Annotated in this window: 56 protein-coding genes (1 of these 56 running past the window's edge); 19 read left to right on the forward strand and 37 right to left on the reverse strand. The window is 71.0% G+C overall.

What is annotated here, in order from left to right:
- Nucleotides 1–223: 223 nt before the first annotated feature.
- The 5 genes from ASG59_RS04420 to ASG59_RS04440 form a co-directional block, all read right to left on the reverse strand.
- Nucleotides 224–1,285 carry a substrate-binding domain-containing protein gene (locus ASG59_RS04420; protein ID WP_156399105.1) on the reverse strand — a complete coding sequence of 354 codons (1,062 nt, stop codon included), beginning with the start codon at nt 1,283–1,285 and terminating at the stop codon, nt 224–226.
- Nucleotides 1,286–2,125: 840 nt separating this feature from the next.
- Complete coding sequence (locus ASG59_RS04425; protein ID WP_056407194.1) at nt 2,126–4,495, reverse strand: EAL domain-containing protein; 2,370 nt, start codon at nt 4,493–4,495, stop codon at nt 2,126–2,128.
- A gap of 421 nt (nt 4,496–4,916) precedes the next feature.
- A complete protein-coding gene (locus ASG59_RS04430) occupies nt 4,917–5,351 on the reverse strand; it encodes a SufE family protein (protein WP_056283336.1) in 435 nt (144 codons plus the stop codon).
- A gap of 167 nt (nt 5,352–5,518) precedes the next feature.
- Entirely contained in the window at nt 5,519–6,559 is a 1,041-nt protein-coding gene (locus ASG59_RS04435; RefSeq protein ID WP_056407196.1) for a PAS domain S-box protein, read from the reverse strand.
- A 313-nt stretch (nt 6,560–6,872) separates the two neighbouring features.
- Complete coding sequence (locus ASG59_RS04440) at nt 6,873–7,448, reverse strand: glutathione peroxidase (RefSeq protein ID WP_056407262.1); 576 nt, start codon at nt 7,446–7,448, stop codon at nt 6,873–6,875.
- Nucleotides 7,449–7,616: 168 nt separating this feature from the next.
- Between ASG59_RS04440 and ASG59_RS04445 the strand changes: the two genes are divergently transcribed.
- Nucleotides 7,617–8,171, forward strand: coding sequence for a PRC-barrel domain-containing protein (locus ASG59_RS04445; RefSeq protein WP_056407198.1), 555 nt, complete (start codon nt 7,617–7,619; stop codon nt 8,169–8,171).
- A gap of 120 nt (nt 8,172–8,291) precedes the next feature.
- Here ASG59_RS04445 and ASG59_RS04450 read toward each other — a convergent pair whose 3' ends face one another.
- Nucleotides 8,292–8,729 carry a hypothetical protein gene (locus ASG59_RS04450; RefSeq protein WP_056407264.1) on the reverse strand — a complete coding sequence of 146 codons (438 nt, stop codon included), beginning with the start codon at nt 8,727–8,729 and terminating at the stop codon, nt 8,292–8,294.
- Nucleotides 8,730–8,978: 249 nt separating this feature from the next.
- On the opposite strand from ASG59_RS04450, the gene argJ reads away from it, so the two are divergent.
- The 3 genes from argJ to ASG59_RS19725 all read left to right on the forward strand — a co-directional run bounded on the left by argJ (nt 8,979) and on the right by ASG59_RS19725 (nt 10,941).
- The gene (gene argJ / locus ASG59_RS04455) at nt 8,979–10,229 is read left to right on the forward strand and encodes a bifunctional glutamate N-acetyltransferase/amino-acid acetyltransferase ArgJ (RefSeq protein WP_056407200.1); all 1,251 of its coding nucleotides are present in this window, start codon (nt 8,979–8,981) and stop codon (nt 10,227–10,229) included.
- Nucleotides 10,230–10,251: 22 nt separating this feature from the next.
- On the forward strand, nt 10,252–10,656 hold the full coding sequence (locus ASG59_RS04460) for a (deoxy)nucleoside triphosphate pyrophosphohydrolase (RefSeq protein WP_055886943.1): 405 nt from the start codon (nt 10,252–10,254) through the stop codon (nt 10,654–10,656).
- Nucleotides 10,657–10,770: 114 nt separating this feature from the next.
- Complete coding sequence (locus tag ASG59_RS19725) at nt 10,771–10,941, forward strand: DUF2283 domain-containing protein (RefSeq protein ID WP_082528614.1); 171 nt, start codon at nt 10,771–10,773, stop codon at nt 10,939–10,941.
- Nucleotides 10,942–11,108: 167 nt separating this feature from the next.
- On the opposite strand, the gene ASG59_RS04465 is transcribed toward ASG59_RS19725, so the two are convergent.
- Both ASG59_RS04465 and ASG59_RS04470 read right to left on the reverse strand, forming a co-directional pair.
- Nucleotides 11,109–11,459 (reverse strand): DUF427 domain-containing protein, encoded by a 351-nt coding sequence (locus ASG59_RS04465; protein ID WP_056407202.1) that lies wholly within the window; start codon nt 11,457–11,459, stop codon nt 11,109–11,111.
- On the reverse strand, nt 11,456–12,355 hold the full coding sequence (locus ASG59_RS04470) for a methyltransferase domain-containing protein (RefSeq protein WP_055886949.1): 900 nt from the start codon (nt 12,353–12,355) through the stop codon (nt 11,456–11,458). Before ASG59_RS04470 ends, ASG59_RS04465 begins: the two co-directional genes overlap by 4 nt.
- A gap of 124 nt (nt 12,356–12,479) precedes the next feature.
- Between ASG59_RS04470 and ASG59_RS04475 the strand changes: the two genes are divergently transcribed.
- From ASG59_RS04475 to ASG59_RS04525, 11 genes are all read left to right on the forward strand, one after another.
- On the forward strand, nt 12,480–12,701 hold the full coding sequence (locus ASG59_RS04475) for a hypothetical protein (RefSeq protein ID WP_056407204.1): 222 nt from the start codon (nt 12,480–12,482) through the stop codon (nt 12,699–12,701).
- Nucleotides 12,702–12,803: 102 nt separating this feature from the next.
- The gene (locus ASG59_RS04480; RefSeq protein ID WP_056407207.1) at nt 12,804–13,568 is read left to right on the forward strand and encodes a ComF family protein; all 765 of its coding nucleotides are present in this window, start codon (nt 12,804–12,806) and stop codon (nt 13,566–13,568) included.
- Nucleotides 13,569–13,728: 160 nt separating this feature from the next.
- The gene (locus tag ASG59_RS04485) at nt 13,729–15,183 is read left to right on the forward strand and encodes an ATP-binding protein (protein ID WP_082528615.1); all 1,455 of its coding nucleotides are present in this window, start codon (nt 13,729–13,731) and stop codon (nt 15,181–15,183) included.
- Between the two features lie 88 nt (nt 15,184–15,271).
- Nucleotides 15,272–16,144, forward strand: a complete 873-nt coding sequence (gene motA / locus ASG59_RS04490) for a flagellar motor stator protein MotA (RefSeq protein WP_056283366.1) — start codon at nt 15,272–15,274, stop codon at nt 16,142–16,144.
- Complete coding sequence (locus ASG59_RS04495; protein ID WP_056283369.1) at nt 16,141–17,082, forward strand: FliM/FliN family flagellar motor switch protein; 942 nt, start codon at nt 16,141–16,143, stop codon at nt 17,080–17,082. Before motA ends, ASG59_RS04495 begins: the two co-directional genes overlap by 4 nt.
- On the forward strand, nt 17,066–17,383 hold the full coding sequence (locus ASG59_RS04500; RefSeq protein WP_055886960.1) for a hypothetical protein: 318 nt from the start codon (nt 17,066–17,068) through the stop codon (nt 17,381–17,383). The genes ASG59_RS04495 and ASG59_RS04500 overlap by 17 nt, the downstream gene beginning before the upstream one ends.
- A gap of 76 nt (nt 17,384–17,459) precedes the next feature.
- Nucleotides 17,460–17,831 (forward strand): flagellar motor switch protein FliN, encoded by a 372-nt coding sequence (gene fliN / locus ASG59_RS04505; RefSeq protein ID WP_055886962.1) that lies wholly within the window; start codon nt 17,460–17,462, stop codon nt 17,829–17,831.
- A gap of 16 nt (nt 17,832–17,847) precedes the next feature.
- Nucleotides 17,848–18,894, forward strand: a complete 1,047-nt coding sequence (locus ASG59_RS04510) for a flagellar motor switch protein FliG (protein ID WP_055886965.1) — start codon at nt 17,848–17,850, stop codon at nt 18,892–18,894.
- Between the two features lie 62 nt (nt 18,895–18,956).
- Complete coding sequence (gene flhB, locus ASG59_RS04515; protein WP_056407209.1) at nt 18,957–20,024, forward strand: flagellar biosynthesis protein FlhB; 1,068 nt, start codon at nt 18,957–18,959, stop codon at nt 20,022–20,024.
- Entirely contained in the window at nt 20,021–20,521 is a 501-nt protein-coding gene (locus ASG59_RS04520) for a hypothetical protein (protein WP_244472344.1), read from the forward strand. The genes flhB and ASG59_RS04520 overlap by 4 nt, the downstream gene beginning before the upstream one ends.
- Before the next feature lie 448 nt (nt 20,522–20,969).
- Complete coding sequence (locus ASG59_RS04525; protein ID WP_056283374.1) at nt 20,970–21,653, forward strand: response regulator transcription factor; 684 nt, start codon at nt 20,970–20,972, stop codon at nt 21,651–21,653.
- Nucleotides 21,654–21,659: 6 nt separating this feature from the next.
- Here the strand turns inward: ASG59_RS04525 and ASG59_RS04530 are convergent, their stop codons facing one another.
- The 16 genes from ASG59_RS04530 to flgB form a co-directional block, all read right to left on the reverse strand.
- Nucleotides 21,660–22,217 carry a transglycosylase SLT domain-containing protein gene (locus tag ASG59_RS04530; protein WP_055886974.1) on the reverse strand — a complete coding sequence of 186 codons (558 nt, stop codon included), beginning with the start codon at nt 22,215–22,217 and terminating at the stop codon, nt 21,660–21,662.
- Entirely contained in the window at nt 22,171–25,044 is a 2,874-nt protein-coding gene (locus ASG59_RS20270; RefSeq protein ID WP_056407211.1) for a flagellar hook-length control protein FliK, read from the reverse strand. The genes ASG59_RS04530 and ASG59_RS20270 overlap by 47 nt, the downstream gene beginning before the upstream one ends.
- Nucleotides 25,041–26,285, reverse strand: a complete 1,245-nt coding sequence (locus ASG59_RS04540) for a chemotaxis protein MotC (protein ID WP_082528618.1) — start codon at nt 26,283–26,285, stop codon at nt 25,041–25,043. The genes ASG59_RS20270 and ASG59_RS04540 overlap by 4 nt, the downstream gene beginning before the upstream one ends.
- Entirely contained in the window at nt 26,282–27,634 is a 1,353-nt protein-coding gene (locus ASG59_RS04545; protein WP_056407213.1) for a MotB family protein, read from the reverse strand. The genes ASG59_RS04540 and ASG59_RS04545 overlap by 4 nt, the downstream gene beginning before the upstream one ends.
- Nucleotide 27,635: 1 nt before the next feature.
- Nucleotides 27,636–28,286: a hypothetical protein gene (locus ASG59_RS04550; protein ID WP_056407214.1), complete on the reverse strand. Its 651-nt coding sequence runs from the start codon at nt 28,284–28,286 to the stop codon at nt 27,636–27,638.
- Nucleotides 28,286–29,962 carry a flagellar basal-body MS-ring/collar protein FliF gene (gene fliF / locus ASG59_RS04555; RefSeq protein ID WP_056407217.1) on the reverse strand — a complete coding sequence of 559 codons (1,677 nt, stop codon included), beginning with the start codon at nt 29,960–29,962 and terminating at the stop codon, nt 28,286–28,288. Before fliF ends, ASG59_RS04550 begins: the two co-directional genes overlap by 1 nt.
- Before the next feature lie 164 nt (nt 29,963–30,126).
- Nucleotides 30,127–30,897 (reverse strand): flagellar type III secretion system pore protein FliP, encoded by a 771-nt coding sequence (gene fliP, locus ASG59_RS04560; protein WP_056283385.1) that lies wholly within the window; start codon nt 30,895–30,897, stop codon nt 30,127–30,129.
- A gap of 147 nt (nt 30,898–31,044) precedes the next feature.
- On the reverse strand, nt 31,045–31,536 hold the full coding sequence (locus ASG59_RS04565; protein ID WP_055886993.1) for a flagellar basal body-associated FliL family protein: 492 nt from the start codon (nt 31,534–31,536) through the stop codon (nt 31,045–31,047).
- A gap of 24 nt (nt 31,537–31,560) precedes the next feature.
- A complete protein-coding gene (gene flgH, locus ASG59_RS04570; RefSeq protein WP_055886997.1) occupies nt 31,561–32,295 on the reverse strand; it encodes a flagellar basal body L-ring protein FlgH in 735 nt (244 codons plus the stop codon).
- Entirely contained in the window at nt 32,295–32,813 is a 519-nt protein-coding gene (locus ASG59_RS04575) for a MotE family protein (protein WP_056283393.1), read from the reverse strand. The genes flgH and ASG59_RS04575 overlap by 1 nt, the downstream gene beginning before the upstream one ends.
- On the reverse strand, nt 32,810–33,910 hold the full coding sequence (gene flgI / locus ASG59_RS04580) for a flagellar basal body P-ring protein FlgI (protein WP_056407219.1): 1,101 nt from the start codon (nt 33,908–33,910) through the stop codon (nt 32,810–32,812). Before flgI ends, ASG59_RS04575 begins: the two co-directional genes overlap by 4 nt.
- Nucleotides 33,910–34,410, reverse strand: coding sequence for a flagellar basal body P-ring formation chaperone FlgA (flgA, locus tag ASG59_RS04585; RefSeq protein ID WP_244472345.1), 501 nt, complete (start codon nt 34,408–34,410; stop codon nt 33,910–33,912). The genes flgI and flgA overlap by 1 nt, the downstream gene beginning before the upstream one ends.
- A 150-nt stretch (nt 34,411–34,560) precedes the next feature.
- Nucleotides 34,561–35,349 carry a flagellar basal-body rod protein FlgG gene (gene flgG, locus ASG59_RS04590; RefSeq protein WP_055887005.1) on the reverse strand — a complete coding sequence of 263 codons (789 nt, stop codon included), beginning with the start codon at nt 35,347–35,349 and terminating at the stop codon, nt 34,561–34,563.
- Nucleotides 35,350–35,376: 27 nt separating this feature from the next.
- Nucleotides 35,377–35,712, reverse strand: coding sequence for a flagellar hook-basal body complex protein FliE (locus ASG59_RS04595; RefSeq protein WP_055887008.1), 336 nt, complete (start codon nt 35,710–35,712; stop codon nt 35,377–35,379).
- 16 nt (nt 35,713–35,728) lie between these two features.
- Entirely contained in the window at nt 35,729–36,145 is a 417-nt protein-coding gene (gene flgC, locus ASG59_RS04600; RefSeq protein ID WP_055887010.1) for a flagellar basal body rod protein FlgC, read from the reverse strand.
- Nucleotides 36,145–36,534, reverse strand: a complete 390-nt coding sequence (gene flgB, locus ASG59_RS04605; RefSeq protein WP_056407220.1) for a flagellar basal body rod protein FlgB — start codon at nt 36,532–36,534, stop codon at nt 36,145–36,147. Before flgB ends, flgC begins: the two co-directional genes overlap by 1 nt.
- A 212-nt stretch (nt 36,535–36,746) precedes the next feature.
- Between flgB and ASG59_RS04610 the strand changes: the two genes are divergently transcribed.
- On the forward strand, nt 36,747–39,407 hold the full coding sequence (locus ASG59_RS04610) for a heparinase II/III family protein (protein ID WP_056407222.1): 2,661 nt from the start codon (nt 36,747–36,749) through the stop codon (nt 39,405–39,407).
- A 121-nt stretch (nt 39,408–39,528) separates the two neighbouring features.
- Here ASG59_RS04610 and ASG59_RS20275 read toward each other — a convergent pair whose 3' ends face one another.
- From ASG59_RS20275 to ASG59_RS04620, 3 genes are all read right to left on the reverse strand, one after another.
- Entirely contained in the window at nt 39,529–39,744 is a 216-nt protein-coding gene (locus ASG59_RS20275; protein WP_156399106.1) for a hypothetical protein, read from the reverse strand.
- Nucleotides 39,741–40,058 (reverse strand): hypothetical protein, encoded by a 318-nt coding sequence (locus ASG59_RS04615; RefSeq protein WP_056407224.1) that lies wholly within the window; start codon nt 40,056–40,058, stop codon nt 39,741–39,743. The genes ASG59_RS20275 and ASG59_RS04615 overlap by 4 nt, the downstream gene beginning before the upstream one ends.
- A gap of 323 nt (nt 40,059–40,381) precedes the next feature.
- Nucleotides 40,382–41,260, reverse strand: a complete 879-nt coding sequence (locus ASG59_RS04620) for a peptidylprolyl isomerase (protein WP_055887022.1) — start codon at nt 41,258–41,260, stop codon at nt 40,382–40,384.
- Between the two features lie 267 nt (nt 41,261–41,527).
- On the opposite strand from ASG59_RS04620, the gene ASG59_RS04625 reads away from it, so the two are divergent.
- Both ASG59_RS04625 and secA read left to right on the forward strand, forming a co-directional pair.
- A complete protein-coding gene (locus ASG59_RS04625; protein WP_056407225.1) occupies nt 41,528–41,851 on the forward strand; it encodes a hypothetical protein in 324 nt (107 codons plus the stop codon).
- A gap of 200 nt (nt 41,852–42,051) precedes the next feature.
- Nucleotides 42,052–44,919 carry a preprotein translocase subunit SecA gene (gene secA, locus ASG59_RS04630; RefSeq protein ID WP_055887028.1) on the forward strand — a complete coding sequence of 956 codons (2,868 nt, stop codon included), beginning with the start codon at nt 42,052–42,054 and terminating at the stop codon, nt 44,917–44,919.
- A 238-nt stretch (nt 44,920–45,157) separates the two neighbouring features.
- Here secA and ASG59_RS04635 read toward each other — a convergent pair whose 3' ends face one another.
- From ASG59_RS04635 to argH, 6 genes are all read right to left on the reverse strand, one after another.
- A complete protein-coding gene (locus ASG59_RS04635; RefSeq protein ID WP_055887031.1) occupies nt 45,158–45,535 on the reverse strand; it encodes a response regulator in 378 nt (125 codons plus the stop codon).
- An 11-nt stretch (nt 45,536–45,546) separates the two neighbouring features.
- Nucleotides 45,547–46,830, reverse strand: a complete 1,284-nt coding sequence (locus ASG59_RS04640; protein ID WP_056407227.1) for an ATP-binding protein — start codon at nt 46,828–46,830, stop codon at nt 45,547–45,549.
- Between the two features lie 373 nt (nt 46,831–47,203).
- Nucleotides 47,204–47,908: a hypothetical protein gene (locus tag ASG59_RS04645; protein ID WP_055887037.1), complete on the reverse strand. Its 705-nt coding sequence runs from the start codon at nt 47,906–47,908 to the stop codon at nt 47,204–47,206.
- A gap of 156 nt (nt 47,909–48,064) precedes the next feature.
- The gene (locus ASG59_RS04650) at nt 48,065–48,391 is read right to left on the reverse strand and encodes a hypothetical protein (RefSeq protein ID WP_056407230.1); all 327 of its coding nucleotides are present in this window, start codon (nt 48,389–48,391) and stop codon (nt 48,065–48,067) included.
- Between the two features lie 181 nt (nt 48,392–48,572).
- Nucleotides 48,573–49,583: an NAD-dependent epimerase gene (locus ASG59_RS04655; RefSeq protein WP_055887043.1), complete on the reverse strand. Its 1,011-nt coding sequence runs from the start codon at nt 49,581–49,583 to the stop codon at nt 48,573–48,575.
- Nucleotides 49,584–49,682: 99 nt separating this feature from the next.
- Nucleotides 49,683–51,074: an argininosuccinate lyase gene (gene argH / locus ASG59_RS04660; protein ID WP_056407231.1), complete on the reverse strand. Its 1,392-nt coding sequence runs from the start codon at nt 51,072–51,074 to the stop codon at nt 49,683–49,685.
- A 42-nt stretch (nt 51,075–51,116) separates the two neighbouring features.
- On the opposite strand from argH, the gene ASG59_RS04665 reads away from it, so the two are divergent.
- Entirely contained in the window at nt 51,117–51,746 is a 630-nt protein-coding gene (locus ASG59_RS04665; RefSeq protein WP_056407270.1) for a TlpA disulfide reductase family protein, read from the forward strand.
- A gap of 14 nt (nt 51,747–51,760) precedes the next feature.
- On the opposite strand, the gene ASG59_RS04670 is transcribed toward ASG59_RS04665, so the two are convergent.
- The 4 genes from ASG59_RS04670 to ASG59_RS04685 all read right to left on the reverse strand — a co-directional run.
- Nucleotides 51,761–53,248, reverse strand: coding sequence for a murein L,D-transpeptidase family protein (locus ASG59_RS04670; RefSeq protein ID WP_056407233.1), 1,488 nt, complete (start codon nt 53,246–53,248; stop codon nt 51,761–51,763).
- Nucleotides 53,249–53,460: 212 nt separating this feature from the next.
- Nucleotides 53,461–54,150 (reverse strand): DUF1796 family putative cysteine peptidase, encoded by a 690-nt coding sequence (locus ASG59_RS04675; protein WP_056407235.1) that lies wholly within the window; start codon nt 54,148–54,150, stop codon nt 53,461–53,463.
- Nucleotides 54,151–54,155: 5 nt separating this feature from the next.
- Complete coding sequence (locus tag ASG59_RS04680; RefSeq protein WP_200938196.1) at nt 54,156–55,109, reverse strand: acetyl-CoA carboxylase carboxyltransferase subunit alpha; 954 nt, start codon at nt 55,107–55,109, stop codon at nt 54,156–54,158.
- Between the two features lie 238 nt (nt 55,110–55,347).
- Nucleotides 55,348–55,544, reverse strand: the 3' portion of a protein-coding gene (locus ASG59_RS04685; protein ID WP_056407238.1) for a sulfatase-like hydrolase/transferase. The gene runs 1,204 nt beyond the window's last position; 197 of the gene's 1,401 nt are visible here — the last part of the coding sequence; its start codon lies beyond the right edge, outside the window — the gene reads right to left on this strand; its stop codon occupies nt 55,348–55,350.

Here is a 55,544-nt window from a genome sequence, read left to right on the forward strand (position 1 = left end):
ACGTCTCATCCCGACAGACCTGGAAACCGTCAGATCGCCGGACGCCCAAGCCGCATCAAACCACGGCCAGCCCTCAGGTACAGGGAACCGTATCACCGAACCCGCGCGGCGCCTGAGCGAAGCCCATGTCCGCATCACGGAGTGATCGACCGGAAATGGGATGAGGCACGGTTGCGAGCGACTTTGTCGTAGGGCGTCGCGGTGCGTCGGCCCCTGTCCGGATTCACGGCTTCGATCGGAGCAGGCGATCCTCGTCCTCCATGAGAAACCTGCGGCGCTCCGCTTCCTGCCCGGCGTAGCGGGCGATGTTCTCGCGGGTGACGAGGATGTGGGGCGTTTCCACGACGCGCGGGACGGTGCCCCCGACCGAGAGGCGCTTGGCGACGTCGAGGCCGATCTCGCCGATCATCGTGGGGAAGATGTCGACCGTCCCGGTCAGCTCGCCGGCCGCGATGGAGGCATAGGCCATGGCGGTACCGTCCGTGCCGAAGACGCGGATGCGCTCGAGCGCGCCCGCGGCCTTCACGGCCTCCACGACGCCCAGCGCCATGGTGTCGTTGTTGCAATAGATCCCGATCAGGTCGGGCGTCCCCGCGATGATCGCGCCGGCCGCATCCAGCGCCAGGCGCCGGTCCCACTGCCCGGAGACGCTCGCCACCACCGAGAAGGTCTTCACCTGCCCCAGGGTATCGCGGAACCCGGCCGAGCGATGGATGGTGGAGAAGACTCCGGGCTGGCCCTCGATGACCGCGACCTTGCCCCCCCTGGGATAGTGCGCGATGAACCACCGGGCCACCGCGACGCCGAGGTCGCGGTTGATCGGCCCCACGAAGTGCCGGACGCTGTCGACCACCGCTCCGTCCACGTCGACCACCGGCACCCCGGCCGCGATCGCCTCGTCGATGGCCGGCTGCAGGTTGAAGGTCGAGATCGGCGAGATCATCAGCGCCCTGTAGCGGTTGCCGATCATCGACTGCATCAGCGCGAGCTGGCGCGTCTGGTCGGTCTCGTCGCGGGCGGCCTGGATATCGAGCTTCACCCCGTCGACCAGGGCACGCTGGCGATAGCCGGCGGCCATCAGGCGCCAGTACTCGTTGGCGGGCGTCTTCAGGATGACGCCGAACCGCTCGCCGCGCACGTCGGGCGCGGGCCCGAGTTCGTCGACGATACGGCTCCACCGGATCCGGCTCGGATCGGTGTCCGGATTGAAGCGAGGCTGCTGGGCGAAGGCGCCGGCCAGATGAAGCCAGAACAGAACAGCCGCCAGTCCGAGCCGTGCCATCATCGTCCTTCCCCGAGGGCGACGTCGCAGTCGCAGCGGCCCGGTGGATCCACCGACCCTCCGGTCTTGACGCCGTCCGCCACGCGACCGACGGGGCCGAGTCGCGACGATCGGCGGTGCCAAAACCGCGACAGGCTGCACCGAACCGCCCTGTGGCGATAGCCTAGCGTGATTGCGCTTCGTGGTGGAAGGTTAATCGACGAGGCGGGGGCGACCACGCGCCTGCCTTTAAATTCGGGCCGACAGATCATCGCCAGTATCTCATGGATCGATGTCGGCCTATTTCCGTCGATATTCTCCTTTTATCACCGCTTTATACAAAATATTTAACACCCATTAGCGGATTTCTATTCAAGAGCGAACAGAAACAGGAAAACAACCCATCGTATTTTCCACTTGTTCACTTCGGCTGCCACGGGTCCCCCCCTCCACGGCTCTCGAGCTTGCCCGAGAGCTGCACCCTCGAGTGCCCGAGGCGGTCGGGCCCGACTTGGGTGCGGGAAGGAGGCAGGGAGGTGGGGATGCCTGGTCGACCCGGCTGCCGAGGCCGGCGGAACCACGCCGACCCCTCCCCCTCCCCGCAAGGGCGACGGGACGCGTTTCACCGGCCCCATCGAGCGGGCGACGTCTCGTACGGAGGCCATTTGATGGCTTCGCCATGCGGATGGCGGTCATCCTCAGGCGCGGCGCGGGCGCCGTGATACGGCTGCCGCTGGCATCGGGCGGAAACCGGATCAGGTCTCGGCGACGATTCTCCCGACGTGTCGCTTGGCTCGCGCCGGTCGGATCGAGCCGGTCCGACGCTCCGGACGTCCTGCGGACAGGCGGGCGGGGCCGGCAGCCTCAGGCCGCCGCCACCATCGACATCGTCCGAATGATCTCCGCGACCTCGCTCACCGGCTGCGGCCGGCTGAAGAGGTAGCCTTGCAGCTCCTGGCATCCGGCCTGGCAGAGGAGGGTCTTCTGCTCCACCGTCTCGACGCCCTCGGCCACCACGTCCATCCGCAGGGACTGGCCCAGACGGATGACAGCCTTGACGATGGCGAGGCCGTCCTCGCTCTCGACCACGTCGCGGATGAAGCTGCGGTCGATTTTGATCTTGTCGAAGGGAAACCGGCGCAGGTAGCTCAGCGACGAGAATCCGGTTCCGAAATCGTCCATGGCGATGCGTACCCCGAGGGCACGCAGGGCGTGGAGGGTCGCCAGGGTGGCGTCGGAATCCTGCATCATCAACGATTCGGTGATCTCGAGATCGAGCCGCGTCGGCGGCAGTCCCGACCGGCGCAGGGCGCCTTCGACGTCGGCGACGAGATCGCGGTACTGGAACTGCAGGGGCGAGAGGTTGACGGCGACCTTGACGCCTACCGGCCAGGCGACGGCGTCGCGGCAGGCCTGTTCGAGGACCCAGCGGCCGATGTCCGGGATCAGTCCGGCCTCCTCCGCCAGGGGGATGAAGTCGCCGGGCGGCACCACGCCCCGCTCGGGATGGTGCCAGCGCAGCAGCGCCTCGAAGGCGACCACGGCGCCGGATCGCGCGTTCACCAGCGGCTGGTAGTGCAGCAGGAACTGACCGTCCGCGATGGCGACGCGCAGGTCGAGTTCCATCGTGCGCCGGCCCTGCACGCGGGCTTCCATCTCGGGTGCGAAGAACCGGTAGGTGCCGCGGCCCTCGCCCTTGGCGGCATAAAGGGCGAGGTCGGCGTTCTTGAGGAGTTCGTCGGGGGTCTCGCTCCCGTCCACGGTCTGGGCGATGCCGATGCTGACGCCGATGGCGATGTGGTGGCCCTCGATATGGACGGGCTGGCTCAGGGTCGCGATGATCCGTTCGGCCAGCGCGCCGGCGTCCGCCCCCGGCGCATCGCCCCCCAGGACCACGGCGAACTCGTCGCCGCCGAGCCGGATCACCATGCCGGCGTCGCCGGTGGTCCCGACGAGCCGTGTCGCGGTCTCGCGCAGGAGCGCGTCCCCGACGGGATGGCCGAGGGTGTCGTTCACCGACTTGAAGCGGTCGAGGTCGAGGCACAGGACCGAGACCCGGGCGGAATGCCGGACGGCGGCGACCTCAGATTGGAGGTGCTCGCGAAACAGGATGCGGTTGGGCAGCCCGGTCAGGGCATCGTGGCGGACCATCCGGTGCAGGCGGGCTTCGGTGCGCTGGCGCTCGGTGATGTCGTCGTAGGTGACGACGCGGCCGCCGCCGGCCATCGCCTCCTGCGAGACCTCGATGGTGCGTCCGTCCGCGAGCCGGCAATGATACGTGCCCGATCCCGCCTCGGGCCGGTGCGAGGTGGCCCGGCGCTCGGGCAACGCCGCCGCGAGGCTCGCCAGCACGTCCTCGCCATCGAACATCTCCGAGAAGCGGCGGTTCTGGACTAGGAGCCGGTCGTCGCCGTCGTACATGCGCAGGCCAAGGGTCATGTGGTCGAGGGCGGTCTCGAACCGGGCGTTCTGCGAGGCGATCTCGACGTCGTGGCTCGAGGCCTGCTGGGCCATCAGCATTTCGATGAAGCCGATCTTCTCGGCGATGCTGCGCTGCATGGTGGCGAGCGCGGTGAGCAGCAGCCCGGTTTCGTCCGATCTGGCGCCGTCGATGCGGTTGTCGAGCTTGCCCCCGGCGATGGCGGTGGCGATCCCCACCGCCTGGCGGATCGAGGGAACGATCGCCCGGCTCAGCAGCAGGGTGATGAGGAAGGCCGCCACGATCGACCCGGCCATGGCGACGAAGGTCTTCAGGCGGGTCTCCGCCACCAGGGCCTCGGCGGATTGCCGGAGCCGGAAGCCGTCGCTGGCGTAGACCCCGACCGCGCTGTCGAAGGTCCGCTCGATGGCCTCGAAGTCGCGGCGCCCGGGCGATGCCCCGGAGTCCCGCAAGGTCGCCTGAAGCTCGGACACCGCGGCCTGGAGTTGCCGGGCGAGGGCCGCCCCGCGTTCGGACATCGCCCGTTCGCGGGCGACGTCCAGCGCGTCGAGGGTCGATTGCAGTTGGTCGACGAACACCGCCGTGTTGGTCCCGCCCACCGCGATCTCGCGCGAGATGCCGAGGATGATCGCCTGCGCAGAGCGCAGGTAGCTCATCGACTGGAAGGCGTTGTCATAGATGCCGAGTGCGGCGGCGTTCAGCTTGGACTGGGAGTTCTGGGCGAGGAACCCGACGAAGATCGTCACCAGGGTGAGGCTGATGCAGCCGAAAAAGATCTTTGTCCGGATCGACATGATCCACGCTGTCGTCACACTCTCGACTCCATCCGTTCCGCGCTCTGACGCACCGTCCACTCGCGACGCCAGGCCTCATCGTGCCCACCGTCGGTTCGCGTCCGCGGACGCACAGGTCCACCCACCGACCCTCAGTTCGCCAAGGAAGCCGATCGCGGATCCGGCCGGCGCGCACGCGAAACCCGTATCGTACCCCTAAGGTTGCAATACAACTTCAAAGAGCGGAGGCCACGGCCGATGGCCATGGCCGGGCGAGGCCGGCCGTGATCGGGCCGGCGACGCGCTCGCCGCGCGGGACGAGGCAACGCGATCCGGCCCGACGAGACCTCGTGGGCCAAATACCTGCACGCCCTCCTCGAGGGCGGCAAGCCTCTCGCGGTTCATTTCAAGGGCGGGCAGGCGATTTTCGCGGCGCGGGCCGTCATCGGGCATCGGCGGCGGCGAGGCGGACCGCGTCGCGGTGGATGCGGTCGGCCATGGCGCGCACGCCGTTGGAGCGCTGCGGCGTCAGGTGCTCGGCCAGTCCCAGTTCCGTGTAGAGCGCGAAGGCGTCGGTGGCGGCGGCCTCCGACGGGGTCTTGCCGTCGAACAGCGCCACCATCAGCGCTACGAGCCCACGCACGATGTGGGCGTCGCTGTCGCCCCTCACCGACAGGCGGGGTGGCGAGGCCGAACGATCGACCCCGAGGTCGAGCCAGACCTGGCTGGCGCAACCGTGGACCTTGTTGCCTTCGGTCTGCAGATCCTCGCCGCCCGGCGGCAGCGCCCGGCCGAGCTCGATCACGTAGCGATAGCGTTCTTCCCAATCCTCGATGAAGGCAAAATTCTCGACGATGGTCGCGATGGGGGGAAGCATGACGGGCGACACCGATTGTCGACGGGAACGGGGCCGGTCGCGCCGGCGTCCCGGCGCATATAGGCGGCATCGTCGGCGAGGCGAACCCCGTTGCGATGAGGCCCGGCGCCTCAGGCCCTTCCGAAGCGTCTCGGCAGGTTCACGATGGCCGCTTTTGCGAAAGCTGCCTAGTCCGGCACGATCCGGGTAAGCACCTCCGGCAATTGCAGCTCCAGCGGCTCGTCCGGGCCGACCGGGCCGCGCACCGCGATCTCGGCCTGGGCGGCATAGGCGGCGATCAGCCGTGGCCCCAGGTTCGGCACGGCTCCGGCCGCACTCCCGCCCGCGCCGTTGCGCGAGGCGATGGAGAGGCGCACCGGCGCGCCGGCCGCCGCATCGATGCGGATCGTGATGGCGCAGGCCACCGAATCGGCGGTGGTGTCGAGGCATTCGGCCACGACTTCGGCCACGATCATGCCCAGGGCGTTGGCGGTGCGCGGCTCCACCAACGTGGTGCCCGTCCCGTCGATGGTGACGCCGATGCGCCCGGCCCGCCGCAACTGCCCGAGCCCGGAGGCGAGGCGGTGGAGATAGTCGCGCAGGTCGATGGAGGCGATGTGGGGGGCCTCGTGCAGGTGCTGCTGCACCAGGGCGATCGCCCTCACCCGCTGCCCGAGGGCCTCGAAGCTGCCGCGGCAGGCGGGCGGGGCGGCGCGGCCGTAGAGGCCGATCAGGCTCACCATCACCTGCAGGTTGTTGCGCACCCGGTGGTAGACCTCCGCCAGGAGCGTCTCCTTCTCGACCAGGGCCGCTTCCGCATGCGCCTCGGCGTTCTTGCGGTCGGTGATGTCGAAGCAGGTCCCGAGGTAGCCGGCGAAATGTCCGTCGTGCTCGATCGGCCGGGCGGTGTCGAGGAGCCAGCGATAGGCGCCGTCGTGGCGGCGCAGGCGGAACTCGGCGGTGAACGATTCCCGCAGGGTGAAGGCCTCTGCCACGAGGGCGAGGAAGGCCGGCGCGTCGTCGGGGTGGATATTGCGCCGCCAGCCGTGCCCGGCCTCGTCCTCGGCGGAGCGCCCGGTGAACCGTAGCCAGCTTTCGTTGTGATGGACGGCACGGCCCTCCGTGTCCGAGCGCCACATCATCAACGGCACGTCGTTCGCGAATTGCCGGAAGGCGTCACCCACAAGGCTCTCCGAGGCCATGCCGGTCGCCGATGTGTCCGCACTCATTCTCAATCCGATCCGCCCGTCGCATGCCGCCCGTGTTCAGAGACTCCCGACGGCGGTTCAACGTGTCCCGGATGGCGCCGTTCCAGGCCCGCGCCGGTGACGGACACGGCACAGGTTCCAGGGCGGCGGGCGGTCCGTCGCGGTGGGATGTCCCCACCGGGACGGGGCTGGTTCGCGGGGAGGGTCATGGGCGAGCGCCAGTGGTTCCGACTCCGGGTCGCCGGGCGCCGATCGAAGGCGTCGCCGACCCCGTTTCGGGCGCCTACCTCGCCCAGGTGCCCGCCGTGCGCAACCCCGGGGTCGTGGGCGACGCCTATCCGAGGGCGCCGGCGATGGCGGTGACGATGCGCGGATCGTTGGGCTCGACGAAGGAGGGATAGGCGCCGAGGATGTCGCCGTCGCGGCCGATCAGATATTTGTGGAAGTTCCAGTTGGGGACCGTGCCCGGCTTCTCGGCCGCCGCCCAGCGATAGAACGGATGCGCCTTGGGTCCCCGCACATGGGTCTTCGACACGACGGGGAAGGTGACGCCGTGGTTGGCGCGGGCGGCCTCCGCGATGGCCATCCCGTCCAGGGGCTCCTGGTTGCCGAAATCGGGCGAGGGCACCGCGATGACGGTGAGCCCCCTGTCGCCGAACCGGGTCCACAGGGTCTGGAGACCCGAGAACTGCCCGGCATAGCCGCAGGAGGTGGCGGTGTTGACGATCAGGATCGGCTTGCCGGCGTGAGCCGACAGGGGGAGCGTGCCGCCCTCCGGCCTGTCGAAGCCGAAGCTGGCGGCGGTCTCCCCGGCCGCGCGGACGGGGCCGGCGGCGAGGCAAAAGCCGAGGAGGAGGAGCGCCTGGCGGCGGGGAATCGACGGCGAGGAGAACGACGCTGAGGACGACATGGACGCTCCATAGCTGGCAAAGCCGGCGGCCGTTGCCGCCACGGCATCGACCAGCAAGATAGGCCATCGGGGCGGAGCCGCCATCGTAGCGTCGCCGCAGGGGGAACCTTTCCGACGGGGTCGGCTTGTGCGTGAGCCATTCACGAACAACGGGATCAGACACACGCCATGCGCAACCTGCTGCTGGGAACGACCCTCCTCGTCGCGAGCACGACGCTGGCCCTCGGCCAGGCGCCCACTGCGCAGGCCCCGGCGCCGGCCGCCCCCGCGACGCTCGCCAACGACCTGCGTCCCACCTTCGTCGCCCAGGCCGCGACGGACAGGGTGACCTCGAAGCTGATCGGCCTGACGATCCAGAACGGCGCCAACGAGACCATCGGAGAGATCGCCGACATCGTCCTCGACGAGTCGAGCACGATCAAGGCCTGGATCGTGGGCGTCGGCGGCTTCCTCGGCATCGGCACGAAGTACGTCGCCATCGACCCGAGCGCCCTCAAGCTCACGCGCGTCGACGACAAGACGATGAAGGCGTCCATCGAGACGACGAAGGACCAGATCCGCGCGGCACCGGAATACATCTATCTCGGCGCCGCCAAACCGAACGAGGCCAAGCCCGCGGCTAGCGACGTCAAGCCCACGGCCGGCGACGGCAAGCCCGTGACGACCGACGCCAAGCCGGCCGCCGCCGACATGCCCGCCACCACCGAGACCAAGCCCAACTGACAAGCCGATCGACATGGGATGCGGGGCGAATCGGGGTGACCCGCACCGCCCCGCGAGTCCGCATGTGTCTGCCGACCGTCCCTCGGGCGGCCCGAATCGGCCCGACACCGTCAGTAAGGTTCAGTCCCGACTGGCCAAGGCTTCGCGCACGGTGGACGCCACAGCGTCCGCCCGCGGATCGGGGGCCACGAACATCGCGCGCGGGGCGATTCCCGCGGCTTCGCACCACACCGTGTCGGTGAGGTCGCTGGCGAAGACGATGCGCAGGTCCGGCCGCAGGGCGCGTGCCTCGACGGCGAGCTTGGCCGAGCAGAGCTCGCCCTGAAGCGTCACGTCGGTGACGAGGACGTCGACGGGAAGGCCAAGCGCCAGGACGGTCATCGCGTCGACGCCGCAGTCGACCGTGGTCGCGGTGTAGCCCGCCCGCCTGATCTGGCAGGCGACCTCGTCGCGCCAGTGCTTCTGCCGTCCCGCGATCAGGACCTGGACCCCGTAGGCGCCGCCCTGGTTGCCAGAGGCCGGCCGGGAAATGGTTCGCGGCGAAACGGATCTCGGCATGGAAACGTCCCGGGCGTTCTGCGACATCCGCGTGCTCGTCACCTCGTTCGCGTTGCGTTGCAGCATGCTACGTCACGATGCATTCATGAGACAAGCCTGCGAGGCGCCGCGAAACGGAACCCGCATGGTGAATTCTTGAGCAGCCTCCCGCGTTCCACCGGTTGACGCGCGAACCCGAGGCGGGGCAACTCCGGCCGCGCCAGCCACCGCCAGAATCGCCGCGTGGCGAACAGCCGGAGTCGCTCCACGATGTCGTCAGGCAAAGCCGTTCCCGTCTCGCCCCTGGCCCCCGAGACGATCCCCGACCTGCCGGCCCTCGACGGCGTCGGGATCGCCACGGCGCAGGCCGGCATCCGTTATGCCGGGCGCACCGACGTGCTCTACCTCTCGCTGGCCGAGGGCACGCAGGCGGCGGGCGTCTTCACCCGCTCGAAATGCCCCTCGGCACCGGTGGACTGGTGCCGCGCCGCCCTCGAGAGCCCCGGCGCCCGCGCCCTGGTGGTCAACTCGGGCAACGCCAACGCCTTCACCGGCGCCCTCGGCCGCGATGCGGTGGTGCTCACCGCCGCCATCGCCGCGCGCGCCGCCGGCTGCCGGCCCGAGGACGTGTTCATCGCCTCCACCGGCGTCATCGGAGAGCCGTTGGACGCCACCAAGTTCGAGGGCGTGCTGGCCGATTGCGCCGGCCGCACCGAGGCCGGCTCTGCCGCCTGGGCGGCGGCGGCGCAGGCGATCATGACCACCGACACCTTCCCCAAGCTCGCCACCCGCCGCGCCGAGATCGACGGGGTCAGCGTTACCATCAACGGCATCGCCAAGGGGGCGGGCATGATCGCCCCCGACATGGCGACGATGCTCGCCTTCGCCTTCACCGACGCGGCGCTGCCGCAGGCGGTGCTGCAGGCGCTGCTCTCGGCCGGTACCGCCAGGAGCTTCAATTGCGTCACGGTGGACGGCGACACCTCCACCTCCGACACGCTGATGCTGTTCGCCACCGCCAAAGCCGGCAACCCGGCGGTCGCTGATGCCGCCGACCCGCGCCTGTCCGGCTTCAAGGCGGCCCTCGACGACCTCCTCATCGAGCTCGCCCAGCTCGTGGCCAAGGACGGCGAGGGCGCGCGCAAGTTCGTCACCGTCGAGGTCGGCGGTGCCGCGGACGACGCCTCCGCCCACCGGATCGCGATGTCGATCGCCAACTCGCCCCTGGTCAAGACCGCCATCGCCGGCGAGGACGCCAACTGGGGCCGGGTCGTCATGGCGGTGGGCAAGGCCGGCGAGCCGGCCGACCGCGACCGGCTCTCGATCTGGTTCGGCGACATCCGCGTCGCCCACCAGGGCGCGCGCGATCCGGCCTACAGCGAGGAGGCCGCCAGCGCGGTGATGCAGGAGCCCGACGTGACCGTGCGGGTCGACATCGGCCTGGGCGACGGCACGGCCCGCGTGTGGACCTGCGACCTCACCTCCGGCTACATCGCCATCAACGGGGACTACCGGTCGTGAGCGTCTTCGTGAGCGTCGTGGCATGAGGCTCCTCCTCGTCGTCGCGGTGGCCCTCGTCGACACGGACGGCCGGGTGCTGCTGGCGCAGCGCCCGCCGGGCAAGCAGCTCGCCGGGCTCTGGGAGTTCCCCGGCGGCAAGGTCGAGGCCAACGAGCGGCCGGAGGACACGCTGATCCGCGAACTGTCCGAAGAGCTCGGGATCACGGTCGCCGAGCCGTGCCTGGCGCCGCTGACCTTCGCGAGCCACGCCTATCCCGATTTCCACCTGCTGATGCCGCTCTACGTCTGCCGGCGCTGGGAGGGTACGCCCGCCCCCCTCGAAGGCCAGGCCCTGGCCTGGGTGCGCCCGCGCGACCTCCGGGACAAGCCGATGCCCCCGGCCGACGCGCCGCTGATCCCGTTCTTGGTGGATCTGCTGGGACCGTAAGGTGAGGACGACCGCCGAGTGCCACGGCAGGGTGCCGCGCATCAAACAGGTGCCGACGAACGGTGGCGCCCCCATCGTGACCGCCTTCCTCGACCGTCGTCGGAGACGCCTCCCGTGAAGTCGCGGTACGATGCGGAGACGGACGCGCTGTCCGTGCGCTTCGCCGACGCTCCCGTCGTGGAGAGCGAGGAAGTGCGGCCAGGCCTCGTGCTGGATTTCGACGCCACCGGGCGGATCGTGGCCGTCGAGATCCTCGACGCGTCGGAGCATTTCACGGCAGCTTGAAGGCCGTTCCGCTCTGCGATGAGGCAATCGATCCGGTCTCAGGGAAAGACGTAGAGCATCGCCTCATCGACATCCGATTGACTGCTTCGCAATGCGGATTTCGGCTTCGCTCAGGCGCCGCCCGGGCTTGGTGAGGCGGTTCCCGCTCGATTCAAGCGGGAACCGCCTCACCCCCTCGCGACCTCCTCGATGGCGTCGACCCGGCTGGGATAGAAGGCGAGGTGGTCCTTGATCGCGGCGACCTCCGCCTTGGGGTCCTCGTAGCTCCAGACCACGTCGGACCGGAGCGTGCCGTCGACGGTCACCGCGTAGTAGCTGGCGTCGCCCTTGTGGGGGCAGTGGGTGCGGGTGGCGGTCCTGGTGAACAGCTCCCAGCGCACGTCGGCCCGCGGGATGTAGAGCACCGGGCTCGACCGGCCCTCCGCCAGCCGCAGGGCGGCGTCCGATTCCGCCAGGACGATACCGCCGAGGGTGACGCGGACGCGGCTCGGGTTCGGGGCGATGCTGATGGCGCTCATGGCTCTCTCGACGGGTCGGTGACGGGGATGTGTTCGGTGGTGCCGAGCGCGTCGGCGAGGCGGGTGCGGGCGCTGCCGGGCCTGAGCGGCTTCTGCTGGCTGTCGTGCGGGGCCCATCCCGAGACCCAGACGATCTCGAAGCTCGCCCGCAGCCGCCCGTCCGCATCCGCGAACCGCTCGGCGTAGAGGGCGGCTGCGCGCAGGAGGGTGGCGCGGCGCAGCGGCGTGCGGCGGCGCTCGGTGAGGGCGTTGGTCATCCCCATCGCCCTCAGGTCGCGCATCAGGGCGAAGGGATCGGCGTAGCGAACGGTGACGAGGTCGGCATCGGTGACGGGAAGGGCAAAGCCCGCCCGCTGCAGCAACCCGCCGATTGCGCGCACGTCGGCGAAGGGCGCCACCCGCGGGCTGACCCCGCCTTCGAGCTCGGCCTCGGCCTCGCCGAAGACCTGGCGCAGCTCGGTGAGGCTGCGCCCGCCCAGGAGGCAGCCGACGAAGAGCCCGTCCGGCTTCAGGGCCCGGCGCAGCTGCACCAGCGCGCCGGGCAGGTCGTTGACCTGATGCAGGGCCAGAAGCGACACCGCGAGGTCGAAGCGGCCGGGCGCCAGCGGCAGCGCCTCGGGGTCGCCCACCGCCGCGAGGTCGCCCGAACCGTCCGCGACCGGGGCGATCCGCACCACCGTCCCGGCCCGGCCGGAGGCACGCAGCCGCACCGCGGCGGCGGGGGTCGGCGTGGCGAGGTCCACCGCGAGGTCGAAGCGGCGCAGCACCGCGCCGAGCCGGTCGTCGAGATCCTCCGCCGCGCGGTCCACGAGGAAGCCGGCATAGCCCCCGCGGTGCGCGCGGATCAGGCGAGCGCGGATCAACGCGGTGTCGAACAGGGGCGGCGGAACGGACATGATCCCCTCACATGGAGCGGCGGCGGCGGGCGGCCAGCCTCGCCGCGGTGGCGATACCACCAGGAACGTTCATACGAACGACGGCGTTCTTTCATCCGTCGATCCAGAAGTGGGACATCGTCACATGACATCCACGATCATCAGACACACGGTCCTGGGGTTTGCCATGGTCCTCGCCGTCCTCGGCGCCGCGCCGGAGGCACAGGCCAAGGGCTGCATCAAGGGCGCCATCGTCGGTGGCGTCGCCGGCCACATGGCTGGCCACGGCGTGATGGGTGCCGTCGCCGGCTGCGCCGTCGGCCGCCACCAGGCCAACAAGCAGGACAAGCAGACCACCACGCGCTGACCGAGCGCGACCCGCCCCGGCGGAACTCGCTCCCGCCGGGGCGCCGGCTTGCCAATGCATGCGTGCCGGGTAGGATCGCGGTCGTGCCGCGGACGAGCCTCGATGCCCACCGCCCTCCGTCATCTGCGTTCGGGCCTCGCGACCGCCTGGACCGCGACCCTCGGCATCGTCTATCCGCCGACCTGCGTCGGTTGCGGCGGCGCCACCGCCGATCCCCACGCCCTGTGCCCGTCGTGCTGGTCTCGGCTGCGGCTGATCGAGGAGCCGGTCTGCCCGCGCCTGGGCACGCCCTTCCCCGTGGATCTCGGCGTCGGCCCTCTCCTGTCGCCGCGGGCCATCGCCGACCCGCCGGTGTTCGACCGGGCGCGGGCGGTGGCGATCCACGACGACGTCGCCCGCCGGCTCGTCCACCGCCTGAAGTACGAGGACCGCCTCGACCTCGCCGCCGCCATGGCCGGCATGATGGCGCGGGCGGGCGCGCAGCTGCTGGCGGAGGCCGACGCGGTCGTGCCGGTGCCGCTCCATCGCCTGCGCCTGTGGCGGCGGCGCTTCAACCAGGCCGCCCTCCTCGCGCGTCCGTTGGCGCGTCGGCACGGGCTCGCCTACGATCCCGCCTGCCTCGCCCGCGTCCGTGCGACCCGCTCGCAGGTCGGCCTGAGCCGCACGGCGCGGGCGGCCAACCTCCAGGGGGCCTTCGCGGTCCCCAAGGACGCCAGGGCCCGGCTCCAGGGCCGGAGAATCCTCCTGATCGACGACGTCAGCACCACCGGCGCCACCGCCAATGCCGCCGCCCGCGCCCTGATCCGCGGCGGGGCGGAGGCGGTCGACCTCCTCACCTTCGCCCTGGTTCCGGGCGGGGCCGACTAGAGATCGTCGCAAGCTCGCAGAGACACCCGAGAAACATCGGCGTGGTCGATGGGGGGTGCCAGCGGACGACCGGGCTCGCGCGTTCCACGTGGAACACCCGTCCGGCCACCGGCAGGGCCGGAACCGCCGGGGACCGCACCGCGATGGAACGGAGGACGCCATGGCCCGTCTCGTGAGCCGCATCCTCGGGGCGGGTGCCGAGGGAACGCGAGCGATCGGCTCGCGGCCCCGCAGCGTCGGCGCCCAGCTCGCCCTGCTCGTGGTGCTGACGGTGGTCGTCACGCATGTGCTCATCGCGGCGGCCTTCTTCCTGATGGGGCCGGCGAGCTTTGCCGGGGGCGACACCCCGGGCGGCAACACCAACCGGTTCGCCGTCATCCTGCGCATGATCGAGGCGACGCCCGAGGACAGGCGGCGGGCGATCTTCACCCTCGCCAAAGAGGTCGAGCCGGCCCTCGCCCTGACCTGGGAAGAGAGGACGGGGGAGGACGATCCGGCGGCGCAAGCGTCGCCGGCCTCGACGAACCATCCGCAGGGGCCGCGGCTGCTGCAGATCCTGGGACCGGGCTATCGCCTCGTGCCGATGCCGTGGCGCGCCGGCGACGGCACCGAGGCCGGGCGCGTGGCGGTCGTCACCCCCGCCGGCCTGCACATCTCGGCCACCCTGCCCTTCCGCCTGGGGCCGCTGCCGACGCGATGGGGGCCGGTACTGGGCACGACCATCTTCCTCGCGATCATGCTGGTGGTGCTGTCGCTCTGGGCGGCCCGCGCCCTGGCGGCTCCCCTCAGGCGGCTGGCGGAGGCCGCCGAGGCCTTCGGCAACGTCGACGATTCCACCCCCCTGCCCGAGCGCGGGCCGGCGGAGGTGCTCACCGTCTCGCGGGCGCTCGGGCGGATGCGCGACCGCGTCAAGCGGCTCATCGACGACCGCACCCGGATGCTCGCCGCCATCAGCCACGACCTGCGGACCCCGATCACCCGGATGCGCCTGCGCGCGGAGTTCATCGAGGACGACCACGCCCGCGCCATGACCCTGCGCGACCTCGACCAGATGAACGCGCTGGTGGAGGCCGCCCTCTCCTACGTGCGCGACGGCCGCACCGACGAGCGCATGGGCACCCTCGACCTCGCCGCCCTGGTCCAGACCGTCTGCGACGGTTTCGCGGACGTGGGCGCCGACGTCGAGGCCGAGACCCTGCGCCACGTCCTCGTCAACGGCCGCTCGGACGACCTCTGCCGGGCGCTCACCAACCTCGTCGACAACGCCGTCAAGTACGGCGGGCGGGTGCGGGTGGGGATGTCGGCGACGGCGACGGGGGCGAGCGTATCGATCGCCGACGAGGGGCCGGGCATCCCGCCCGAGGAGCATGCGGCGATGCTGCGTCCCTTCGTGCGCGGCGACCGGGCGCGCAACCTCGACGGCACGCCCGGCTTCGGGCTCGGCCTGTCGATCGCGGTCGCGATCGCGGAGGCGCACGGTGGCAGCCTCGACCTGTCCGCCCGCGCGCCGCACGGCCTCGTGGCCACCCTCCACCTGCCGCGGGCCGGCGGGATGGCGCGGGTGGCCGAAGCGCCCTCCCCCCGGGTCGGCGAGGCGGCGGCGGCCGGGGCGTGAACCGGGCCCGGGCACGGTCCAGCCCCGCACAAGCGTCTCGCCCTATCCCGGCTGCGATCTTGAACGTCCCACCAGGGAGACAGCAGCCTTGAGCGTCCTCGTCGGCCTCGTCATCGCGATCGGTTCCATGCTCGGCGGCTTCGTCGCCATGGGCGGCCACCTGATCGTCATCTGGCAACCCTGGGAATACGTCATCATCTGCGGCATGGCCGCGGGCACCTTCGTCATCGCCAACCCGATGAAGACGGTGGTGGATTCCGGGCGCGCCTCCCTGGAGGCCCTCACCGGCAAGGTGCCCAAGCGCAAGGACTACCTCGCCCTGCTCGGGCTCCTGCACGCGCTGATGCGCGAGCTCAAGAACAAGCCCCGCAACGAAGTCGAGCCCCACCTCGACGACCCCGCCAATTCCGAGCTGTTCAAGGCCTATCCCGACGTCGCCAAGAACACCGACCTCGTGATGTTCATCTGCGACTACGCCCGCCTGATCCTGATCGGCAACGCCCGCTCCCACGAGATCGAGGCCCTGATGGACGAGGAGATCGGCAGCCAGCGCCGCGACGCGCTCAAGCCCTACGGCGCCATCACCACCGTGGCCGAGGCGCTGCCGGCGCTCGGCATCGTCGCGGCGGTGCTCGGCATCGTGAAGGCCATGGGGGCGCTGGACCAGTCGCCGCAGATCCTCGGCGGCCTCATCGGCGCGGCGCTGGTGGGCACCTTCGTCGGCATCTTCCTGTCCTACGGCATGCTCGCGCCCTTCGCGATCAAGGTGAAGACCACCCGCGAGAAGCAGGGCCGCGTCTACGTCATCGTCAAGCAGAGCCTGCTCGCCTACATGAACGGCGCCGTGCCGCAGATCGCGGTGGAGCACGGCCGCAAGGGCATCTCGTCGGGCGACCGGCCCACCATCGACGAGGTCGAGAACGCGACCGTCACCGGCGGAGCCCAGCGGGAGGCCGCATGACCGATCGACCGACCATCGAGCCGGGGCGCATCGACCTCAAGACCCGCCTCAAGGAGGCGGGCGACCTCTCCCTCGAACGGCTGCCGATGCTGGCGGTGGTGTTCGACCGCCTCACCAGCGCCTGCACCGACAACCTCAAGCACCTCGTCGCCTCCTCGGTGTTCTTCTCGTTCAGCGGCGTGCGCAGCGGCCCCTTCGGCGAGATGCTCGACGCCTACGAGGACAACGCGGTGGCGGGCATCTTCCACGCCGCCGAGTGGGACAGCCACATCCTGGTGGCCCTCGACCGCGACTTCATCTTCACGATGGTCGAGGCCCTGTTCGGCTCGGACGGCGGCGAACCGCCGGTGGAGGACGAGCGGCCGTTCTCGGCGATCGAACTGCGGCTGGCCAACCTCGTGTTCGAGCAGATCGGCAAGGCGCTGGAATCCTCGTTCTCCCTGGTCTCGGCCACGACCTTCCGCATGGAGCGCGCCGAGACCCGGATGGAGTTCGCGGTGATCGGCGGGCGCACCAACAAGGCCGTCGAGGCCAAGTTCATGATCCAGTCGCTCAACCGGGGCGGCGAGATGTGCGTGCTGTTTCCGCAATCGGTGCTCAACCCGATGCGGCCGAGCCTGTCCAAGGTCCTCACCGGCGAGTCCGCCGCCCGCGACCCGCACTGGACCCGGCAGATGGCGGCGGAGGTCCAGAAGGCGCAGGTCACCCTGCGGGCGGTGCTCGAGGAGCGCACCCTGACGCTGGGCGAGATCGCCGACCTCAAGGTCGGCCAGGTGATCGGCCTCGACGCCACCCCGAGCACGCGGGTGATGCTCGAGGGCAACGACAGGCCGCTGTTCTGGTGCCATATGGGGCAGGCGCAGGGGTCCTACGTCCTGCGCGTCGACGAGGCCATTGCGCAGGGAAAGGAAGCCACCGAAGATGACGCCGCTCGTTGACACCGTCCTGCTGCTGGCCCTGATCGCGACGAGCGCCTGCGTGGTGCCGATGTATCTCAAGCTCAAGCGCCTCGACCGGACGCAGGCCGAGTACGGCCGCATCTTCGCCCAGTCGGGCCAAGCGCTCCACAGCGCCGGCGAGGCGGTGCGCGGCTTCAGCACCGAGGGTCGCGAGATCCTCGAGGCGCTGACCGTGAAGATCGACGAGGCCCGCCGGACCCTGTCCGACCTCGAGGAGAGCCGCCGGCGCCTGACCTCGGAGGCCGCCACCTCCCGGGACGGCCACGCCCGCGGGGGCTAGACCCCTCCCGCGCCCCCTCCCGCGACCCCTCACCCGTCCCGCCTAGACCCCACACGACAACCCCCCAGAGCGGCCGATGACCGACAGCCCCTTCGACCGAGCCGGCACCGCCCCCCCGGGTGCAGCGCCGGCCTTCCCGAACATCCCGCCGGCCGCCACGGGCGAGCCGCGGGTCGGCGACGGCCGCAACCTCGATTCGATCCTGCGCATCCCGGTCCTGATCCAGGTGGTGCTCGGCTCGGCGACCATGCCGGTGGCCGACCTGATGAAGCTCGGCCGCGGCGCCATCGTCCCCCTCGACCACCGGGTCGGCGAGCCGGTGGACATCACCGTCAACGGCCGGGTCGTGGCCCGCGGCGAGATCGTGGTGGTGGAGGAGGACAATTCCCGCTTCGGCGTGTCGCTGACCGAGATCGTCGGCCCGGCCGACGCCGGCCAGAACGGCTGAGGCGGGACACGCGGCGATGGCCACTCTCCCCGCCAAGGTCGAAGCCGGCAGCAGCAAGGGCGGCCTGCGCCAGCTCAACGCGGTCGACGAGGTCGCGGCCCTGCTGCTGGCCATGGGCAAGCCGGCCGCGGGCCGCCTGCTCAAGTACTTCGAGCCCGACGAGATCCGCCTCATCACCCGCTCCGCGACCCAGCTCGGCGCGGTGAGCTCTGTGCAGATCGACAGCATCGTCGACACGTTCTCGGGCGAGTTCTCGGCCGGCGGCAGCCTGATCGGCACCCTGCAGGAGGTCGAGAAGCTCCTGACCGGGCTCCTGCCGGCCGACCAGCTCTCCGACATCCTGGCCGACCTGCGCGGCGACGTCACCCGCTCGGTCTGGGAGCGGATGTCGGGCGTGTCCGAGAGCGTGCTGGCGAGCTACCTCGTCAAGGAGCACCCGCAGACGGCGGCCCTCGTGCTGTCGCGGATCAAGCCGGCGGCGGCGGCCAAGGTGATGGCCCACCTGCCCGAGGCCCTGCGCAACACGATCATGCGCCGGATGCTCACCTTCAAGCCCGTGGTCGACGAGATCCGCCAGACCATCGAGAAGGCGCTGCTGGAGGATTTCCTCATCAACGGCTCGCGCAACTCCGGCGCCGACACCCACGCCAAGATGGCCGACATCATCAACAAGATGGAGCGCAACCAGATCGACGCCGTGCTCACGAGCCTCGGCGAGACGCAGCCCAAATCCGTGGAGATCCTCAAGGGCCTGCTCTTCACCTTCGACGACATCGCCCGCCTGGCGCCCCGCGCCCGCACGACGCTGTTCGACGTGGTGCCGAGCGACCGCCTGATCCTCGCCCTGAAGGGCACCGACGCGGAGTTCCGCACCGTGGTCCTCAGCGCGCTCTCCGCCCGCGTGCGCCGCATGGTCGAGCACGAGCTGAACGGCGGCGAGCCGGCCGCGCAGAAGGACGTGCTGGAGGCGCGCCGCAGCATCACCGACCTCGCCATGGAGATGGCCGGGCGCGGCGAGATCGAGATCAACGCGGGAGGCGAGGTTGAGGAGCTCGTCCGCTGAGGGATCGGCTCCGGCCCGCCGTGTCCCGACGGCAGCCCTGACCGCCAGGCCGGACCCCGTCCGTGTCGGATGACAGCGATCCGGAGAGCAAGACCGAGGCGGCGACCGAGCGCAAGATCCGCGACGCCGTCGAGAAGGGCAACGTGCCGTTCTCGCGCGAGGCCCCCATCTTCGCCTCGATCCTGGGCCTCCTCATCGCCCTGAGCTTCGTCGTGCGCGACGGCATCGGCCCGCTGGTGCGGGAGATGCTGCCGCTGTTCGACCATCCCCGCGGGTTCACCCTGGAGAACAGCCAGGACGCGGCGATGCTGTTCCAGGCCACCGCCTTCGCGGTGGCGAAGTTCCTGATCCCGATCCTGGCGATCCTGGCCGTGTGCGGCCTGTCCGCCTCCCTCCTCCAGAACGTTCCGAGCCTGGTGGGCGAGCGCATCCGCCCGCAATGGTCGCGGATCTCCCTGGCCAAGGGCTGGGGACGGATCTTCGGAAAGGAAGGGCAGATCGAGTTCCTGAAATCGGTCCTTAAATTCTTATCGGTTTCTCTGATCGCCCTGCTCCTCCTGCGCTCGGAGGGCAACAAAGCCATGAATGCCATGTTCTCCGATCCGAGCCAGATCCCCGACCTGATCCTGACGGTGGCGATCCGCCTGATCTCGGTGGTGAGCATCGCCACCATCGTGATCGTGGCCGCCGACCTGGTGTGGTCGCGCCTGCGCTGGCAGAAGTCCCTGCGGATGTCCCACCAGGACCTCAAGGACGAGCACAAGCAGAGCGAGGGCGACCCCCTCGTCAAGAGCCGCCTGCGCTCGCTGGCCCAGGACCGCTCGCGCAAGCGCATGCTCGCCGACGTGAAGACGGCCACCGTCGTCATCGCCAACCCGACCCATTACGCCATCGCGCTTCGCTACAACCGCGAGGAGCAGCCCGCCCCCCTCGTGCTGGCCAAGGGCAAGGACCTGCTGGCCCTGCGCATCCGCGAAATCGCCGAGGCGAACGGCGTTCCGGTGGTGGAAGACAAGCCTCTCGCAAGGTCCCTGTACGACAGTGTCGAGGTCGATCAGATGATCCCGGCGGAGTTCTACAGCGCAGTGGCCCAGATCCTGTTCTTCCTGTTCGCAAGGAACCGCTCATGACCGCAGCTTCCCGCTGGGCCGCCGGCGATTCGACCCGAGGCCGTTCCGCCCGTGACGGGGACGCCCACGACGTCGGCTGCGCCACCGAGGACGTGATGGGCGCGGCCGAGCGCGTGTTCGCCACCGCCATCCGGGACTTCATCGCCGAACTCTGCCTCCTCGACGGCGGGATCCTGATCGGCTGGGTCAAGGGCGAGCGCCACGGCAACATCGCCGACCTCGTCGCCTCCTCGGCCGAACCGTTCTTCAAGGAGGCGACCATCGCCTACGCCGACGGAGCCGACATCCGGTTCGACTGGGGCCGTTCCCTCACCGTCGTCCTCGACATGGAGTTCGTGACCAAACCCGTGACGGTGTTCTTCAAGCTCATCCTCGACGGCGTCTACGTCGGCGTCGCGATCCAGCGCATCCTGGCCGACCAGCCCCCGACGACGTTCAACCTCGATGGGTTCGCCACCGCGCTGGCCGATGCGAGGCTGCGTCCGAACGCCGCCTGACCACCCCGGGAGACCGCGGGTCCTCGCGCGCCGCGCTCCGCGCCGCAGGCGGGTCGCGACACGATCCTATGTTAATGACGCGGTGGAATGCAAAATCCATTGACCGTCCAACCGCCGACCGACAAAGGTAGGCGGCAGGATCGAATCGTGGACCGGACAGGTGAGCGGATGATCAGCCGCCGACCGATAAGATTTCCAGACGTGCAAGGATTAAATCGGGGCGGACCTGTTCTGTCTTCGAGCCGAAGAGACGCGCTCGTCTGACCGGATCGATTTTGACGGAACATCCGAGCCGCGAATCCGATCCACGCCGCGATCACCGATTGTGGACGCGATCCTCCGGCGCCGGGGGCGCCCGGCGATCCAGGGAGGTCGTGGGAAAGGGGGGTCGATCCGGCCACGCGACGCCCACCGACAGACGGTCGAGAAGAACCGGAGAGGTCCCGCGATGTACATACTGGTCGACGCGCGCGAGTCGGTGAACGCCGCGTACAAGGCCAGGTTCGACCAGGAAGGGATTTCCTCGCTCGGGCTGGCGCCCGACGAGTTCACCCACTGGTTCCAGGCCTCATCGCGCAGCGACCGCGAGGCGATCCAGGGCTTCCTGCTGGGCGACTTCGAGGACCGCGCCAAATGCGCGAGCGCGATCCGCCGGATGTCGCGGGCCCCGATCATCGCCCTGTCCGACGTGCGCAGCCTCGACGACACCCTGGTCCTGTTCGATGCCGGCATCGACGACGTGCTGCCCAAGCCCGTCCACGTCCGCGAGATCCTGGCCCGGTCCGAGGCGATCTGGCGGCGGGTGAACGGGGGCGCGCCGCAGCCGGGCGAGGCGCCCCCCGCCCCCGACCGCCTCAGGGTCTATTTCGACGGTCGCGACCCGGAGATCGACGGGGTCGTGCTGGCCCTGCCGCGGCGCGAACGCCACATCCTCGAATGCCTGGTGCGCAACAAGGGCCGCCGCATGACGAAGTCGCAGATCTACAACGTGGTCTACGGCGTCTATAGCAACGGGGTCGAGGAGAGCGTCATCGAGGGGCACGTGAGCAAGCTGCGCAAGAAGCTGAGCACGCGCCTAGGCTACGACCCGATCGAGGCCAAGCGCTTCATCGGCTACACCTTTAACGGCTGAACCGCCCTACTTGCAGAAACCGCGGGCGTTGGGCGTCCACTGGCCGAAGCCCGTGGCGACCATGTTGGCGATCACCCGGCAGACGTACTGCTTCTGGGCCGGGTTGTTGTTGGGGCCGGCGTGATAGCGGGCCACCGCCAGCGTCCAGCTCCCCTCCCGCGCCTTGAGCTCCTTGAGGAAGACCGAGGCGTATTCCACGTTCTGGCGCGGATCGATCATGCTCTCCAGCGAGGCGAACTTCGCCCGATGGTAGTGGTGGTTGATCTGCATGCAGCCCAGATCGACCAGCTTGATGCCGCCGGTGCGCGCCTGGGCGAGGCGCGACACCACATCGGCGGCGTTGGCGCCGAAATAGGCCTTACCGGCGATGTTCATCGCATAGGGCTGCAGCGAGCCGCGGTTGCCGCTCTCGGTGAGGCCGACCGCGTAGAGCACGCCCAGCGGCACCCCGTGCTTGGCCGAGGCGCTCGCCATCTCGCGCTCGCAGACGTTGGTGGCCGCGGCCGGAGCCGCGAAACTAGAGATAGCGGCCGCTACGGCCAGGACCGGCAGACGTGGCGTCATCGCTCTGGGACTCCCCTCGGTGGGCGGACCGTTCGGTCTCGCGCGGATCGGACTGGCGGCGGCCGGACTGGCCCGGCGCGGCATCGCCGCCCCTGCCGCCCTGCGCCGCGGCATCGGCCCCGCCGCCGTGCCGGGCGGCGTCGCCGGATGCGGTGTCGGGGCGGCCAGAGCCGATGGTGACGACGTCGGGCTGGTAGCCGGCGCTGCGCAGCACCTCGCGCAGCGCGCCGTCGTCGCTGCGCAGGAGCGCCGCCGTCTCCTCGCGGCTGGCGTGCAGGCTCACCTCGAGGGCGTCACCGCGCAGGCGCATCCGCACCACGACGGTGCCCATGTCGTCCGGCCGCAGCTGGATCGTCAGAATGCGCAAGGGACCGTCGAGGCCACTCGCCGGGCCGGCGGTCGCGGCGGGCGCATGCAGCCGTCCGGCCTCGGCGACCACCGCGTCCGCGACCTGACGCGCCGGATCGGCCGCCGCCGGCATCGCCACGGCCGGCATCGCCAGCGCCGCCACGGGCGTGACCGGCTGGGCCCCCTCGCGTCGGCCCTCGGCGGAGACGCCCGGCTGCGGCACGTCGCCGATGGGCGAGGACGCAAACGACACCGGCGACATCCGGCTCGCCGCGCCGGATGGGTCGGTGTCGGACGCAGCGGCCTCCGCCTCGGGCTCCGCCACAGCGCGAGTGATGATCGGCTGCGGGCGCGCCGGGACGACCACCGGGGCCGGAGCCTGCGCGGGCGGCGACGGGGAGAGGGAGCCGGCCGGGGCAGGCGCTTGGGCAGAAACTTGGGCAGGCGCTTGGGCAGAAACTTGGGCAGCCGCTTGGGCAGGCGGCGGGACGGGGCGTCCGCCATCGACGGCGACCGGCGGCGAGGAGGCGACCGGCGGAGCGATCGAGGCGGTGGCGGCCGGAGGAACCGGCGTCACGGAGGGGGCGGATCCGGGCAGGGCTGCGGACGGCGGGGTCGGGGCGATCGCGTCGGGCACGGCGGATGGCAAGGCGGCGGAGGGAGCCGCTTGCACCGCCGCGGTCACGGCCACGCGCGGGCGCTCGGCTCCGGGCGGGGCGAGGATGGGCTCGCCATCGGCCTTCGAGGCAGCGGGTTCGACATGGATCGCGGCGGCCTCAGGCGGGGCGTCGACGACCGCCCTGGAAACGGTGAGGGCAGCAGCGGGGGGCGACCCGGCAGCCGTAGCGGGCGGCGCCACGGCGGTCGGGGCCGCCTGCCGCGCGGCCTCCCCGACCGCATCTGACGCGGTAGGCCGTTCCGCCATGGCGGGATCACGCGGAACGGTCACGGCCACCGGCCGATGCTCGGTCACGGTCGGGTCAGCCACGGCAGGCGGCGCGGAAGCCACGGCAAGAGACGCGGCAAGAGACGCGGCAAGAGACGCGGCAGCCGTGGCAGGCGGCGCCACCGGAACCGGGGCGGCCTGCGGCCGACCGTCGAGCGAGACAGGCCGCTCGGCCTCGATCGCGCGAGCCGGAGAACCGGACGCGATCTCGGCCGCGAGGGAGCGGTCGGTCCCGGCCTGGGAGAGCATGGGAGTTGGATCGGACACCGGGGCGACCGGCGCCACACCGGCCGGAATGGCGCTCGCCAGCGGACCGGGACCGGCCGGGGGTGCGTTCGCGGGACGCGCTGTGGCGGTCGGGGCGACATCCACTGGCGGGCGGGCAGAGTCCGGGGTGGCCGTGACGGCAGCTGACCGCTCGTGGCTGTCGGGATCGACGCCGGGCGCAGGCGGCGTGCCCGTCGCGCCCGGACCGCGCCGTGCTTGGATGCCAGAGGGCTCGGCCGGCGCGGGAGCGCCGGTGGAGGGCGTTCCGGCCGGCGCCGGCGGCTCGCCGTCCGCAACGGCGCGCGCGACGACGGGCATCTCGGAGGCGGCCGGTCCCGGGACCGGCGTCGAGGATACCGGCCCGTCGAGCGGGGAGCGCACCGTGGCGACGGCTTCGGTCGCGACGGGCGGGAGCGAAGCCGCGGCGGTGTCGGACGTGGACGGCATCGAGAGCCGGGACGGCGCGGCGGCCTCATCGCCCGCGACCCGGTCCGCCCCAGCGCGCGCGACGACGGGAGCCTCGCCGGGGCCGGTCGAAGCGGACCGGCCGGCGGCGGTCCCGACGCCCGGAATGGCAACGGTCGCCAGGGCGGCGGCCGGCCGCGGTGTCGCCGGGGCCGCGCCCGGCACGATGGCGGTCTCGGGCCGCGCGGGGGCCGGAGCGGCCACGCCGGAGGTGGGCGCGGAAGTGGGCACGGTCGGGACGGGTCCGGCCGGCGGTGTCGCCGGCAGCGCGCCCAAGAGGCTGACGGGATGCGGCTTGACCGGGGCGAAATGGGTCTCCTGGGCGATCACCGTCACCTGCAGCCGCCCGGCCGGGACCGGGGCGCCGGGAAAGGCCGGCATCGCCCGGTCGGCGGGACGCCCGACGACACTGCGGTCGGCCGCGCCGGGGGTGACCCCGCCGGCGGCAGGCGCGGCGGCGGGCAGCGCCCTGGCGATCCAGGTCGCGATGGATTCGGGGTGGGCCCCGGCCGGCCCTGTCCGGGCCGCCGGCGCGGCGCCTGCCGACTCCAGCGCCGCCAGGATGGTCAGGGCCGAGGCGGCATCGCCCGTGGTCGAGGGGATGGACGGTGGCGCCTCGGACTCGGCCGGTGCGGGTGAGGCCTTGGCCTCCCGCTCTGGGTCGCCCGTCACCGCCTCCCCGGCCAGGGACCCGAGCAGGGTTCCGAACGCGGCCGCCGCATCGTCATCGCGGCCGGGCCGGCCGGACGCAGCCTCGACGGCCGGACGCAGGGAAGCGAGAGTCGCGCCGAGGGTGTTCACCGGTCACTCCTGGTCATCAACGCGTCGATCTGCCCGATCGCGCCCTGGGCACGGGCGATGGCGGGTGTGGTGGGAAGGGACCGCTTGGCCGCCGGGGCCGCCTCCGGCGGCTTGGCCCCGAGCGCGGGGACCGAGCGGATCTGCGCGGCCATGGCCAGCGCGGAATCGAGCAGCGCCGCGTCGGCCTCCGCCAGGACCGAGCGGTCGGTCGCGCGCAGGGTCTCGAGGCTGGCCTCGAACTGGCCGTCGGCGGCCACCAGCGCCGCCGCGCGGTAGAGCCGCGCGCGCGCAGACCAGGCCGAGGCCGCGTCCACCAGGGTGATCGCCCGCTCGGCGGCGAAGACCGCCGTCGCGGTCTTGCCCTGGTCGAGCCCGGCGCGGGCCACCAGGAGGTAGAGGTCGCGCCGGCCCTCCGGCTCGATCTCGTCGAGCATCGCCTGGAGCTTGGCGAAGCGGGCGCCGTCGCTGGCGAAGTCGAGGCGGGTCAGGGCGGCGGCGAAGCGCTGGCGGAAGTTGCCGGCGTAGACCGAGTGCCGGAACCGGCGCAGGTACTGGATCGACAGGGCCTCGAACCTGGCGAGGTCTCCCACATGGGCGAGCACGAAGATCTCGCGGCGCAGGGCGCCCTCCTCCACGAGGGTGCCGGGCGCGATGAGGCGCGCGAGATCGAGGAGCCGGATCGACTGGGCCGGGTCGTCGCGCGCCGCCAGCGCCGCCTGGGCGAGGGCGAGCTGGGCACCCAGGCCCACCGGCACGGCGTTCGGGTCGAACTTGGCGAGCAGCGTGCGCGCCTCCTTCTCGCGGCCTTCGAGATAAGCGAGCGCCCCGAGGACCAGGGGCGTCTCCCCCTCCCCGACCTTGCCCGAGCCCATCACCTGGCGCAGCAGGCCGGGGCCGCCGCCGCTCAGGGCGAAGGTCACCGCCGCGCGGATGTTGACCGCCTCGGCCCAGACCTCTGGGGGAAGGGCGACCATGCGCTCCTCGGCGTGCTGCATCAGGGCGCGCTGGCCGTGGAAGGCCTGGGTCTGCCCCTGCGCGATCCGGTCCTGCAGCAGCTGGAGGGTCCGCACGAGTTCGACCGGCACCGTGTAGGGCACGATCGGCAACGGTGCGATGGGCGCCGACCTTACCGAGCCGCCCCCGTGCGAATCGCCGCCGTGGGACTCCGCCGCCACGGCCGATGTCGCGCAGAGGGACAGGACGACGGTCGCGGCGAGGAGGCGACGCGGGCGCGCACTCACTCGGGCCGCCCCCGCAGCAGGATCTCGATGCGGCGGTTCTCGGCCGCCTTGGGGTCGGCCGGGTTGCGCGGCAGGCGGTCGGCGTAGCCCTCGATCCGCTCCAGCCGGGCATCGGCGACGCCGCCGCGCACGAGCATGTAGGACGCCATCTGGGCGCGGGCGGAGGACAGGCGCCAGTTGTCGTAGGTTTCCGACCGGAACGGACGCGCGTCGGTATGGCCGCGTACCACGATGCGGCCGGGCCGATCCTTGAGGATCCCGGCGATCCGCTCCAGGGCCTTGACGACCTTGGCCTGCGGCTCGGCCGAGCCGACCCCGAACATGCTGAAGTTCGCCTCGTCGGTGAGGCTGATCAGGATGCCCTCGCCGGTGCGCCGCACCTCGGTGCGCGGCGCCGGGCTGGCGGTGCCCAGGCTCGCCAGGGCCTTGGCGATCTCGTCCTTGATCTGCGCAGCGGCCAGGGTCTCGGCGGCCTCGGCCGCATCCCTGGCCCGGTCGGCGGCGAGGGGAGCGGCCTTGGAGAGAGCAGGCTTGACGGGCTCGGCCCTGACCGGTTCGGCCTTGGCGGGCTCGAGGGCCGTCTCGCGCTTGACCTCGGGGGCGGCCGCCGGCGGAGCGGCCGCCATCTCTGCGACCGCCGCCGGTTCGGCCGGCGCGACCGCGGTGGCGGCCTTGACGGGAGGCGTGACGGGGGCGGTCCGAAGCGGGTTGACCGAACGGGCGTCGAGGCGGCCGTCCTGGGGCAGCGGCGCCACGGTGTTGGGCGTGCCGGGCGCTTCGGCGCGCATCTTGGCCACCGGCGCCACCTGCCAGTAGAGCGGATCGAACGGGTCGCGCGCGGCCTCGCCGCCGTTGATGCCGGGCTGACCGGCCTCGGTGATGACGCCGTCGGCGGAATCGTTCCGGTCGGGGTCGGCCTCGGCGGCGAGCTTGGCCAGCACCGCGTAGGGGTCCTGGAACAGGGCGGCCTCGCGGGCGCGGCTTCCCGGCCCGCCCTTGGCGTCGCCCTTCGCGTCGCCCTTGGCGCCTTCCCCCTTACCCGTATCGCCCTTGCCGCCCTCCATCTTGCCGAGTTCGCCCTCGCTCGGGGCCTCGCCGGGGGTGTTGGTCGGGTCGCGCAGGCCGCGACGGTCGAAGGTGACGTCGGCGAGCTTGACCGGGTTGAAGTACTCGGCGATCGCGGTCTTCGTCTCCTTGGTGGTGGAGCCGATCAGCCACAGTACCAGGAACAGCGCCATCATCGCGGTCATGAAGTCGGCGAGCGCGATCTTCCAGGCGCCGCCGTGGTGCCCCTCCTCCTCGTCGCCGCGACGCTTGACGATGATGATCTCGTGGACGCCCTCGGCCATGTCAGCGCGCTCCGACGGCGGCGGCGAGGCGATCGGCCCAGGCCCCGAGTTGGGTCTCGATCAGGGTCTGGTCGGCCCGGACGGTGACGTCGACGGCCTGCGCCGGCGTGAAGGCGACGGTGGCCGACAGGGGCCCGAGCCGCTCGGCGATGGCCTCGAGGAGGTCGCCAGGGCCCTCGACCCGGATCGGGGCGCCGTTCGTCCCCTCGGTGAGGAGCTTTGCGAGCACGCCCGAGAGTTCCTCGACCGCCCGGACGCGCAGGGACTCGGTCACCACCGGCACCAGCAACCGGCCGATGCGCTCGCTCAAGGCCGTGGCCAGGGCCTCGACGGCGCCATTGAGGCCGGCGGCCAGCGCCTCGGCCTCGTGGCGGCACCAGTCGCGGCGGGCGGTGTCGAGGCGCCCGTCGAAGTCCTCGCGGGCCCGGGCGAGGACGGCGGCGGATTCGGCCTGGGCGTCGGCCCGGCCCTGCTCCCAGCCCTTCGCCTCGGCGGCGCGAAGCAGGGCCTCGCGGTCCTCGACGGGAGCCGGCGGCGCGACCGGGGCCGGGGCGGTGCGCAGGAGGAGGGCGAGCCCGTCCTGGGCGCGGGGCGGGGGGGCCGCCGGCGCCACGGAGAAGTCGGGGAGATAACGGGCGATCACCGGTGCCATCACGCGGCCTCCTCACGCAGGAGCCAGCGCTTGAGGATCTGCGCGGCCTGCTCCTCGTCGGCTTCGATCATCTGCTCGAGCCGCTTCTGCGGCGAGCGGTTGAGCTTGTCGGCGAGATCCTCGATCAGCCCGGCGACCCCCGTGGCGGCGGCGGGCGCCGCCAGTTCGGGCAGGCCCGAGGCGGCCGGTCCGGTGAGGGCGCCGGCCGGCGTGCCGTCGGGGTTGAGCCCGGCGGCGGCGGCCAGTGCGGCGACCTGCTCCTGCTCGGCGGCCGGGATCGCCAGGATGGCGCGCATGGCCGGGCGCAGGCCGAACCAGATCAGCAGGCCGGCCACCAGCAGGATGGTGGCGGCGTTGATGAGGGTGGCCGACTGGCGCAGCAGCACGTCGGTGAGGCTCAACGGCGCCACCGGCTCCAGGGCCTGGCCGTCGTTGACGAAGCCCACGGCGGCGACCTTGACGTTGTCGCCCCGCTCCTTGTTGAAGCCCGCGGCCGAGCCGATCAGCTGCTCGATCTCGGCGATCTGGGCGTCGATGGCGGCCTTGCCGCCCTCGGGACCGGCCAGCGCCGCCAGGCGCGAGCGGTTGACCAGCACGGCCACCGAGAGCTGGCGGATGGCGTAGCCGTCGCTCACCGTCTGGATGGTCTTGGTCGAGATCTCGTAGTTGGTCAGGTCCTCGCGCTTCTGGGTCTCGTTGCTCGAGGTGTCGTTGCCGTCCGAGCGGACGCGCTGGTCGGGCAGGTTCTGCTGGGCCGTGGTCGGGCGCTGCGAGGCGCGGTTCTGGGCGTTCTCGGTCTCGCGCACCGCCCGTGTCGAGCGTTCGACGCGCTGGTCGGGATTGTAGATCGTCTCGTTCTGGACGGTCTTGTCGGTGTTGAGGCGGGCCGCGACGCTCACCTCGAAGTTGCCGACGCCGAGGTAGGGGGTCAGCGTCCGGCGGATATTGTCCTGGACCTCGCGGCCGAGCGTCTTCTCCAGGCTCGCCATCTTGCCGGTGGCGGCGGTGTTGGCCTCGTCGCCCGAGAGGATGAGGGCGCCGTCGGTGCCGATCACGGTGACGCGGTCGGGCTTCATGCCGGGCACGGCCGAGGCGACGAGGTGGCGGATCGACTGGGCGCCGCTGACGTCGTCGGCGGGCTCGGTGCGCACCACCACGGAAGCCGAGGGCGGCTGCTGGTCGCGGCGGAACGAGCCGCGGTCGGGCAGGACGATGTGGACGCGCGCGGCACGCACGCCCTTCATGCCCTGGATGGTGCGGGCGATCTCGCCCTCGAGCGCCCGGACCCGGGTGACCTCCTGCATGAACGAGGTCATGCCGAGCGAGCCGAGGTCGTTGAACAATTCGTAGCCGGACTTGGAGCTCTGCGGCAGGCCCTTCTCGGCGAGCAGCATGCGCGCCTGCGCGGTGTGGCCGTAGGCCACCAGGACGGAGGCGCCGTCGGCGGCGACGTCGAAGGGGATGTTGGCGTCCTTGAGCACGCCGCCGATGCGGCCGACGTCCTCGCGGCTCAAGCCGGTGTAGAGCGTCTCCTGGGCGGGACGGCTGAGGTAGAGGGCGCCCAGCCCCACCGACAGGAAGACGACGAGGCCGATCAGCCCGAGGGCCGCGATCCGCCGCCCGCCCAGGGCGACGATGTTGTTCCAGAGCCTCTCGGCGTGTTGGCGACCGGACATTGACGGGACTGCTCCTGACGGGCACGCGGCCTGTGCCGCCCTTCTTGCCCGTCAGCCTTGCGCGGAGATTGCGTGGCCCGCCGGGGCCTTTCCGTCGCGTTTCGGCGCTGCCGGCGACGTACGGGTTCGACCCCGTCCCGCGACCGGTCGAGAACCGAGAAACCTCAGTAGAACGATCGCACCAGCCCGCTCACCAGCATATTCCACCCGTCGATCAGGACGAAGAACAGCACCTTGAACGGCAGCGAGATCACGGTGGGCGGCAGCATCATCATGCCCATCGACATCACCACCGTGGACACGATCATGTCGATGACGAGGAACGGCAGCGCGATGAGGAAGCCGATCTCGAAGCCGCGCCGCAGTTCGGAGATCATGAAGGCGGGGATGAGGATGCGCAGGTCGATCTTCTCGCCCTCCTCGGCCGCCGGGAAGGTGCGGCTCGCCAGATCCCGGAAGGTCTGGAGGTCCTTGGGGCGCACGTGCGTGGTCATGAACTCGCGGAACGGCTCGACGATCTTGGGGAAGGCCTCCGCCTCCGTCATCCGGTTCTCGCTGAGCGGCTTCACGCCCTCGTTCCAGGCCCGGTCGAAGGTGGGCGCCATCACGTAGAAGGTCAGGAACAGCGACAGGCTCACCAGGAACAGGTTGGCCGGCGTGCTCTGGAGGCCGAGCCCCGAGCGCAGGAACGAGAACGCCACGGCGAACCGCGTGAAGCTCGTCACCATCACGAGGAGGCCGGGCGCCAGGGACAGCACCGTCATCAGCGCGACGAGTTGCAGGATGCGCCCGCTCGCCGCTCCGTTTCCGGCCGGCAGCAGGGCGTCCAGCGCCGGCACGCCGGTGGCGGATTGGGCGGAGGCCGCCGCCGTGAGGAGCGGCAGGGCGGCGAGGGCGAGGAACGCCGGTTTGAGATGTCTCATGAGGCTTTCCATCGATCGACCCCGGTCGATGCCGGCGATTCTCCTCCCCCTCGTGGGGAGGAGTCGGAGGTGGGGGTTGTGCCGCTTGCCGGAGGCGGAGGGTCACCCAGCCACCCCCACCCGTCTTCCCTCCCCACGAGGGGGAGGGAGGGTGGCCCGTTACTGGACCACCAGCGATTCCACGATCAGTTCGCGGACCTGGCCCTTGGTGCGCAGCGCCACGCGCTCGTTGAGGTCTTCGCGAAGGTGCTGGAGGCCGCTCGGGCCCTCGATCTGGCGGGTGGTGACCGAGCGCAGGTAGGCGGTGATGTCGGCCCGGATCTCGGCGAGCGCCACGTCGGGGCTCGGCACCGCCGCGGTCTTGAACACCACCGAGGATTCGAGCCGCACCCAGGCCTCGTTGGCGTCGGCGAGGTTGGTCACCACCGAGCCGACGCTGCGCAGCGAGAGGTCGCCGGTGTACTTGAGGACCTTCACGGCCTTGTCCTCCTCGTCCTTCTTCTTCTGGTCGACCGCCTTCTCCACGGTGGACTGCAGGTAGAGGCCGAGCCCGCCGCCGGTGCCGATGGCGATCACGCTCGCCACCGCCACGGCGCCGATCAGCGCCATGGCGCCCTTCTTCCTGGGGGCATCGTCCGTCTTGGCGGCCATCGTGGCGTCTCCTCGATCGAACCGTCAGAACGGCGCCAGGGTCTCGAAGACCTGCTGACCGAAGGTCGGGGCCTGCACCTCGCTGATGCGGCCGCGGCCGCCGTAGGAGATGCGCGCCTCGGCGATCTTGTCGTAGGCGATGGTGTTCAGGCGGGAGATGTCGCGCGGCCGCACGATGCCGGCCACGGTGAGGACGCGGACCTCGTTGTTGACCTGCACCTCCTGCGAGCCCGAGATCAGAATGTTGCCGTTGGGCATGACCTCGGTGACGACGGCCGCCACCGAGAGCCGCAGGCTCTCGGACCGGTCGATGTTGCCCGCCCCCTTGCTCTCGGTGGAGGAGCGGATGCCGGCATCCGCCGTGGCGGTGTCCTTGAGCGCCGAAACGCCGTAGCCGAAATCGAAGCCGAGACCCGAGCGCTGGCTGCGCGAGCGATCGCTGGAGTTGCCGAACTGGGCCTTGTCCTCGATCTGGATCGAGACCGTGATGACGTCGCCGACGTTGCGGGCGCGCGGGTCCTGGAAGATCTCGACCGCGCCGGGCGCCCAGGTCGAATGGTAGGTCTTGCGGTTGAGCGAGCCGAAGGTGGTCGGCAACGCCTCGCGCGGGGCGGCGAGCCCGGTGCCGATCGGGCTCAGCACCGGCGCCTGGCCGAACTCCGACAGGCGGTTGGCGTTGCAGGCGCCCAGAGCCGGCGCGAGGACGAGGAGGGCGAGGCCGAGGCGGGCTCTGGAGCCTGCGGGTGCCGGGCGGGTCATCAGGATTTCTCGCTTTCCCGGGCCTTCTTGCCCAGATCGGTCATGACGCGGGCGAGTTGCGAGGCGCGGGCGGCCTCCATCTCGCTGAGGATGGCGCTCGCGGTGCGGGCGTTCAGCTTGGTGAGGATCGCGGCCGCCGATTCCTCGGGCATGTTGGCGAGCTGGAGGGCGGCCGCGTCGGGGCGCATCTTGGTGTAGATCGCCACCACGCCCTCGTCGGCCTTGGCGAGGAAGGCGTTGCGGCGGGTCAGCCAGGATTCGTATTCGGCGCGCTTCTCCTCGAGCTTCGCGATCCGCTCCTCGACCTGCTTCTCCAGGGTCGCGAGCTGCTCCTTCTGCCAGGCGAAGCGCGCGTCGGCGGCGGCATCGGCGATGCTGGCGCAATAGCCGGATTGCTTGGGTGCGGCCTCGGGCGCACGGGCCGCCTCGACCGGCGGCGGCGGTTCGATCGCCGCGGCCGACCCGGCGGCGAGGACGAGCGCGATGGCGGCAGCGAGGAGGGAGCGCCTGCCGGTCATTGGACGACGAGCTCCGCCTGGAGGGCGCCGGCGGTCTTCACCGCCTGCAGGATCGAGATGATGTCGGTGGGTTTCAGGCCGACCTGGTTGAGGCCGCGCACCAGGGTCTGGAGGTCCGAGCCGCGGATGATGGCGAGCCGGCCCGGCTGCTCGTTGACCGCGACCTCGGTGCGGGGCACCACCACGGTCCGGCCGTTGGAGAAGGGCTCGGGCTGCGACACCTCGGGCGTCTCGGTGACGCGGACGGTGAGGTTGCCGTGGGTGACCGCCACCGTGGAGACCTGGACGTTGCGGCCGATCACCACCGTGCCGGTGCGCTGGTCGACGACGACCCGGGCCGGCACGTCGGGATCGACGGACAGGTCGCCGATCTCGGCGATGAAGCGGGTCTGGGCGATCTGCGCGGGCCGGATCAGCACCACCGCGCGCTGGTCGCGGGGGATCGCCACGCGCTTGCGGAAGCGCTGCAGGGCGTAGGTGTTGATGGCGTCGGCCACCAGGATCGCGGTCTTGAAGTCGGGGTTCTTCAGTTCCATCACCAGCTCGGGCAGGTCGCGGAAGGTGCCGACCACCTCGCGCTCGATCAGCGCCCCGTTGGGGATGCGCCCGGCGGTGGGCACGCCCTGCGTCACCGTCTCGGCCGCGCCGCCGACGGTGAAGCCCGAGACCGCCAGCGGTCCCTGCGCCGCGGCGTAGACGAGGCCGTCGCCGCCCATCAGGGGCGTCATCAGCAGGGTGCCGCCCTTGAGCGACGAGGAATCGCCCAGCGAGGTCACCGTGACGTCGATGCGCGAGCCGGTGCCGGTGTAGGGCGGCAGGTCGGCGGTCACCATCACGGCGGCGACGTTGCGGGTGCGCAGGCGGGCGTCGCGGACGTTGATGCCCATCTTGTCGAGCATCGACTGCAACGACTGCTCGGTGAACTGGGCGTTGCGCAGGGTGTCGCCGGTGCCTTGCAGGCCGGTGACGAGACCGTAGCCGACGAGCTGGTTGTCGCGCACGCCCTTGAGGGTGGCGATGTCCTTGATCCGCGTTCCCGCGGCGGCGGGGACGGCCGCGAGGACGAGGGCCACCAGGACCAGGAGGATGCGGCGCATCACTTGTCCCCGGTGCGGATGCGGCCGTCGGCCATCACCGTGCCGAGGACGATGCGGCCGGTGTCGGCGTTGCGCACCCGGATGAGTTCGCCCAGGCCCCCGTTCTGGAGGGGCGAGCCCACCGTGGTGATGAACAGGCCGTTCTCCTCGAACACGATCTGGGTGGGAGCGCCGCGGCTGACGAGGCGCGGGTCCTCGACGGCGTTGACCGGCACCGGCTCGCCCGGCAGCAGCATCCGCCGGGCGGTGCGCCCGACCATGGCCAGCGGCGCGTCGATGACCGCGCCCCGCGCCCTGAAGGTCTCGGGATAGGCCTGGGAGCGCAGCATCGACTCCTTGATGACGTCGCCGGCGTAGATCGTCACCGTGGGCACCGGCAGCACGAGGTCGGCCGCCCAGAGCGGACCGGCGCAGAGGGCGAGCCCTGTCGCGGCCGAGGCGAGGCCCCGCGCGATCCGTCCGGTGAGATGTGTCTGGCCCATGGTGGTCGCGCTCTTCATCGTGTGTCCGGCCGGCGGCGAGCCGGGTCCCTCGGCCGGGCGTCCGCCCCGCCGTTCGTCTGTTCGAGGTCTCGGGCGGCACGCATCGAGCGGGCGCCGCCGGTGGGGTGGAGGAGCGGGGCGGCCCCGCCTCAGCGCGGGCCGGTGGCTTCAGCGGATGCCCTTGGAGACCGTGCCGGCCATCTCGTCGGCGGCCTGGATCACCTTCGAGTTCATCTCGAAGGCACGCTGGGCGGTGATCATGTTGGTGATCTCCTTGACCGGATCGACGTTCGATCCCTCGAGGTAGCCCTGCTGGATCTTGCCGAAGCTGACGTCGCCGGCGACACCCACCACCGGCTGCCCGGAGGCAGGGGTCTCCCGGTAGAGGCCGTTGCCCAGGGGCTCGAGGCCGGATTCGTTGGCGAAGTTGGCGAGCGAGAGCTGGCCGATGTTCTGCTGGGCGACCTGGCCGTCGATCTTGGCGAAGACCTGGCCGGACTGGTTGACCACCACGTCGACGGCGTTGGCGGGCAGGAGGATCGCCGGCTCGACGGTGTAGCCCTCCAGCGTCACCAGCTGGCCGGCGTTGTTGCGGTTGAACGAGCCGGCGCGGGTGTAGTTGATCTCGCCGTTGGGGTTGGTGATCTGGAAGTAGCCGCGGCCGTTGATGGCCAGGTCGAGCTGGTTCGACGTGTTGGCGAGCTGCCCCTGGCGGTGCAGGTTGCGGATCGCGGCGGTGCGCACGCCCAGGCCCAGCATGGCGCCCTCGGGCACCGGCTCCTGGCCGGCCTGGTTGGGCACGCCCTGCTGGCGCTCGGCCTGGTAGAGCAGGTCGGTGAACTCGGCCCGCGCCTGCTTGAAGCCGGTGGTGTTGAGGTTGGCGATGTTGTTGGCGATGACCTCGAGGTTCATCTGCTGGGCGTTCATGCCGGTCGCGGCGATGGCGAGTGCTCTCACGGCGGTACTTCCTTAAATCGGCGGATCTCAGATCGGCATGCGGCTGAGTTCGAGGTAGGCGGCCACGACCTTGTCGCGCACTGCGATGGCGGTCTGCAGGCTCTGTTCGGCGGAGAGCACCGCCTCCACCACCTGTTGGGCGGAGGCCTTGCCCTGGATGCCCTGGATGGCGGTGGCCTCGCCGGTCCGCACCGAGGTGCGCACCCCCGACACCAGCTGGGCCATGACGTCGCCGAAGTCCGTGACCGGGGCGGCGCCGCCCACGGCGGGCATCACCGCCCGCTGCAGGGCGGCGGTGCCTTCGGTGCGCGAGGCCGCGCCGGCCCGGTCGAAGGCGGAAATGGAGGCGAGGGCTTCGATCATCGGGGCGGGTCTTCTTTCAGGACTTCAGGAGGTCGATGACGCTGGCCACCATGGCGCGGGCCTGCTTGATCACCTGCACGTTGGCCTCGTAGGAGCGGTTGGCCTCGCGGATGTCGGCCATCTCCACGAGCATGTTCACGTTGGGCATCTTGACGTTGCCCTCGTCGTCGGCGGCCGGGTTGCCGGGATCGCGCTCGATCCGGAACGGGCTCTTGTCGGTGCCGATGGTGTTCAGCTTCACCGAGGCGAGGCCCGCGGCCCGGTCCATGGCCGAGCGGAACGACACCGTCTTGCGCGCATAAGGGTCCGAGCCCGGCTCCGCCCCGGTGGACTGGGCGTTGGCGACGTTCTCGGCGGCGATGCGCAGGCGCAGGGACTGCGCCTCCATGCCGGCGCTGGCCAGGCGCGTGGAGGCGGAGAGCGGATCGATCATCAGCCCGCCCTCACGGCGGACATCAGCATGCGGTGAAACGCCTTCACGATGCCGGTGTTGAGGTTGTGGTCGCGGCTGACCTCGCCGGCCTTGAGCATCTCCTGCTCCAGGCTGACCGAGCTCGAGGTCTCGAGGGCGTCCCAGGCCGCTTCGGCCTTGACCGGCCGCGTCGGAACCGGGCTCTCGGCGGAGGCGACATGGGCGCTCGCCGTCATCGCCAGCCCGGTCATGGAGCCGGCGCGGGAGAGCACCTCGGAGAAGGGCACCACGTCGCGGGCCTTGTAGTCGGGGGTGTTGGCGTTGGCGACGTTGCTGGCGATCGTCGCCTGCCGGACGGCGAGGTGACGGGCCTGCTGCGAGGCGATCTCGAAAAGGTAAACGCCTGTCACCGCCCTGGCTCCGGATGTGATCGTCTTCGATGTGGACCAGTAGGGCGGCAACCTTGTCCGAAGCTGACGGGCGAGGCCGGCGCCGCGCCCAACCTTGACAGGCCGGGGAGGAGACCGCAGGTCCGAGGCCGGCCCGGGCCCCTGCCCGTTCGATGGTCCGTCCCGCTTGATCCCGAGCCCGCGATGACCCTTCGCCCCCTGCCGGACGTCGCATGAGCGGGCCGACCCCCTCGCCTACTCTCTCCCCGGCCCGCTATGCCGGCGGCGCCCACCCCGGCGCTGGCGAAGACGAGCACGTGGTCGGCACCAAGAACCGCTGGTCGCGGGTGGTGCTCGCCTACGGCGACCTCGTCCCCGACGGGTGGTGCGAGGTCCGGTTCGGCATCGCCTGGGACGCGGACGAGACCGCGGCGGTCGCCCCCGATTTCGCCCTGGTCGGCATCGACCCGCAGGCGCAGGACGGATCGAGCCTCGACCTCGACCAGGTGCCGGGCCTCGACCGCACGCAACTCGACCCCCACGGCACCTGGATCGCCGGCCCGGCCTATCACCCCGGCGAAGCGGCGGCGCCCCGCGCGGCGCTCGTGCGCGTCGCCTTCATGCTGTCGGCCCCGGCCGCGCGGGTGGCGGTGACGATCCGCTCCTGGCGCAACACCCGGCCCTTCGTCGTCACCCGCCCGCAGCTGAGCCAGGCCCGGCGCGACGCCCTCGCCCCACCGCCCTCGCGCCGCCGCCGGCGTCTCGGGCCTGAGCCGGTATGGTTCGACCACGTCCTGGTGCCGGGGCGCCCCCTGGTCCTGCGCGGGCAGATCTTCGCGGCGACCCCCGGCGAGCACGCCGCCCACGCACGCATCCTCTACCGCGACGCGGGCGGCACGCCGATCCCGCCGCCCTATCCCGGCACCATCGTGCTCCCGGCATTGGGCGCCTTCGTCGATCTGCCGGCCCAGCAGCAGGCCCGCCGCTTCACCCTCGACCTCATGCCGCCGCCGGACGCGGCCCGCGTCTCGGTGGGGTTTGCCGCCTGGGACGGGGACGGGCGCCCGGTCGAACTCATCGACGACCCCGAGGTCGCCCTCGACGACAGGCTGCGGCTGGAGAGCGTGAGCGGCGACGACCTCCTCGCGGCCCCCGCCTTCCTCGCGCGGCTGGCCGAACACCTCGAGCTGTCGGACGCGGCGGTGGCGGCCTGGTGCCCTCCGCGCAGGACGGCCGCCGCGGTGCCCCCGATCCTGGCCAGGGCGCGCGCCCTGCAGGACGGCGAGGCGAAGGCCGGGGCCGGCGTGCTGCGGCTCGCCGCCTGTCCCGACTGGCCCGTGCCGGAAACACCGGACTGGACCGAGGACCCATTCCGCTCGGTGCCCTGGCGCATCGCCTACCAGGCCCTGACCTGGCTGTGGCCCATGGCCGAATCCCCGGGCGGGCCGGAGCGGGCGCTGGCGCTGGCGCTATCGTGGTCCGCGGGCAATCCCTGGGGCGATCCGGCCGACGGACTCGCCCTGCATCCGGCCGCCCTCGCCCAGCGGGCCGAGGTCTTCGTCAGGCTGCTCGGGCGTGCGCCCGAGGGCGAGGCCGCCGCCCTCGTCCTCACCGGCGAGATCGCCCGGCACGGGTTCGCCCTCGCCGAGATCGTCGGGCAGAACGCCCTGGCGCGCTCCCTCCTGCAGCTCGAGGCCGCCGCCGCCCTCCTCGGGGTCGCCCGTGCCCTGCCCGCCCTGCCCGTGGCGGCCCATTGGACGGGGCTGGCGCTTAGCGGCGTCGCCGCCTGCATCGAGCGCCAGATCCGGCCCGACGGGTCCATCCCCGACCCGAGCCTGCATCGGCGCCTCGACCTCGCGACCCTGGGACGCGCGCTGGCCGAGGGGCTGACGGACCACCCCCTCGCTGCGACGATCGCGGGACGGGTGGAAGCGGCGATGCCCGGGCTCACCGGCCTCCTCGATCCCGGCGGACGGCTGCCGCCGTTCGGGGACACGCCCCACGGGGTGGACCACGCCGCCTGGATCGGACGCCTGCGCGGCCGCAGAGCGCTGGAGACGGACTTGGTGGCCGACCGCCGGCGCGGCCCGCCGCCACCGCCCCCGGAGCCGGCCGCCCCGTCGGGCGGCGTCATCGTCCTGCGCCAGGACGCCCCGGGACGGCTTTGGGGCCACCTCGCCTGCACCTACGCGGCCAACGGGTCCGGGCATCGCGACGCCACCTCCTTCGTCTACGCGACGGAGGGCGTGCGCTGGATCGTCGAGGCGGGCGGGTCGAGCCTCGTGGAGACGGGGGCGGTGCGCCACCACCTCGTGAGCGCGCAGGGCCACAACGTGGCCGCTCCCGACGGGCGCGAACCGATGGCGGGCGAGGCCTGGCTCGCGGGCGTGACCGCCCTCGACGGCGCCACCGCCTACGAGATCGGCACCGGCGTCCACGGCTCCACCTACGCTCATGCCCGCCTCGTGGTGGCGCTGCACGACCTCAGCGGGCTCGTCGTCCTCGATCGCTTCGCGACGCGGGGCGGGCCGATCGCGATGGAAGGTTGGCTGCACCTGGGGCCCGACATCCTGGCCGCCATCGTCTCGCCGCGCCGGGCGATGGCGCAGCACGGGCGCTCGCGGCTGGCCTTCACGCCGATCGTCCAGGCGGGACGCGCGGCGGGGCTCGCCATCGTCAACGGCCGCAACGACCGGGCCGGGACGATGCAGGGATTCGTTTCGCAGGCCGCGGGTGCGCTCACCCCCTCCAGCATGCTGCGCTACGCCCTGTCCGGGACGGACCGGGTCTGCGGTGGCATGATGATCGCCTCCGACACCGTGGCCGAGGGGCGTCTGGCCACCCTGCTCGCCGGCCGTGCCCTCGCCCCGATCCTGGCCGGACCCGAGTCCTGAGGGCCTTCGCCGCCCGTCGTACAAAATCCGTCTGATTGCTTTGCAATGCGGATTTCGGCTTCGCTCAGATGCCGCGCGGGCTTGGTGATACGGTTCCCGCTTTATCCAAGCGGAAACCGTATCACTGGCCGACGATGCCGTAGATCACGATGCAGGTGCCGATGGCGATGAGGCCATAGGCCAGGGCGGTGTTCTTCCAGTGGTCGAACTCGGATGGGGTGTCGCCGTCGAACTCGTTCATCTCGGCCTCCGTCGTCGATCGTGAGGGATGCTCTGGGCAGGCGCCGCCGGCCTCACGGCCCGCAGCGGGCGCGAGGCCGGCGGCGGGCTCGCTCAACGGAAGGAGATCCCGGCGCCGAAGGGGCCGACGTGGAAGACGGGACGGACGCCGTAATGGCCGCGGCCGCCATAGCCGTCGTCACCGCGATAGGGCCGGCCGTAGCCGTAGCCGTAGCCGTAGCGGCGATACATCGGGCGGCAGTCGCCGAAGCGGTTGGGGATCCAGCCGGGGCCGCAGCCGTAGGCGACCGTGTCGACCAGCGTCGCCGCCGGCGAGGCGGGCACGGCGAGCGGCGCCGCGACCGCCGGGGACACGAGGCCGACGCCGGTCAGGGCGAAGGCGGCAAATCCGATGTTTGAAAGGCGCGTCATGATGGGACCTCCTCGAAACGTCGAAGCGGCACCGGCCGACTCCGAACGACGACTGGGTTAGGCCCCCACCACACCTGTGGATGTGCTGTTCGTTACATGTGGATATTGATTTCGCCGCCGGCCAGCCAGCGGAGCCGAAGGACATCGCATCCGTGTGCGGGCTCGCACGATCGGGCCGTCGTCAGCCGGATCGGGCGCGGCGTCAGGATCGGTTCGTCGCGGTCGATCCGCGCGGTGACACGGGGGTACCCGGGACCGCGATTCGGCCGAGCGCGGCTCGCCCTCTCCCCGCCGGCGGGGAGAGGGGACAGGCGGACGTCGCGCTACTTCTTGGGCTCGGGCGCGGCGGCCGGGGCGGCGTCGGTGCGCTCGATCTTGGCGCCCTCGCGCAGCTTCAGGATCAGGTCCTGCTGCGCCTTGCGGGTGATGTACTGGTCGACCTGATCCTTCATCTCGGCGAAGGTCGGCACCGGCTTCACGCGCTTCTCCTCGACCTTGATCACGTGCCAGCCGAACTGGGTCTTGATCGGGTCGGAGACTTCGCCGGCCTTCATCTTGAACGCGGCCTCGGCGAAGGGGGCGACCATGCGCTCCTTCGTGAACCAGCCGAGATCGCCGCCCTCGGTCTTGGAACCGGGGTCCTTCGAGGCCTCGCCGGCCACCTTGGCGAACTCCTCGCCGCCCTTGATCCGCGCGGCGATCGCCTTGGCCTCGGCCTCGTTGTCCACCAGGATATGGCGGGCGTGGACCTCCTCCTCGGGCTTCATCGCCTTCACGGTCTGCTCGTAGAGGGCTTTGGCGGCCTCCGGGGTGGCGGCCTTCTTGGCCTCGCGCTCCAGGTATTCGTCGAGCAGGAGCTTGTCCTTGAAGTAGGCGAGCTTGCGCTGGAAGTCGGCGGTCTCGCCGATCTTGGCCGCGTTCGCCGCCTGGGCGCCGACCTTCAGGTCGACCATGTAGTCCACGAGCAGGTTCTTCTTCTGGTCCTCGTCGACGCCGGGCAGCGACAGGGCCGGGTCGTCGCTGGCCACGGCGAGGTCGCCGGCGGTGATGGGCGCGCCGTTGACCTTGGCCACCACGGTCTCGGGCGCCACCGGCGCCGCCGCGGGGGCGGGCGTGGCGGCCGGGGGCGTCTGGGCACCGGCGGGCAGGGCCGCGCCGAGCGCGAGGGCGCTCGCGAGCCAGAGACGGGAGGGCTTGATCATGGGGGATGCGTCCTTGGAAGCGCCGCCGCGGGCCGGCTCTCGTGGCCGGATGGGGCGCGGAAGGCGTGGCGGTTTGCGGCGTGACGGCCGCGGCGTTTCACGCCGACACACGTGGCGCGGGCCGGGCCCGATGGCAAGCCCGAGGGGACTGCAGCACCTCCGCCCGATCGCACGGAAAGCGTCGAATACGAACGGTTGCATCCACTCGGCCTTAAGGGCCTCGCCGTAGGATGGCGCCGTCTCAGCCTCGACCCGGAGGACAATCGGATGCGCCACGCCGTCGTGATCGGTGCCCTCGCCCTGGCGTTCGCCTCCGTCCAGGAGGCCGAGGCCCGCGGCGGGCGCGGCGGCGGTGGCCGCGGGGGTGGCGGCATCGTCTACGCGACCCCGGCCCGGACCCACGACGCCTCCGCGCGGCGCACGGCGACGGCCGGCATGCCGGTGGAGCCGCAGACGGCCTTCCTGCGGCCGATCCTGCCGGTGCGCGCCCCCGTCCAAGCGATCCAGCCGGCCTCGACGGGGGTGGTGGCGGCGAACTGCGCCAGCGGCCGCCTCGTCGGCCAGGGCGCCGGGTTCTGTCAGATCAACTGACCGATCGAACGCCGCCCCTGCGATCGGGCGCCTGCGCGGAACCAAGCGTCCGCCGGGCGCCTTTGGCATGGCCCGTCCTCTTCTGCCCGTGATCGGGCCGCGGGGGCGTCAACCCTTGTCTGATGCGCAGGCCGATAATTACCTCTATAAGCCCGGCCCAACAGACCGTTCAGACACTTTCGATCGACCGCAGGTTCACGATGCTCGGCGCCCTCGCTAAGAAGATTTTCGGCTCGTCCAACGACAGGCGCGTCAAGGGCTATCGTCCCCGTGTGGCCGAGATCAACGCCCTCGAGCCGCAGATCGCGGCCCTGTCGGACGATCAGCTGCGCGCCCGCACCGAGATGCTGAAGGCCGAGATCGCCGCGGGCAAGAGCCTCGACGACATCCTCGTGCCCGCCTTCGCCACCGTGCGCGAGGGCGCCAAGCGCGTCCTCGGCCAGCGGCACTTCGACGTGCAGATGATCGGCGGCATGGTGCTGCACGAGAGCGGCATCGCCGAGATGAAGACCGGCGAGGGCAAGACCCTGGTCGCCACGCTGCCGGTCTACCTCAACGCCCTCTCGGGGCTCGGCGTCCACGTCGTCACCGTCAACGACTACCTCGCCTCGCGCGACGCCGAGTGGATGGGCCGGGTCTACCGGTTCCTCGGCCTCACCGTCGGCACCATCGTGCACGGCCTCGACGACGAGCAGCGCAAGGCGGCCTACGCTTGCGACATCACCTACGGCACCAACAACGAGTTCGGCTTCGACTACCTGCGCGACAACATGAAGTACGAGCTGAGCCAGCTCGCGCAGCGCGGCCACAACTTCGCGATCGTCGACGAGGTCGATTCGATCCTGATCGACGAGGCGCGCACGCCGCTCATCATCTCCGGCCCCGTCGACGACCGCTCCGACCTCTATGTCTCGGTGGACGCGCTGATGCCCCACCTCGAGCGCGAGCACTACGACCTCGACGAGAAGCAGCGCACGGTCTCGCTCACCGAGAGCGGCAACGAGTTCATCGAGGAACTGCTGCGCGGCGCCGACCTCCTGAAGGAGGGCGACCTCTACGACGCGCACAACGTCACCCTGGTCCACCACGTCAACCAGGCTCTGCGCGCCCACACCCTGTTCACCCTCGACAAGGACTACATCGTCAAGAACGACGAGGTGGTGATCATCGACGAGTTCACGGGCCGCATGATGCAGGGCCGGCGCTACTCGGAGGGGCTGCACCAGGCCCTGGAGGCCAAGGAGCGGGTCACCATCCAGCCCGAGAACCAGACGCTCGCCTCGATCACCTTCCAGAACTACTTCCGCCTCTACTCCAAGCTCGCGGGCATGACCGGCACCGCCTCGACGGAAGCGGACGAGTTCGCCGAGATCTACAAGCTCGAGGTCGTCGACATCCCGACCAACAAGGAGGTCGAGCGCGTCGACGAGGACGACGAGGTCTACCGGACGGTGGACGAGAAATACGCCGGCATCATCGCCGAGATCGAGAAGGCGCACGCCCGCCACCAGCCGATCCTGGTGGGCACCGGCTCCATCGAGAAGTCGGAGCATCTGGCCGACCTCCTGCGCAAGGCCGGCTTCAAAGCCCTGGACTATTCGGACCTGAACGCGCTGACCGACGTCTACAAGGCCGCCCGCGAGGGCAAGGTCACCAAGACTTTCGCGGTCCTCAACGCCCGTTTCCACGAGCAGGAGGCCTACATCGTGGCCGAGGCCGGCGTGCCGGGCGCCATCACCATCGCCACCAACATGGCCGGGCGCGGCACCGACATCAAACTCGGCGGCAACCTCGAGATGCGCATCGGCAAGGAGCTCGCCGACGTGCCTGAGGGGCCCGAGCGCGAGGCCCGCATCGCCGCGATCAAGGCCGAGATCGAGGCGTACCGCGCCAAGGTGCTGGCCTCGGGCGAGCCGGCCGATCCGGAGGCCGGCCGCAAGAAGGCTCTACCCGGCGGGCTCTACATCATCGGCACCGAGCGCCACGAGTCGCGCCGCATCGACAACCAGCTGCGCGGGCGTTCCGGCCGCCAGGGCGATCCGGGCCGCTCGAAGTTCTACCTCTCGCTCCAGGACGACCTGATGCGGATCTTTGGGTCCGACCGCATGGACGGGATGCTGACGCGCCTGGGGCTCGAGCCCGGCGAGGCGATCATCCACCCCTGGATCAATAAGGCCATCGAGAAGGCGCAGCAGAAGGTCGAGGCGCGCAACTTCGACATGCGCAAGAACGTGCTCAAGTACGACAACGTCATGAACGACCAGCGCAAGGTCGTGTTCGAGCAGCGCCGCGATTTCATGGGCCAGGAGAGCGTGCGCGACACCGTCGACGAGATGCGTCACGGCGTCATCGACGACCTCGTGAGCGTCCACATCCCCGAGAACGCCTACGCCGAGCAGTGGGACGTGGAGGGGCTGCGCGAGCGGGTCACCACCGTCCTCAACCTCGACGTGCCGGTGGAGGACTGGGCCAAGGAAGAGGGCATCGCCGACGAGGAGATGCGCGAGCGCCTGCGCACCGCCGCCGACGACGCCTATGCCGGCCGCGTCGAGAAGAACACGCCCGAGCTGATGACCTACGTCGAGAAGCAGGTGCTGCTCCAGACCCTCGACCACCTCTGGCGCGAGCATCTCGTCACCCTCGACCACCTGCGCCAGGTGGTGGGTTGGCGCGGTGTCGCCCAGCGCGATCCGCTCAACGAGTACAAATCGGAGGCGTTCGAGCTGTTCAACGGCCTCGTCGCCTCCCTGCGCGAGCAGGTGACCCAACAGCTCTCGCGCATCGAGATCATGTACGAGCAGCAGGATCAGGCCCCCGATCCCTTCGCCTCGCCGGCCCTGCCGCCGATGTTCGCCCAGCACCTCGATCCCGTCACCGGCGAGAACGAGATGGATTATGCCGGTGCCGCCCGCGCCACCATGGTGGCCGGCGCCGAGGCCGGCGACACCGCGGTGCTGGAGCGCAACCCGGACGACACGGAGACCTGGGGCCGCGTCGGGCGCAACGAGCCCTGCCCGTGCGGGTCGGGCAAGAAGTACAAGCACTGCCACGGCCGTTTTTCAGTCTGACGTCGTTCGGGCGCGCGGTCGACGGAGGGGTCCGGCATCGAGCCGGACCTGGGCGTGAGGAATGACGCTGGGTTCTCGTCGTTTACGGCGTCAACAGCCGCCAGCGTCGTGCTGCCGCTCGCGGCTCCGCCCCGGGTAGTCGTCGTAGGCGATCGCAAAGGCATGCCGCGCGCGGCGGACACCGTCCGCGATCCGGCAACGGGGTGCGCGGAGGACCCGGGGTAAGGCGGTCTCCGCCTCAGGCGGCGGTGCCCTCGGCCAGGGTTCGGATCGCACGGATGATGGCGGAGGCCCGGTAGGGCTTGGTGAAGAACATGCTGCCTTCGATCAGGCGCGGCGGCGTCGTCGTGAAGCCTGTGGCGTAGATCACGGGAAGACCGGGCCGCAGGCGGCGAGCCGCCTCGGCGAGCTGCCATCCGTCCATCGCCCCCGGCAGCCGGATGTCCGTGAACAGCAGGTCGACGGCCAAACCCTCGCGCAGGAGGGTGATGGCGTTCTCCGCATTGGCCGCACTGGTGACGGTGAAGCCCGCATCCTCGAGATCCGCCGTGATCACTTCCAAGAGCAGCGATTCGTCCTCGACCATCAGCACCCGGTGTGTGGATGTCTCGCTCATCGATGAAGACCTCAGGCAAACTTCGGCATGGAGAAGGCGGACGGGCCGGACCGCTCGGACGCGGCGGGGAGCAGACGCGGTTCGGGTAGCCGCGAGGGATCGTGACGCGGCAGGTAGAGACGTACCACGGTGCCGCTGCCGATGCGGCTTTCGATCTCGGCATGCCCATCGGACTGCTTCACGAAGCCGAACACCTGGCTGAGGCCGAGACCGGTGCCCTGGCCCACCGCCTTCGTCGTGAAGAACGGCTCGAAGGCCCGCTCGGCCACCTCCCGCGACATGCCAGAGCCGGTATCCACCACCTCGATGCAGACGTAGTCGCGCGGCTGGAGCCCGGCGTGAGCGGCCGCCGTGGCCGCCGGCAGGTTGCGTGTGCGGATCGTGAGCACGCCGCCCGGCTGCATCGCGTCCCGGGCGTTGACGGCGAGGTTGAGGAGGACGCTCTCCAGCTGGTTGGTGTCGGCGTTCACGGCCCAGAGGCCCTCGGCCAGTTCCAGCCGCGGCTGGGCGATGGCGTGGAGGGCGCCGCGGACCAGTTCCGAGAGATCGCCGATCAGGCGGTTGGCGTCGATCACGGTCGGGTGGAGCGGCTGGCGGCGGGCGAAGGCGAGCATCTTCTGCACCAGGTTCGCCGCACGCTCGGCCCCCGTCATCGCATCGGCGATGGCGTGGTCGGCCTTCGCGTCCCGGGGGACGACCTGGGCGATACGGTCGAGGTTGGCGATGACGATGCCGAGGAGGTTGTTGAAGTCGTGGGCGACGCCGCCGGTCAATTCGCCGATCGCCTCCATCTTCTGGGTCTGGCGCAGCATCTCCTCGGCCCGGTCGCGCTCGGCATTGGCCTGGCGCAGGGCCGCCAGGGCCGCGTCACGCTCGGCGATGCGGGCCCGCAGATCGGCGTTGGCCTGCCGCAGCGTCTCGGGCGAGGGCAGCGCCAGGGCCTTGGGCAGGAGCGGCCACAGCGCCGCCGCGGTACCGACGGAGACGACCGCCGTCGCCGCCTTCACCAGCGCCTCGGCACCGTAGTCGGGCACCCACAGGGTCCAGATCGCGAAGAAATGCGTGGTGCCGCACGCCAGGATGAAGAGCGCGAAGGCCCAGAACATCCAGCCGAAGGCGATGTCGCGCCGTTGCGTCACGAACACCCCGAGCGCCACGGGGATCGAGAAGTACGCCAGCCCGATCACGAGGTCTGAGACGACATGCGTCCAGATCAGTTCGGGACGCCACAGCAGGCAGATCCCATGCGGAGCGAGGGTGCTCCGATCGAAGAAGGTCCCGAGAAAATCCAACATGGCGAGTCTCGGTCTCGGATCAGGTTAGCTTGGCGACCTGTTCAGCGTTTGGCGAAGGAAAGACGGATGCGGTTGGCATACCCCATCCTCAAATGCTCCCACAAACATGCTGACATCAATTCACATCATATGACAAGTTGCGCCCAAAGCAACTTTCGGTAATCTTCGACCGCTCCGACACATCCCAGAGACGCGGTCGGAACCCTCCCGCCAATCGATGACGAAGACGATAGTCCACGCGAACGGCGGGACGGCATAGTCGTCACGGGAGAATTCGCCGTCATCGCGGAACCGTGATGTGCGGATCGGGCCGGCAAAACCTGTGGAAGAAGGCCGGCGGCGCCCGCCCTCCCCGTTCAGGGCCGTGGCGCCCTCAGCGGCACTCCTCGCGGGTCCGCTTCATCGCGTCGCCGAAACCCGCCAGAGCGTATTCGTCGCTGGTCGGGTTGCCCTTCATCGACGTCGCCTTGACGACGACCTTGGGCGTCCGGGACATTTCGGCCACGACCCGCGCCTCCTCGGCGGGGTTCTGCAGCCAGGCGTTCCCATCCTTGACCACGAGGCCGTAGCGGACGGCACCGAGGGCCAGGGCGGGATCGCCGGAGGCGGAGATCGCCGGTGCCGCGGCTGCGGCCGGCTTGGCCTGGCTGGCGGCGGGCTTGGCGGGGAAGCCGAGCATCACGGCGACCTCGTTCTGGATGTTCTCGCCCTTGCGAACCGTGACGAAGAGATAGGCGGAATCGCGCTTGAGGGTCTTGGGCGTGCGCGTCTGCGGCTGGGCGATGGCGTAGCACACGCGGGTCTTGCCCTGGCCGGAGGCGAACACGTTCCAGTCCCCGAAGATGGCGACGGGGGTGGCCTGCTGCATGCCCGGCGCCGTCCGTGTCGCCTCGCGGGAGGCCTCGCGGCCGCGGCGGCCGCGCTTGCGCGAGGGTGGCGCCTCGGTCTCCTCGACGGCGGCGGGAGCCTGCTGCTGGGCGAGGGCCGGTCCGGGACCGACCGGCCCGGCGATCGGCACCGACAGGAGGACGAGGGCCGAGGTTCCGAGAACGAGACTGCGGGCGACGACACGCGACATGGGCTTCTTGGGTCCTGTGGGCCTCGAGGCGGCCGCCGTGGCCGCTCCCGCCGCATCGCCCGGCCGGAGGCCCCGTTTTAACCGTCACGCCTTTTTCGGCAAGCATCGGCCGGCGCGGCGCAGGACATCACCCCCTTCAGCCGCGGGCGTCGCCGGTCAGCGGACGTGATGGTCGACAGGGCCCGGGGCGGCCGGGATCGCGGCGAGATGGGCGAGGTCCGCGGCCTCGACCGGGCCTTCGCCATCGGGCGTCTCGTCCGCCAGCACGATGCGGACCGGGACCGGGGCCGGGGCCGGGGCCGGGCGAACGAGGGTACGGGGCTCGGGGTCGTTGTAGGGCGTGTTGTAGCACTTCACGATCGAGGCCCAGAACGCCTGCCGCTCGGCCTCGTCGAGGCGCGCAAGGGCCGCGTCGATGTACGTTTTGGCCTGCGCCGCCAGGGCGGGCACGTCGTCCGGCCGAGTCCAACTTTCGACGGGCATCAAGCGATCTCCGAAACGCTGGCGGTGATCTAACGGGGCAAATCTGGCTGGGCCGTGAACGGCCACGCTTACAACCCGTGAGACCACAAACAAGTTTCACGCCGATTGCGCGGGAACGTCGGGATCGGTTGTGTGGGCCTCTTCCCCGCCGGCGGGCCGGAACGGGGCCGCGCCCTTGCCGTCAGACCCCGTAGTAATCCCGGTACCATCGCACGAAGCGCTCGACGCCGACCTCGATCGGGGTCGAGGGGCGAAAGCCCACGGCCTCGGTCAAGGCGTCGATGTCGGCATAGGTCGCGGGAACGTCGCCCGCCTGCATCGGCAGCAGCTGGCGGACCGCCTTGCGGCCCAGGCACGTCTCCAGCACCTCGATCAGCCGCAGCAGCGCCACCGGCCGGTTGTTGCCGATGTTGTAGATGCGATAGGGCGCGCTGCTGCTGGCGGGGTCGGGAGCCATGCCGGTCCAGGCCGCATTCCCGGACGGGACGGCCTCGCCCACCCGCAGCACGCCTTCCGCGACGTCGTCGATGTAGGTGAAGTCACGCTGCATCGCGCCGTTGTTGAACACGGTGATCGGTTCGCCCGCCAGGATGGCCTTGGTGAAGATGAACAGGGCCATGTCCGGCCGATACCAAGGGCCGTAGACGGTGAAGAACCGCAGGCCCGTCGTGGGCAGGCCGTAGAGGTGGCTGTAGGAATGGGCGAAGAGCTCGTTGGCCTTCTTGGTGGCGGCGTACAGGCTGACGGGATGGTCGACGTTGTCGTGCACCGAGAACGGCATCTTGGTGAGCTTGCCGTAGACCGAGCTCGACGAGGCGTAGACGAGGTGTTCGCAGCCGTGATGCCGGCACCCTTCGAGGATGTTGAGGAAGCCGTCGACGTTGCTGTGGGCGTAGGCGCGCGGGTTCTTCAGCGAGTATCGCACCCCCGCCTGGGCGGCAAGGTGGACGACCAGCCGAAAACGGTGCTCGGAAAACAGCGCATCGACCGCCGCGTGGTCGGCGATGTCCATCCGGACGAACCGGAAATTCGGGTCGGCCGCGAGCCGTGCCAGCCGCGCTTCCTTGAGGGAGACATCGTAGTAATCGTTGAGGTTGTCGATGCCGACGACCGGCCGCCCCGCGGCCAAATACCGTTCGGCGACGTGGAGCCCGATGAAGCCGGCAACGCCCGTGACCAGCACCGTGTCCATCGCTCAACTCCTATCGCGACGTGAGCGGGATCCGCAAAAAAACAGCCCGCGGCACCCGAGCGACCGAGGTAGCGCGGGTCCGTCGACCGCGCTTGCGCATCACGCCGCAGGCACGTCCAGCGCCGCGAGCCAGCGCGTGGCCTGGGCACGCACGTTGTCGGGGGCGGTGCCGCCGTAGCTGGTCCGGCTCGCCACCGAATTCTCGACCCCCAGAACCGCATAGACGGCCTCGCCGATGCGCGGCTCCGCCTCCTGCAGGTCCGCGAGCGACAACGCCTCCAGGCCGACGCCCCTGGCCGCGGCGACGCCGACGAGGCGCCCGGTGACGTGGTGCGCCTCCCGGAACGGCAGCCCGAGCTCGCGCACCAGCCAGTCGGCCAGATCCGTGGCGGTGGCGTAGCCGGAGCCGGCGGCGCGGGCGAGCACCTCCGCGTTGGGCTCGAGGTCGCGCACCATGCCGGTCATGGCGGCCAGACACAGGGACAGGGCCTGGAGCGCATCGAAGGTGCCCTCCTTGTCCTCCTGCATGTCCTTCGAATAGGCGAGCGGCAGGCCCTTCATCACGATGAGCAGGCCGGTGAGCGCGCCGATCACCCGCCCGGACTTGGCCCGCACCAGTTCGGCCGCGTCCGGATTGCGCTTCTGCGGCATGATCGACGAGCCGGTGGTGTAGCCGTCCGACAGGCGCACGAAGTCGAACTGGGCCGAGGTCCACACCACCAGTTCCTCGGCGAAGCGCGAGAGGTGGACGGCGCAGATGGCGGCGGCCGAGAGCGACTCCAGCGCGAAGTCCCGGTCGGCCACCGAATCGAGGGAGTTCGCGGTCGGCCGGTCGAAGCCGAGCGCGGCGGCCGTGGCGTGGCGGTCGATCGGGAACGACGTGCCGGCCAGTGCGGCGGCACCCAGCGGGCATTCGTTGAGGCGGCGGCGCGCGTCCTGGAACCGGCCACGGTCGCGCGCCAGCATCTCGACATAGGCCAGGCAATGGTGGCCGAAGGTGACGGGCTGGGCCGATTGCAGGTGGGTGAAGCCCGGCATCACCGTGGCGGCATGCGCCAGCGCCTTTTGCGCGAGCGCCTTCTGCAGACCGGCGGCCTGGGCGTCGAGGCCCTCGAGGGTGTCGCGCACCCACAGCTTCATGTCGGTGGCGACCTGGTCGTTGCGCGAGCGGGCGGTGTGCAGGCGCCCGGCGGCCGGGCCGACGATCTCGGTCAGGCGGCTCTCGACCGCCATGTGGATGTCCTCGAGCTCCCGGCGGAACGCGAAGCGGCCCTCCTCGATTTCCGCGGCCACGGCCTTGAGCCCGGCCTCGATCGCGGTCACATCGTCGGCCGGCAGGATGCCGGCTTGCCCCAGCATCGCCACATGCGCCAGCGAGCCGCGGATGTCCTGGGGTGCGAGGCGCTTGTCGAATCCGATGGAGGCGTTGATCTCCTCCATGATCTCGGCCGGTCCGCTCGCGAACCGCCCGCCCCACATCCGGTTGCTCATGTCGTCATCGATCCTTCCATCTGCCGCGGGCACGCAACGATGATGCCTCGCACCACAGCGGCGTTCGCCGCCGGCATCGGGCTCGTCGCGGCGCTCGCCGCCGGCCTCGCCCTATACGGGACCGGGACGACGGGCGGCAACACCGGCGCCTGCGCGGGCGCCGCCAAGACCTCCGCGCGCCTCGCGCCGCTGGCACGGGGCGAAGTCGCCGCCCTCCAGGTGCTGGAGACGCCGCGCCCGGCGCCGGCCTTCCCGTTCAAGGACCCGGAGGGCAGGGACGTCACCCTGTCGGGAATGGGCGGGCGCACGCTCCTGGTCAACCTGTGGGCGACGTGGTGCGCCCCCTGCAAGGCGGAGATGCCGGCCCTCGACCGCCTGCAGGCGGCCTTCGACGCGAAGGACTTCCACGTCGTCGCCATCAACCTCGACACGCGCAACCTCGAAACGCCGCCGCTCTGGCTGAAGGAGAACGGCATCCGGGCTCTCGCCTATTACGCCGACCCGACGGGGCGCGTGCTGCCCGTGCTCCAGAAGGAGACGGGCACGCTGGGCCTGCCGACCACGATCCTGGTGGATGCGGGCGGCTGCACGCTCGGCATCATGAAGGGCCCGGCCGACTGGGCGAGCGAGGATGCCAAGCGCCTGATCGGGGCGGCGATCGGGCGGCCGTGACCGCGGCGTCGCGTTCAGTTCCTGCCGGCGGGTGACGCAACGTTGTGGGCGGCGGGCTTCGGCTCCGCCTTGCCATCGCCCTTGGCGGGTTTGGCCACGGTCGCCGGATTCGGTGCCGGCTTGACGGCGGCGGCGGCCGTCCGCACGGGCTTGGCGGGCGTCACCGGCGCGGCGGCGACCACGGCGGGAATGGTGGCCGCATCGGTAGCCGGCGTCGCCGGCGCGGTGGGGCCGGACTTCAGCAGCCCACCCAGCAGCTTCTGGTAGGCGCTCGGGTCGCCATCGGCATCGGCCACCATCACCCGGGCCGGCTTGACCGGCTCCGGCGCCTTGGCCGGCTCGGGCGCGGCCATGCGGGTGGCGCCCTTGCGATCGGCCCCCGCCTTGTCGGCGACGGATTTGGCGGTGAGGGCCGCGGCGGCGGCCTTGGTCGGGATCGCCGGTTCGGCGGCGGCGACCATCACCGGACGGCCCTTGGCGTCGACCTCGATCTCGCGACCGGCGGCGGCCAGGGCATCGGGCCGGCTCACCTCGCCGAGATGGCGGCGGGCGAAGTCCTTGGCGTCGTAGGGGAGTTCGGGCTCCTCGGACTTGCCGAGGCTGGCGAAGGCGGTGGTGGTGGCCGGCGCCCGGAACACCGGGTTCTGGCCGCCGTCCTCGTAGACCACCCGCGTCGCCGGGGTGCCCTTGGCGATCAGCTCGGCCACGGCCTGGTTGTCGCGCTCGCGCTTCTCGGCGACCAGGGTCTCGACCTTGGGCGTGCAGGAGCCCGCCGCCACGTCGGCACCGCCGAAGACGTAGCGCGAGCCGCACACCGCCACCCGCGGCTCCTCGCCCAGGGCCTCGAAATAGTCCGAGCCCTCCTTGAGGTTCTTCCAGAACGGGGTGTTGGGGTCGTTGCGGTACTTGGCGACGTTCTGGGCCGTCATCCGGAACGGATAGGACTGGAACTGGAACGCGCGCTGGCCGCCGGCGAAGGAGTCGCGCGCGAGGGCGTAGAGCTCGCCCATCGACTCGTCGGTCATGGCAAAGCAGCCCGCCGACGAGCAGGTGCCGTGGACCATGATGTAGTTGCCGGTGCGGCCCTGCGCCCGGTCGTAGGCGTTCGGATAGCCGGTGTCGAAGGAGAGGTAGTACGAGGAATTCGGGTTCATCTGCCCCGGGGTCACCGTGTAGAAGCCCTCCGGCGCCTGACGGTCGCCCTGCTTGGTCTTGGGGCCGAGCTGGCCCGACCAGCGGCAGATCGGGAAGGTCTTCAGGAGCGCGTAGCGGCCGCGGCCGTCGCGTTTCCAGACCTCCATCTCCGCTTCCTTCTTGAAGGCGCGGATCAGGATCGGGTCGTTCTGGCTCATGCCCTTCTGCGCCATCAGCGCGAGGGTCTTCGGCGGCACCGGGGCGAGGTGACGCGTCGAGGCGACACCGCCGAGCCCGCCGTCCTGGCAGGCGCCCAGCGAGATCGTCAGAGCTGTGATGCATGCCGCCGCGAAGGGACGAAAAGCCATGGGGAACCCCGTCTTGCCGTCGTGCGCGGGATGTCACCCTCGCGCCCAATACTCCCCAAACCCATAGCGTCGTTAAACTTACCCGTTCTTTACCGCAAGGCGAGCGACATGGCCGCAGGCCCCGCGACCGCGCCGGGGTGTGAATTCCGGGATTGTCGGGGGGAGATACTGGATCGCGGGAACCCGAATACGTCGGGGCCCCACGACCGGATTCAGCCGCGCAGGAGGTTCGCGACGAAGACGTCGTCGGCCGGGTCGCGAAAGCGGATGCCGGTGGAAACCGAGCGGGTTGCGACCCGAAGCCGGGTCAGGTCGGCACGCGGCTGCTCGACCCGCTCCACGGCCGCCGCGGCCTGGCCGGGCGCGACTTCGAGAAGCGTGAGATGGTTCCGGGACGCACGCCGCGCCAAAAGGTCGCAGAGCTGCATCAGGGCCGCCTCCCGCACCGGCATCGCGGTCATCAGGTAGAATCGGTTCTCGGTGCCCGGGGTGTCGAGGGCACGACGCAGGCGTTCGACGCCGCGCTCGAGGAAGGCGTAGTCCACGTCGTTGCCGGCCGGGTCGTGGTGGTTGAACACGAACGGGATCCGGTGGCGCTGGCAGTAGATGCGGTGCCGGCCCAGGAACTCGCCGGGCTTGGGCCGCTCCTCGGGCCGCGTGGTCTCGTGCTGGCGCCGGTCGAGGAGCAGCGCGAAGTCGTCCGAGAGGCAGTCTCGCACCATGCCCGGCACGGAGAAGATCCAGTCGAACGGGCCTGACCAGGTCCTGAGGCCGCTGTCCTTGAGGATCTGGGCCATGTGGCAGTGGCTGCCCAGCGAGACGTGGTTGAGGGCGCCCGGCTCGCGGGTATCGGGCGCGCGCTCGGTCCGGCGCCTCAGGAGAGAGCCGAGGGACAGGCGCATCGGCGCTAGAGCTTGCGCCCGATGTCGAGGAACTTCGCTGCGCGCCGGTCGCGGACCTCGTCCGGCGAGAGGCCGTCGAATTCGGCGAGGGAGGCCGCGATCGCCTCGCCGGCCGCCGCGATGGCCGCCTCGCGGCCGCGGTGGGCGCCCCCGGTCGCCTCGGGCACGATCCGGTCGATGATGCCCAGCCGCAGGAGGTCCTGCGCGGTGATCTTCATGGCGGTGGCCGCGTCGCTGGCCCGGCCCTGGTCGCGCCACAGGATCGAGGCGGCGCCCTCGGGCGAGATCACCCCGTAGATCGCGTGCTCCATCATCAGGACGCGGTTGGCGGTGGCAAGCGCGATGGCGCCGCCCGAGCCGCCCTCGCCGATGACGAGGGCGACGTTGGGGACGCCGAGCGCCAGGCAGGCCTGGGTCGAGCGGGCGATGGCCTCGGCCTGGCCGCGCTCCTCCGCCTCGATGCCGGGGAAGGCGCCCGCGGTGTCGATGAAGGCGAGCACCGGCAGTCCGAAGCGGTCGGCGAGTTCCATCAGGCGCACCGCCTTGCGGTAGCCCTCCGGCCGCGCCATCCCGAAATTGTGGCGCAGGCGCGCCTCGGTGGTCGCCCCCTTCTCCTGGCCGATGACGCACACCGAGCGCCCCTGGAAGCGCCCGAACCCGGCCACCACCGCGGCGTCCTCGCCGAAGGTGCGGTCGCCCGAGAGCGGCGTGAACTCGGCGATCAGCCCGGCGCAGTAATCGACGAAATGCGGGCGCTGCGGATGACGGGCGACCTGCGTCTTCTGCCAGGGCGTGAGGGCGGCGTAGATGTCCGAGAGCGCGGCCGCGGCCTTGGCCTCCAGGCGCCCGACCTCGTCGGCGATGGAGACGGCGCCGTCGCGGGCGGCCACCGTCCGCAATTCCTCGACCTTCGCCTCGAGTTCGGCCACCGGCTTCTCGAAATCGAGGTAGGAGCGCATCACCGTCATCGATCGGGGGTCCATGTTGGTCGCCGCGGCCGGATGGGTCGCCCCGGGCCATGCTCGTCGCCCGGGCACGGCCGGCCCGCCCAGGCGAACGGTGCCGTGGCCGCCGGGCCGAGAACGGCCGGCGCCCGGCCCGGGGGTGTTGGCGAAGCCGCCTCGGCTGTCAACAGCGAGGGGTCCTTGCGATCGCCGACCCGCCCCCTTTTTCCTGGGCCACCGGCCCGACCGCATCCTACCGGGCGACCAGGATGCCGGCCCGTGGCGACAGGCGCAGCCAGGGCACGCGGTCCGCCTCGAACCGACTGCGCGCCGCGCGCCGCCACAGGGGCGGGGCATGATCTCCCACGAGAAGAATCTCGGTCCGCGGGTTGGCCACGGCCAGGCGGGTCACCGCCGCGAACAGGTCCTGCCAGATCTCGGCCATGGCGC

This window comes from Methylobacterium sp. Leaf466 (assembly GCF_001425565.1).
Lineage (GTDB): Bacteria > Pseudomonadota > Alphaproteobacteria > Rhizobiales > Beijerinckiaceae > Methylobacterium.

Coding starts and splice junctions, on each gene's coding strand:
- ASG59_RS04475 (WP_056407204.1), top strand. CDS start 12,480: ATGACATCCACGATCATCAGACACACGGTCCTGGGGTTTGCCATGGTC.
- argJ (WP_056407200.1), top strand. CDS start 8,979: ATGTCGTCAGGCAAAGCCGTTCCCGTCTCGCCCCTGGCCCCCGAGACG.
- ASG59_RS04610 (WP_056407222.1), top strand. CDS start 36,747: ATGAGCGGGCCGACCCCCTCGCCTACTCTCTCCCCGGCCCGCTATGCC.
- ASG59_RS04525 (WP_056283374.1), top strand. CDS start 20,970: ATGTACATACTGGTCGACGCGCGCGAGTCGGTGAACGCCGCGTACAAG.
- fliF (WP_056407217.1), bottom strand. CDS start 29,962: ATGTCCGGTCGCCAACACGCCGAGAGGCTCTGGAACAACATCGTCGCC.
- ASG59_RS04430 (WP_056283336.1), bottom strand. CDS start 5,351: ATGCTTCCCCCCATCGCGACCATCGTCGAGAATTTTGCCTTCATCGAG.
- ASG59_RS04450 (WP_056407264.1), bottom strand. CDS start 8,729: ATGCCGAGATCCGTTTCGCCGCGAACCATTTCCCGGCCGGCCTCTGGC.
- ASG59_RS04495 (WP_056283369.1), top strand. CDS start 16,141: ATGACCGATCGACCGACCATCGAGCCGGGGCGCATCGACCTCAAGACC.
- ASG59_RS04640 (WP_056407227.1), bottom strand. CDS start 46,830: ATGTTGGATTTTCTCGGGACCTTCTTCGATCGGAGCACCCTCGCTCCG.
- ASG59_RS04625 (WP_056407225.1), top strand. CDS start 41,528: ATGCGCCACGCCGTCGTGATCGGTGCCCTCGCCCTGGCGTTCGCCTCC.
- flgC (WP_055887010.1), bottom strand. CDS start 36,145: ATGATCGATCCGCTCTCCGCCTCCACGCGCCTGGCCAGCGCCGGCATG.
- ASG59_RS04545 (WP_056407213.1), bottom strand. CDS start 27,634: ATGGCCGAGGGCGTCCACGAGATCATCATCGTCAAGCGTCGCGGCGAC.
- ASG59_RS04420 (WP_156399105.1), bottom strand. CDS start 1,285: ATGATGGCACGGCTCGGACTGGCGGCTGTTCTGTTCTGGCTTCATCTG.
- argH (WP_056407231.1), bottom strand. CDS start 51,074: ATGAGCAACCGGATGTGGGGCGGGCGGTTCGCGAGCGGACCGGCCGAG.
- ASG59_RS04665 (WP_056407270.1), top strand. CDS start 51,117: ATGCCTCGCACCACAGCGGCGTTCGCCGCCGGCATCGGGCTCGTCGCG.
- ASG59_RS04530 (WP_055886974.1), bottom strand. CDS start 22,217: ATGACGCCACGTCTGCCGGTCCTGGCCGTAGCGGCCGCTATCTCTAGT.
- ASG59_RS04655 (WP_055887043.1), bottom strand. CDS start 49,583: ATGGACACGGTGCTGGTCACGGGCGTTGCCGGCTTCATCGGGCTCCAC.
- ASG59_RS04550 (WP_056407214.1), bottom strand. CDS start 28,286: ATGGCACCGGTGATCGCCCGTTATCTCCCCGACTTCTCCGTGGCGCCG.
- ASG59_RS04615 (WP_056407224.1), bottom strand. CDS start 40,058: ATGACGCGCCTTTCAAACATCGGATTTGCCGCCTTCGCCCTGACCGGC.
- ASG59_RS04520 (WP_244472344.1), top strand. CDS start 20,021: ATGACCGCAGCTTCCCGCTGGGCCGCCGGCGATTCGACCCGAGGCCGT.
- ASG59_RS04635 (WP_055887031.1), bottom strand. CDS start 45,535: ATGAGCGAGACATCCACACACCGGGTGCTGATGGTCGAGGACGAATCG.
- ASG59_RS04480 (WP_056407207.1), top strand. CDS start 12,804: ATGCCCACCGCCCTCCGTCATCTGCGTTCGGGCCTCGCGACCGCCTGG.
- ASG59_RS04470 (WP_055886949.1), bottom strand. CDS start 12,355: ATGTCCGTTCCGCCGCCCCTGTTCGACACCGCGTTGATCCGCGCTCGC.
- ASG59_RS04565 (WP_055886993.1), bottom strand. CDS start 31,536: ATGGCCGCCAAGACGGACGATGCCCCCAGGAAGAAGGGCGCCATGGCG.
- ASG59_RS04440 (WP_056407262.1), bottom strand. CDS start 7,448: ATGTCGTCCTCAGCGTCGTTCTCCTCGCCGTCGATTCCCCGCCGCCAG.
- flgI (WP_056407219.1), bottom strand. CDS start 33,910: ATGCGCCGCATCCTCCTGGTCCTGGTGGCCCTCGTCCTCGCGGCCGTC.
- ASG59_RS04445 (WP_056407198.1), top strand. CDS start 7,617: ATGCGCAACCTGCTGCTGGGAACGACCCTCCTCGTCGCGAGCACGACG.
- ASG59_RS04675 (WP_056407235.1), bottom strand. CDS start 54,150: ATGCGCCTGTCCCTCGGCTCTCTCCTGAGGCGCCGGACCGAGCGCGCG.
- ASG59_RS04460 (WP_055886943.1), top strand. CDS start 10,252: ATGAGGCTCCTCCTCGTCGTCGCGGTGGCCCTCGTCGACACGGACGGC.
- ASG59_RS04595 (WP_055887008.1), bottom strand. CDS start 35,712: ATGATCGAAGCCCTCGCCTCCATTTCCGCCTTCGACCGGGCCGGCGCG.
- ASG59_RS04620 (WP_055887022.1), bottom strand. CDS start 41,260: ATGATCAAGCCCTCCCGTCTCTGGCTCGCGAGCGCCCTCGCGCTCGGC.
- flgA (WP_244472345.1), bottom strand. CDS start 34,410: ATGAAGAGCGCGACCACCATGGGCCAGACACATCTCACCGGACGGATC.
- ASG59_RS04425 (WP_056407194.1), bottom strand. CDS start 4,495: ATGTCGATCCGGACAAAGATCTTTTTCGGCTGCATCAGCCTCACCCTG.
- ASG59_RS04575 (WP_056283393.1), bottom strand. CDS start 32,813: ATGACCGGCAGGCGCTCCCTCCTCGCTGCCGCCATCGCGCTCGTCCTC.
- ASG59_RS04485 (WP_082528615.1), top strand. CDS start 13,729: ATGGCCCGTCTCGTGAGCCGCATCCTCGGGGCGGGTGCCGAGGGAACG.
- ASG59_RS04680 (WP_200938196.1), bottom strand. CDS start 55,109: ATGCGCTCCTACCTCGATTTCGAGAAGCCGGTGGCCGAACTCGAGGCG.
- secA (WP_055887028.1), top strand. CDS start 42,052: ATGCTCGGCGCCCTCGCTAAGAAGATTTTCGGCTCGTCCAACGACAGG.
- ASG59_RS04645 (WP_055887037.1), bottom strand. CDS start 47,908: ATGTCGCGTGTCGTCGCCCGCAGTCTCGTTCTCGGAACCTCGGCCCTC.
- ASG59_RS04465 (WP_056407202.1), bottom strand. CDS start 11,459: ATGAGCGCCATCAGCATCGCCCCGAACCCGAGCCGCGTCCGCGTCACC.
- ASG59_RS04500 (WP_055886960.1), top strand. CDS start 17,066: ATGACGCCGCTCGTTGACACCGTCCTGCTGCTGGCCCTGATCGCGACG.
- ASG59_RS04510 (WP_055886965.1), top strand. CDS start 17,848: ATGGCCACTCTCCCCGCCAAGGTCGAAGCCGGCAGCAGCAAGGGCGGC.
- fliP (WP_056283385.1), bottom strand. CDS start 30,897: ATGGAAAGCCTCATGAGACATCTCAAACCGGCGTTCCTCGCCCTCGCC.
- ASG59_RS04670 (WP_056407233.1), bottom strand. CDS start 53,248: ATGGCTTTTCGTCCCTTCGCGGCGGCATGCATCACAGCTCTGACGATC.
- flgH (WP_055886997.1), bottom strand. CDS start 32,295: ATGACCCGCCCGGCACCCGCAGGCTCCAGAGCCCGCCTCGGCCTCGCC.
- ASG59_RS04650 (WP_056407230.1), bottom strand. CDS start 48,391: ATGCCCGTCGAAAGTTGGACTCGGCCGGACGACGTGCCCGCCCTGGCG.
- fliN (WP_055886962.1), top strand. CDS start 17,460: ATGACCGACAGCCCCTTCGACCGAGCCGGCACCGCCCCCCCGGGTGCA.
- ASG59_RS04435 (WP_056407196.1), bottom strand. CDS start 6,559: ATGAGTGCGGACACATCGGCGACCGGCATGGCCTCGGAGAGCCTTGTG.